The sequence below is a fragment of the Streptomyces sp. NPDC017225 genome, assembly GCF_044331465.1.
Classification (GTDB): Bacteria; Actinomycetota; Actinomycetes; order Streptomycetales; family Streptomycetaceae; genus Streptomyces.
The window spans coordinates 124,244-181,914 of record NZ_JBIRNE010000010.1 but is presented as its reverse complement, the minus strand read 5'-3'; the positions used below and the strand labels follow the sequence as shown (position 1 = coordinate 181,914).

The 57,671-nt window shown below is 72.8% G+C and carries 46 protein-coding genes (1 of these 46 cut by a window edge); 20 read left to right on the top strand and 26 right to left on the bottom strand.

Going from position 1 to position 57,671, the window contains the following annotated elements; translation table 11 throughout:
- The 3 genes in view from ACH4NX_RS22705 to ACH4NX_RS22695 are tightly spaced (at most 41 nt apart) and all read left to right on the top strand, a layout consistent with a single transcriptional unit that may run on beyond the window.
- Window positions 1–1,084, top strand: partial view of a Gfo/Idh/MocA family oxidoreductase gene (locus ACH4NX_RS22705; RefSeq protein ID WP_351396767.1) — the 3' portion only. 68 nt of this gene lie to the left of the window's left edge; only the last 1,084 of its 1,152 coding nucleotides appear in the window; its start codon lies off the left edge, out of view; the stop codon is at window positions 1,082–1,084.
- A complete protein-coding gene (locus tag ACH4NX_RS22700) occupies window positions 1,081–2,235 on the top strand; it encodes a dihydrodipicolinate synthase family protein (RefSeq protein WP_398128608.1) in 1,155 nt (384 codons plus the stop codon). The genes ACH4NX_RS22705 and ACH4NX_RS22700 overlap by 4 nt, the downstream gene beginning before the upstream one ends.
- Before the next feature lie 41 nt (window positions 2,236–2,276).
- Window positions 2,277–3,089 carry a sugar phosphate isomerase/epimerase family protein gene (locus ACH4NX_RS22695; RefSeq protein WP_398128673.1) on the top strand — a complete coding sequence of 271 codons (813 nt, stop codon included), beginning with the start codon at window positions 2,277–2,279 and terminating at the stop codon, window positions 3,087–3,089.
- Window positions 3,090–3,235: 146 nt separating this feature from the next.
- Here ACH4NX_RS22695 and ACH4NX_RS22690 read toward each other — a convergent pair whose 3' ends face one another.
- The 7 genes from ACH4NX_RS22690 to ACH4NX_RS22660 form a co-directional block, all read right to left on the bottom strand.
- Entirely contained in the window at window positions 3,236–3,844 is a 609-nt protein-coding gene (locus ACH4NX_RS22690; RefSeq protein WP_351396773.1) for a hypothetical protein, read from the bottom strand.
- Between the two features lie 780 nt (window positions 3,845–4,624).
- Window positions 4,625–5,014, bottom strand: a complete 390-nt coding sequence (gene rbsD / locus ACH4NX_RS22685; RefSeq protein WP_351396776.1) for a D-ribose pyranase — start codon at window positions 5,012–5,014, stop codon at window positions 4,625–4,627.
- Window positions 5,011–5,916: a ribokinase gene (locus ACH4NX_RS22680; RefSeq protein ID WP_351396778.1), complete on the bottom strand. Its 906-nt coding sequence runs from the start codon at window positions 5,914–5,916 to the stop codon at window positions 5,011–5,013. Before ACH4NX_RS22680 ends, rbsD begins: the two co-directional genes overlap by 4 nt.
- A gap of 104 nt (window positions 5,917–6,020) precedes the next feature.
- Window positions 6,021–7,973, bottom strand: coding sequence for a substrate-binding domain-containing protein (locus ACH4NX_RS22675; protein ID WP_398128609.1), 1,953 nt, complete (start codon window positions 7,971–7,973; stop codon window positions 6,021–6,023).
- Complete coding sequence (locus ACH4NX_RS22670) at window positions 7,963–9,534, bottom strand: sugar ABC transporter ATP-binding protein (protein ID WP_398128610.1); 1,572 nt, start codon at window positions 9,532–9,534, stop codon at window positions 7,963–7,965. The genes ACH4NX_RS22675 and ACH4NX_RS22670 overlap by 11 nt, the downstream gene beginning before the upstream one ends.
- Window positions 9,531–10,580 carry a LacI family DNA-binding transcriptional regulator gene (locus tag ACH4NX_RS22665; RefSeq protein ID WP_351396788.1) on the bottom strand — a complete coding sequence of 350 codons (1,050 nt, stop codon included), beginning with the start codon at window positions 10,578–10,580 and terminating at the stop codon, window positions 9,531–9,533. Before ACH4NX_RS22665 ends, ACH4NX_RS22670 begins: the two co-directional genes overlap by 4 nt.
- Before the next feature lie 229 nt (window positions 10,581–10,809).
- On the bottom strand, window positions 10,810–11,295 hold the full coding sequence (locus ACH4NX_RS22660) for a carboxymuconolactone decarboxylase family protein (RefSeq protein WP_351396794.1): 486 nt from the start codon (window positions 11,293–11,295) through the stop codon (window positions 10,810–10,812).
- A 130-nt stretch (window positions 11,296–11,425) separates the two neighbouring features.
- Here ACH4NX_RS22660 and ACH4NX_RS22655 point away from each other — a divergent pair, with 130 nt between their 5' ends.
- Complete coding sequence (locus ACH4NX_RS22655; protein WP_398128611.1) at window positions 11,426–12,415, top strand: RNA polymerase sigma-70 factor; 990 nt, start codon at window positions 11,426–11,428, stop codon at window positions 12,413–12,415.
- Between the two features lie 25 nt (window positions 12,416–12,440).
- Here ACH4NX_RS22655 and ACH4NX_RS22650 read toward each other — a convergent pair whose 3' ends face one another.
- Together ACH4NX_RS22650 and ACH4NX_RS22645 are read right to left on the bottom strand one after the other, a co-directional pair.
- The gene (locus ACH4NX_RS22650; RefSeq protein ID WP_398128612.1) at window positions 12,441–13,235 is read right to left on the bottom strand and encodes an ArsR/SmtB family transcription factor; all 795 of its coding nucleotides are present in this window, start codon (window positions 13,233–13,235) and stop codon (window positions 12,441–12,443) included.
- Between the two features lie 197 nt (window positions 13,236–13,432).
- Complete coding sequence (locus tag ACH4NX_RS22645; RefSeq protein WP_351396803.1) at window positions 13,433–13,843, bottom strand: ATP-binding protein; 411 nt, start codon at window positions 13,841–13,843, stop codon at window positions 13,433–13,435.
- Window positions 13,844–14,066: 223 nt separating this feature from the next.
- Here ACH4NX_RS22645 and ACH4NX_RS22640 point away from each other — a divergent pair, with 223 nt between their 5' ends.
- The 5 genes from ACH4NX_RS22640 (at window position 14,067) to ACH4NX_RS22620 (ending at window position 21,414) form a co-directional block, all read left to right on the top strand.
- Complete coding sequence (locus ACH4NX_RS22640) at window positions 14,067–14,903, top strand: helix-turn-helix transcriptional regulator (RefSeq protein WP_351396806.1); 837 nt, start codon at window positions 14,067–14,069, stop codon at window positions 14,901–14,903.
- A gap of 5 nt (window positions 14,904–14,908) precedes the next feature.
- The gene (locus tag ACH4NX_RS22635; protein ID WP_351396809.1) at window positions 14,909–15,088 is read left to right on the top strand and encodes a DUF397 domain-containing protein; all 180 of its coding nucleotides are present in this window, start codon (window positions 14,909–14,911) and stop codon (window positions 15,086–15,088) included.
- 99 nt (window positions 15,089–15,187) lie between these two features.
- Entirely contained in the window at window positions 15,188–17,566 is a 2,379-nt protein-coding gene (locus ACH4NX_RS22630) for a hypothetical protein (RefSeq protein ID WP_398128613.1), read from the top strand.
- Window positions 17,567–17,625: 59 nt separating this feature from the next.
- Window positions 17,626–19,884, top strand: a complete 2,259-nt coding sequence (locus ACH4NX_RS22625) for an ATP-dependent RecD-like DNA helicase (protein WP_351396815.1) — start codon at window positions 17,626–17,628, stop codon at window positions 19,882–19,884.
- A 240-nt stretch (window positions 19,885–20,124) separates the two neighbouring features.
- Window positions 20,125–21,414 (top strand): citrate synthase, encoded by a 1,290-nt coding sequence (locus ACH4NX_RS22620; RefSeq protein ID WP_351396818.1) that lies wholly within the window; start codon window positions 20,125–20,127, stop codon window positions 21,412–21,414.
- Between the two features lie 691 nt (window positions 21,415–22,105).
- Here ACH4NX_RS22620 and ACH4NX_RS22615 read toward each other — a convergent pair.
- The 4 genes from ACH4NX_RS22615 to ACH4NX_RS22600 all read right to left on the bottom strand — a co-directional run bounded on the left by ACH4NX_RS22615 (window position 22,106) and on the right by ACH4NX_RS22600 (window position 25,647).
- The gene (locus ACH4NX_RS22615; protein ID WP_351396821.1) at window positions 22,106–24,364 is read right to left on the bottom strand and encodes a heavy metal translocating P-type ATPase; all 2,259 of its coding nucleotides are present in this window, start codon (window positions 24,362–24,364) and stop codon (window positions 22,106–22,108) included.
- Between the two features lie 78 nt (window positions 24,365–24,442).
- A complete protein-coding gene (locus tag ACH4NX_RS22610) occupies window positions 24,443–24,682 on the bottom strand; it encodes a heavy-metal-associated domain-containing protein (protein WP_351396824.1) in 240 nt (79 codons plus the stop codon).
- Window positions 24,683–24,758: 76 nt separating this feature from the next.
- On the bottom strand, window positions 24,759–25,352 hold the full coding sequence (locus ACH4NX_RS22605) for a GNAT family protein (protein WP_351396827.1): 594 nt from the start codon (window positions 25,350–25,352) through the stop codon (window positions 24,759–24,761).
- A gap of 79 nt (window positions 25,353–25,431) precedes the next feature.
- Window positions 25,432–25,647, bottom strand: coding sequence for a MerR family transcriptional regulator (locus tag ACH4NX_RS22600; protein ID WP_351396829.1), 216 nt, complete (start codon window positions 25,645–25,647; stop codon window positions 25,432–25,434).
- Between the two features lie 759 nt (window positions 25,648–26,406).
- Here ACH4NX_RS22600 and mmsA point away from each other — a divergent pair.
- Both mmsA and ACH4NX_RS22590 read left to right on the top strand, forming a co-directional pair.
- A complete protein-coding gene (gene mmsA / locus ACH4NX_RS22595; RefSeq protein WP_398128614.1) occupies window positions 26,407–27,909 on the top strand; it encodes a CoA-acylating methylmalonate-semialdehyde dehydrogenase in 1,503 nt (500 codons plus the stop codon).
- 396 nt (window positions 27,910–28,305) lie between these two features.
- On the top strand, window positions 28,306–28,842 hold the full coding sequence (locus ACH4NX_RS22590; protein ID WP_398128674.1) for an EF-hand domain-containing protein: 537 nt from the start codon (window positions 28,306–28,308) through the stop codon (window positions 28,840–28,842).
- Between the two features lie 117 nt (window positions 28,843–28,959).
- Here ACH4NX_RS22590 and ACH4NX_RS22585 read toward each other — a convergent pair whose 3' ends face one another.
- The 4 genes from ACH4NX_RS22585 to ACH4NX_RS22570 all read right to left on the bottom strand — a co-directional run bounded on the left by ACH4NX_RS22585 (window position 28,960) and on the right by ACH4NX_RS22570 (window position 33,224).
- Complete coding sequence (locus tag ACH4NX_RS22585) at window positions 28,960–29,865, bottom strand: class I SAM-dependent methyltransferase (protein ID WP_398128615.1); 906 nt, start codon at window positions 29,863–29,865, stop codon at window positions 28,960–28,962.
- Window positions 29,866–29,944: 79 nt separating this feature from the next.
- Window positions 29,945–31,051, bottom strand: coding sequence for an NAD(P)-dependent alcohol dehydrogenase (locus ACH4NX_RS22580; RefSeq protein WP_398128616.1), 1,107 nt, complete (start codon window positions 31,049–31,051; stop codon window positions 29,945–29,947).
- 2 nt (window positions 31,052–31,053) lie between these two features.
- On the bottom strand, window positions 31,054–32,460 hold the full coding sequence (locus tag ACH4NX_RS22575) for an aldehyde dehydrogenase family protein (protein WP_398128617.1): 1,407 nt from the start codon (window positions 32,458–32,460) through the stop codon (window positions 31,054–31,056).
- 8 nt (window positions 32,461–32,468) lie between these two features.
- Window positions 32,469–33,224, bottom strand: a complete 756-nt coding sequence (locus ACH4NX_RS22570; RefSeq protein WP_351396844.1) for a (5-formylfuran-3-yl)methyl phosphate synthase — start codon at window positions 33,222–33,224, stop codon at window positions 32,469–32,471.
- Window positions 33,225–33,734: 510 nt separating this feature from the next.
- Between ACH4NX_RS22570 and ACH4NX_RS22565 the strand changes: the two genes are divergently transcribed.
- The 6 genes from ACH4NX_RS22565 (at window position 33,735) to ACH4NX_RS22540 (ending at window position 42,503) form a co-directional block, all read left to right on the top strand.
- Window positions 33,735–36,389 carry an alpha/beta fold hydrolase gene (locus ACH4NX_RS22565; protein WP_398128618.1) on the top strand — a complete coding sequence of 885 codons (2,655 nt, stop codon included), beginning with the start codon at window positions 33,735–33,737 and terminating at the stop codon, window positions 36,387–36,389.
- The gene (locus tag ACH4NX_RS22560) at window positions 36,386–37,267 is read left to right on the top strand and encodes an ABC transporter permease (RefSeq protein ID WP_351396850.1); all 882 of its coding nucleotides are present in this window, start codon (window positions 36,386–36,388) and stop codon (window positions 37,265–37,267) included. Before ACH4NX_RS22565 ends, ACH4NX_RS22560 begins: the two co-directional genes overlap by 4 nt.
- Window positions 37,268–37,463: 196 nt before the next feature.
- On the top strand, window positions 37,464–39,086 hold the full coding sequence (locus tag ACH4NX_RS22555) for a von Willebrand factor type A domain-containing protein (protein WP_398128619.1): 1,623 nt from the start codon (window positions 37,464–37,466) through the stop codon (window positions 39,084–39,086).
- 118 nt (window positions 39,087–39,204) lie between these two features.
- Window positions 39,205–41,130, top strand: coding sequence for an AMP-dependent synthetase/ligase (locus tag ACH4NX_RS22550; protein WP_398128620.1), 1,926 nt, complete (start codon window positions 39,205–39,207; stop codon window positions 41,128–41,130).
- A 194-nt stretch (window positions 41,131–41,324) separates the two neighbouring features.
- A complete protein-coding gene (gene chpD / locus ACH4NX_RS22545) occupies window positions 41,325–41,552 on the top strand; it encodes a chaplin ChpD (protein WP_351396912.1) in 228 nt (75 codons plus the stop codon).
- A 141-nt stretch (window positions 41,553–41,693) separates the two neighbouring features.
- The gene (locus ACH4NX_RS22540) at window positions 41,694–42,503 is read left to right on the top strand and encodes a chaplin family protein (RefSeq protein ID WP_398128621.1); all 810 of its coding nucleotides are present in this window, start codon (window positions 41,694–41,696) and stop codon (window positions 42,501–42,503) included.
- Between the two features lie 94 nt (window positions 42,504–42,597).
- Here the strand turns inward: ACH4NX_RS22540 and ACH4NX_RS22535 are convergent, their stop codons facing one another.
- A complete protein-coding gene (locus ACH4NX_RS22535) occupies window positions 42,598–43,986 on the bottom strand; it encodes an ATP-grasp domain-containing protein (RefSeq protein ID WP_351396862.1) in 1,389 nt (462 codons plus the stop codon).
- A 142-nt stretch (window positions 43,987–44,128) separates the two neighbouring features.
- Here ACH4NX_RS22535 and ACH4NX_RS22530 point away from each other — a divergent pair, with 142 nt between their 5' ends.
- On the top strand, window positions 44,129–45,415 hold the full coding sequence (locus ACH4NX_RS22530) for a glycoside hydrolase family 26 protein (protein WP_398128622.1): 1,287 nt from the start codon (window positions 44,129–44,131) through the stop codon (window positions 45,413–45,415).
- Between the two features lie 76 nt (window positions 45,416–45,491).
- On the opposite strand, the gene ACH4NX_RS22525 is transcribed toward ACH4NX_RS22530, so the two are convergent.
- The 8 genes from ACH4NX_RS22525 to ACH4NX_RS22490 form a co-directional block, all read right to left on the bottom strand.
- On the bottom strand, window positions 45,492–46,664 hold the full coding sequence (locus ACH4NX_RS22525; RefSeq protein ID WP_398128623.1) for a GNAT family N-acetyltransferase: 1,173 nt from the start codon (window positions 46,662–46,664) through the stop codon (window positions 45,492–45,494).
- Window positions 46,665–46,708: 44 nt separating this feature from the next.
- The gene (locus tag ACH4NX_RS22520; RefSeq protein ID WP_351396871.1) at window positions 46,709–47,479 is read right to left on the bottom strand and encodes a lipopolysaccharide biosynthesis protein; all 771 of its coding nucleotides are present in this window, start codon (window positions 47,477–47,479) and stop codon (window positions 46,709–46,711) included.
- Window positions 47,476–48,636, bottom strand: coding sequence for a glycosyltransferase (locus tag ACH4NX_RS22515; RefSeq protein ID WP_398128624.1), 1,161 nt, complete (start codon window positions 48,634–48,636; stop codon window positions 47,476–47,478). The genes ACH4NX_RS22520 and ACH4NX_RS22515 overlap by 4 nt, the downstream gene beginning before the upstream one ends.
- 1 nt (window position 48,637) lies before the next feature.
- Window positions 48,638–49,327, bottom strand: a complete 690-nt coding sequence (locus ACH4NX_RS22510) for a polysaccharide deacetylase family protein (RefSeq protein ID WP_398128675.1) — start codon at window positions 49,325–49,327, stop codon at window positions 48,638–48,640.
- A gap of 91 nt (window positions 49,328–49,418) precedes the next feature.
- The gene (murJ, locus tag ACH4NX_RS22505; RefSeq protein ID WP_398128625.1) at window positions 49,419–51,179 is read right to left on the bottom strand and encodes a murein biosynthesis integral membrane protein MurJ; all 1,761 of its coding nucleotides are present in this window, start codon (window positions 51,177–51,179) and stop codon (window positions 49,419–49,421) included.
- Between the two features lie 170 nt (window positions 51,180–51,349).
- Entirely contained in the window at window positions 51,350–52,843 is a 1,494-nt protein-coding gene (locus ACH4NX_RS22500) for an O-antigen ligase family protein (protein ID WP_398128626.1), read from the bottom strand.
- Between the two features lie 5 nt (window positions 52,844–52,848).
- On the bottom strand, window positions 52,849–54,369 hold the full coding sequence (locus tag ACH4NX_RS22495) for an exopolysaccharide biosynthesis polyprenyl glycosylphosphotransferase (RefSeq protein WP_398128627.1): 1,521 nt from the start codon (window positions 54,367–54,369) through the stop codon (window positions 52,849–52,851).
- A complete protein-coding gene (locus ACH4NX_RS22490) occupies window positions 54,366–55,802 on the bottom strand; it encodes a glycosyltransferase (RefSeq protein ID WP_398128628.1) in 1,437 nt (478 codons plus the stop codon). The genes ACH4NX_RS22495 and ACH4NX_RS22490 overlap by 4 nt, the downstream gene beginning before the upstream one ends.
- A gap of 409 nt (window positions 55,803–56,211) precedes the next feature.
- On the opposite strand from ACH4NX_RS22490, the gene chpG reads away from it, so the two are divergent.
- Window positions 56,212–56,451, top strand: a complete 240-nt coding sequence (gene chpG / locus ACH4NX_RS22485; RefSeq protein ID WP_351396888.1) for a chaplin ChpG — start codon at window positions 56,212–56,214, stop codon at window positions 56,449–56,451.
- Window positions 56,452–56,739: 288 nt separating this feature from the next.
- Window positions 56,740–57,519 (top strand): hypothetical protein, encoded by a 780-nt coding sequence (locus ACH4NX_RS22480; protein ID WP_398128629.1) that lies wholly within the window; start codon window positions 56,740–56,742, stop codon window positions 57,517–57,519.
- The last annotated feature ends 152 nt before the right edge of the window (window positions 57,520–57,671 follow it).

Sequence of the window (57,671 nt, the reverse complement as noted above, 5' to 3'; positions counted from 1 at the left end):
CGTCCGCTCCATCCTGGCCCTCCGCGAGCAGGGCGGCCTCGACCTCGGCGACGGCACCGTGCTGTGGCCCGAGCCGATCCTGGTCGGCCGCCGCGAGCACGCGCTGAGGGCGCTGGCCGAGCGGCACGGCCTGGAGCACGTCTCGACGGACCTGGACGCGGTCCTCGCCGACGACAGCGTCGAGATCTACTTCGACGCCCAGGTGACCTCCGCCCGCGAGGAGGCGATCAGGAAGGCGATCGCCGCGGGCAAGCACGTCTACACCGAGAAGCCCACCGCCACCGGCCTGGACGGCGCCCTGGAGCTGGCCCGCCTCGCCCGGGCGAAGGGCATCAAGCACGGCGTCGTCCAGGACAAGCTCTTCCTCCCCGGCCTGCTCAAGCTCAAGCGCCTCATCGACGGCGGCTTCTTCGGCCGGATCCTGTCCGTGCGCGGCGAGTTCGGCTACTGGGTCTTCGAGGGCGACTGGCAGGACGCCCAGCGCCCCTCGTGGAACTACCGCGCCGAGGACGGCGGCGGCATCGTCGTCGACATGTTCCCGCACTGGGAGTACGTCCTGCACGAGCTGTTCGGCCGCGTGAGGTCCGTCCAGGCACTGACCGCCACCCACATCCCGCAGCGCTGGGACGAGAACGGCAAGCCGTACGACGCCACCGCCGACGACGCGGCGTACGGCGTCTTCGAGCTCGACGGCGGCACGATCGCCCAGATCAACTCCTCCTGGACCGTGCGCGTCAACCGCGACGAACTCGTCGAGTTCCAGGTCGACGGCACCGAGGGCTCCGCGGTCGCCGGACTGCGCGACTGCCGCGTCCAGCACCGCTCCGCCACCCCCAAGCCGGTCTGGAACCCGGACATCCCCGCCACCGAGGTCTTCCGCGACCAGTGGCAGGAGGTCCCGGACAACGGCGACTTCGACAACGGCTTCAAGGCCCAGTGGGAACTCTTCCTGCGCCACGTCTACGCCGACGCCCCCTACCACTGGGACCTGCTGGCCGGCGCCCGCGGCGTGCAGCTCGCCGAGCTCGGGCTCAGGTCCTCCGCCGAGGGCCGCCGCCTCGACGTACCGGAGATCGCGCTGTGACCCTCCACCTGCCCGGCGCGAACGGCACCCTGCGCGCCTACGAACCCCGCTCCGAGCCGCCTCCCGCCCTCTCCTCGGGAAGCGCTTTCTCCTCCCGTACGGTCTTCTCGGCCGCGCACGTCGTCGCCGATCCGTACGCGGACACCACGCCCGACGGGCCCGCCGCCGTCGACTGGGACGCCACCCTCGCCTTCCGCCGCCACCTGTGGTCCCACGGGCTCGGCGTCGCCGAGGCGATGGACACCGCCCAGCGCGGCATGGGCCTGGACTGGGCGGGCGCGGCGGAGCTGATCCGCAGGTCCGCCGCCGAGGCGAAGGCGTGCGGCGGCCGCATCGCCTGCGGCGTGGGCACCGACCAGCTCACCACCGGCACCCTCGCCGAGGTCCGGGCGGCCTACGAGGAGCAGCTCGCCGTGGTCGAGGAGTCCGGCGCCCAGGCCATCCTGATGGCCTCCCGCGCCCTGGCCGCCGCGGCGCAGGGCCCGGACGACTACCTGGACGTCTACGGCCACCTCCTGCGCCAGGCCACCGAACCGGTGATCCTGCACTGGCTCGGCCCGATGTTCGACCCGGCCCTGGAGGGTTACTGGGGGTCGAAGGACCTCGACGCGGCGACGGACACCTTCCTGGAGGTCATCGCCACCCACCCCGACAAGGTCGACGGCATCAAGGTCTCCCTCCTCGACGCCCAGCGGGAGATCGACCTGCGCCGCCGCCTCCCGCACGGCGTGCGCTGCTACACCGGTGACGACTTCAACTACCCCGAGCTGATCGCCGGCGACGAGCAGGGCTTCAGCCACGCCCTGCTCGGCATCTTCGACCCGCTGGGCCCGTTGGCCGCAGAGGCGGTCCGCGTCCTGGACACGGGGAACACGGAGGGCTTCCGCGCCCTCCTCGACCCCACCGTCGAACTCTCCCGCCACCTCTTCCAGACCCCCACCCGCTACTACAAGACGGGCGTGGTCCTCCTGGCCTGGCTCGCGGGCCACCAGAGCCACTTCACGATGGTCGGCGGCCTCCAGTCGGCCCGCTCCCTGCCCCACCTCGCCCGCGCCTACGAACTCGCCGACGGCATCGGCCTGTTCCCGGACCCGAAGCTGGCCGAGGAGCGCATGCGGAACCTGCTGAGCCTGTACGGAGTGAACCAGTGAGCGACACGACGCCCGACCTGACGCGTTTCAGCGTCAACCAGATGACGGTCAAGCAGCTCTCGCTGCCCGAACTGACCACCGCCTGCCGCGACCTGGGCGTCGGCAACGTCGGCCTGTGGCGCGAACCGGTCCAGGCGTACGGTGTGGAGGCGGCGGCGAAACTGGTCCGCGACGCGGGCCTGACCGTCACCACCCTGTGCCGCGGCGGCTTCCTCACGGCCGTCGACGCGGGCGAGCGCGCGAGGGCCCTGGCCGACAACCGCCGGGCCGTCGACGAGGCCGCCACCCTCGGCACCGACACCCTGGTCCTGGTCTCGGGCGGCCTCCCGGCGGGCAGCAAGGACCTGGGCGCGGCCCGCGAACGCATCGCGGACGCGCTGGCGGAACTCGGCCCCTACGCCGAGGAGCACGGGGTGAAGCTGGCCATCGAGCCGCTCCACCCCATGTTCGCCTCGGACCGCTGCGTGGTCTCCACCCTCGCCCAGGCCCTGGACCTCGCCGAACGCTTCCCGGCCCACCAGGTCGGCGTCACCGTCGACACGTACCACGTCTGGTGGGACGACGGGGCGCCGGAACAGATCGCGCGAGCGGGCGCGGCGGGCCGCATCCACACCTTCCAGCTCGCCGACTGGACCACCCCCCTGCCCGAAGGCGTCCTGAACGGCCGCGGCCAGATCGGCGACGGCGCGATCGACATGCGGGAGTGGAAGGCGTACGTGGAGGCGGCCGGGTACACCGGCGCGATCGAGGTCGAGCTGTTCAACGACGCGCTGTGGGCACGGGACGGGCGGGAGGTACTGGCGGAGACGGCGGCCCGGTTCGTGGAACACGTCGTTGAGCCGCGCGGCAGGTGACTGGTCCGTTACGGACTCGGCGTCAGGAAGAGGTGTCTCCTCCGGGGCCGGGTCCGTATCCGGCTCGTGGTGGGCCGAGGCGCTCTGTCACCGGCGTCAACCACCTGCCGGCACCCGGCGTCGGCGGCGGGCCGGCCTCCGTGGCCTCAGATGGTCGGGGTGTCGTCGACGATCGGCTTGTGGGTCTCAACGACCGGCTTCCACCCCGCGGAGAACTCGATGAAGTCCGCACGGGTGGGGTAGGTGTCGATCGCGCGACGGTCACGCTTGGGACTGTCGCTCCCCTTGCGCCCCCGGGGAATCTGCTCCTCGAAGATGTCGACCTTCACGTCGGGAACCTCCTTGAGGCCCTGGCGCCAGATCTGCACGACGTCGGCGCCGAACGCCTGCCGGGCCGCCGCGTAAAGGGCGGTGAGAGCCCCCTTGTCCCCACCAGGGACGAAAAGTGCCAGGTCCAGCACGACACCGGCGGACTGGAGGACTTCGATGGTCACCGGGCCCTTCTCGTCGGCCAGGTAGATTCCGGCTTCATTCTCGTCGTCGGGAAGGCAGGAGACCTCTTCCTGGAATGCGGTTCTCGCCGTGATCAAGCCGCCCTCGAAATCCTCACCGGACTTGGTCAGAAAAGCAGGGACATAGCAGTCGGGGAGCTTGAGTTCTGCCGTGTCGGCGGAAACGAAGATCCTGTCCTTCACACCGAGCTTCGTCACCTCTTCCAGCGAGAGGCGGCGAGCGGCGATCTTCTCCGTGTTCACGATTTCCCTTTCAGGTTGCACTGTCCCTCCGGGCAAGGACGCTACCACGAAACCCCGAGGTCAACTGCCCAGTAATCCCTGGGTAAATGGCCTCCGCCGGGCAGTGTCCCGGGCCATGGTGTCGGGGAACGACTGGCGTCCGGGCCCCGATGTGCCGGGCGGCGCGGAGGAACTGAAAGAGTGCTTATGGTAGATATCGCCCATATCGCTTCCGGGGGGAGGGTAAGGCGAATCATTCGTCGTACATCTCGAAGCGCGACAACGGAGACCCTCACTCCGGACCCGCGGATTGCAGTTCGGCGACCAATCCCTTGCCGAGGCTTTCGACGTCCTTGAGGTCCACGCCATCGCTCAAGTCCGGTTGCGAATGGAAGAACGACAGCGAAATCCGTCGACGGTCGACAGGGTGGCCTGCGGCACGCGTCGGGCCGGGGTCGTTCCAAGGCCGGGGCGGCGGCGTCCGCAGGGGTCCGAAGCGGCCGGGACGGGCGGAGGCACTCGCCGAGACGGCGACGCGGCTCGTCGTGCACGCGGCGGGCGAGCGGCCCGGAAAACAAATCCTGGCGATCCGTGCAACCGTTCCGCCGCTCCGCGGGTCGTACGTGGCATCAGGACACCCCGGTGGGGGGATCCGGCGGATCTGGGGGGATCCGGGGAGGATCGCGGGGGTTCTGAGGGGGAGGGGAAATCCGAGGGGGCCCGGTCTTCGACCGGGCTCCCTCGAAGCTCCGAGAAGCTCCGGGACCATGGCGCCGGTGGAGCCGGTTGCGCCGGTGGGGCCTAGAAGAAGACCCCGCAGCGCAGCAGTACGTTCGCGTACGGCCGGGCCTCGCCGGTGCGGACGATCAGCCGCGCGCCGGCCGAGAGTTCCTTCAGCCGCTCGTGCGGGACGAGCGCGAGGGCCGGGAAGTGACCGTCGAGCAGCGCGGCGGCCTCGGTGTTGGCCTCCCGGACCTCCGTCGCCGCCGTCGCGCCCTCGACCACCAGCTCGGCGAGCAGGCCGTCCACCACCTCCGCGAAAGAGGGAACACCGGCGCGGAAGGCCAGGTCGACGACGCGCGGCCCGTCGGGGATCGGCATGCCGACGTCGCAGACCAGGACCCCGTCCCCGTGGCCGAGTTCGGCCAGGGCGCCGGACAGATGGCGGTTGAGTATCCCGGTCCTCTTCACAGCGCCTCCGCCTGGGCCGCCGTCGGGTACGACGCCTGCGCGCCCGCCCTCGTGACGGCCGCCGCGCCGACCCGCGCCGCGTACGCCGCCGCCTCGGTGAGCGACTCGCCCGTGCCGAGCCGCCAGGCCAGCGCCGCGGTGAACGCGTCGCCCGCGCCCGTCGTGTCCACGGCGTCCACCTTCACGGAGGGGACGTGGGAGACACCCTCGGAGGAGGACGCCACCAGCGCGCCCTCGGCGCCCAGGGTCACCACCACCGAGCGCGGCCCCTTGGCCAGCAGGATGCGGGCCCAGTCCTCGGGGCGTTCGCTCACGCAGGAGTCGCCGAGGATGACCTTCGCCTCGTGCTCGTTGACGATCAGCGGGTCGCAGGCCGCCAGTACCTCCGCCGGGAGCGGGCGCGGTGGCGACGGGTTCAGCACGAAGCGGCTGTCCGGCGCCAGGCTCCGGACCACCTCCACGACCGTCTCCAGCGGGATCTCCAACTGCGTGGAGACCACGCGGGAGGCGTGGAAGAGGCTCGCGGCGGCGCCGACGTCCCCCGGTGCCAGCCGGCCGTTCGCGCCCGGCGAGACCACGATGCTGTTGTCGCCCGACGGGTCGACGGTGATGAGCGCGACGCCGGTCGGCGCCCCGCCCACCAGCACGCCGACCGTGTCGACACCGGCCGCCCGCTGCGAGTCCAGCAGCAGCCTGCCGTAGTCGTCGTCGCCGACCCGGGCCAGCAGGGCCGTACGGGCGCCGAGCCGGGCGGCGGCTACCGCCTGGTTGGCGCCCTTGCCCCCGGGGTGGACGGCCAGGTCGGTGCCGAGCACCGTCTCGCCGGCACCCGGCCGCCGCTCGACGCCGATCACGAGGTCGGCGTTGGCCGATCCCACGACCAGGAGGTCGTAGTCGTACATGAATCGCTCCCCGATCCGGATGATCCGAGTGAAACCGAGTGAAGCCGAGCAGGAGTGGCGGGCGGTCGTTGTGACCGCCCGCCACGGACTTCCGTGGGTCCGTGTCAGCCTTCGAAGCCGGCCACGTTCTCCTTGGTGACCACCTTCACCGGCACCTTCACCATTGTGTCCACCTTCTCGCCGTCGGCCGCGCGCAGCGCGTTCTGCACGGCGATCCTGCCCAGTTCCTTCGGCTGCTGCGCGACGGACGCGAACAACGTGCCCTCGCGCACCGCCTTCAGCCCGTCCGGGGTGCCGTCGAAGCCGACGACCTGGACCGACTTGCCTGCCTTGGAGCCCAGCGCCTTGATCGCGCCGAGCGCCATCTCGTCGTTCTCCGCGAAGACACCGTCGATGTCGGGGTGAGCCTGGAGCAGGTTGGTCATCACGTCCAGGCCCTTGGTGCGGTCGAAGTCCGCGGGCTGCTTGGCGACGACCTCGATGCCCGGGTACTCCTTCAGGCCGGCCGCGAAGCCCGCCCCGCGCTCCCGGCTGGCGGAGGTGCCGGCCTGGCCCTGGAGGATGACGATCGTGCCCTTGCCGCCCAGCTTCTCGGCGAGCGCCCTGGCGCCCAGTTCACCGCCCTCGACGTTGTCGGAGGCGACCAGCGCGGACGTCTTCGCCTCGTTGACGCCGCGGTCCACGGCGATGACGGGGATGTCGTCCTTGTTCGCGCCGCGCACCGCGGGACCGGCCGCGTCGGAGTCCACCGGGTTGACGATGATCGAGGACAGGCCCCCGCTGACGAAGTTCTGCAGTTGGTTGGCCTGCTGGGAGGCGTCGTTCTGCGCGTCCGTGACCGTCAGGTCCACGCCCGCCTTCTTCGCCTCCTCCTCGGCACCGTCCCTGATCTGCACGAAGAACGGGTTGTTGAGCGTGGACAGCGACAGGCCGACCTTGTGCGTCTTGCCGGCCGAGGAGTCGTTGTGCAGGAGCGAGGTCGCCCCGACGACGGCCACCGCGACGACGGCGGCGATCAGGTACGTCAGTGCCTGCTTGCCCTTGCCGCCCCCGCCGGCCCCGGCCGCCGGCGTGGTCGCCCCCGCCTTGCGCCGCAGCGTGTCCAGCAGTACCGCCAGCGCGATGACGACACCGATGACGACCTGCTGCCAGAACGCGGAGACGGACAGCAGGTTGAGGCCGTTGCGCAGCACCGCGAGGATCAGCGCGCCGATCAGCGTGCCCGACGCCTTGCCGGTGCCGCCCGCCAGCGAGGCACCGCCGATGACGACGGCGGCGATGGCGTCCAGTTCGTAACCCTGCGCTGCCTGCGGCTGCGCGGAGGAGAGCCGGGAGGCGAGCACGATGCCCGCGGCGGCGGCGAACAGTCCGGAGAAGGCGTAGATGACGAGCTTCTGCCGCTTCACCCGCAGGCCGGACAGACGCGCGGCCTCCTCGTTGCCGCCGATGGCGTACATGGAGCGGCCGATGTAGGTCCGCCCGAGGACGAAGGCGGTGATCAGCCCCATCACGATCATCACGAGCACCGGCACCGGCAGCCACCCGCCGAGCGTGTCGCCCAGGTGGGAGACGGAGTCCGGGAAGGCGATCGGCGAGCCCTGCGAGATGACGAGCGACAGACCGCGTCCGACCGACAGCATGGCGAGCGTCGCGATGAACGGCGGCAGTTTCCCGTACGAGATGAGGAAACCGTTCACCAGGCCGCACGCGATGCCCGTCGCGACGGACAGCAGCACCGCGAGCACGACCGGGATCCCGGCCTCGGTCGCGCTCCACGCCAGCACGGTGGCCGACAGCGCGGCGACCGAGCCGACCGACAGGTCGATGCCCGCGGAGACGATGACGAAGGTGACACCGAACGCGAGGATCGCGGTGACGGCGGCCTGGACGCCGACGTTCAGCAGGTTGTCGGCGGTCAGGAAGTCCCCGGACAGCGCCGACATGGCGATGACGAGGACGATCAGCGCGGTCAGCGCGCCGTTGTCGAGCAGCAGGCGGCGCAGGCCGCCCGTGGCGCCCTGCGCGCCCGGCTTGCTCTTGAGCGTGTCAGTGGCCACGGGAGGCCTCCGTTCCGTTGCTGTGGGGGGTGTCACCGGTGTCACCGGTGTCGTCCGTGTGGCTGTGGGGCGTGCTGACGGCGAGTGCCATCACGGCGTCCTGGGTCGCCTGTTCCGCGGTGAGTTCTCCCGCGACGCGGCCCTGTGCCATGACCACCACCCGGTCGCTCATGCCGAGCACCTCGGGCAGGTCGCTGGAGATCATCAGGACGGCGGCGCCGCCCGCGGTGAGCTCGTTGATCAGCTGGTAGATCTCGACCTTGGCGCCGACGTCGATGCCGCGCGTCGGCTCGTCGAGGATCAGCACCTTCGTGTTCGCCAGCAGCCACTTGCCGATGACGACCTTCTGCTGGTTGCCGCCGGAGAGCGTGCGCACGTGCTGGCCGAGACCGGCCATCCGCACGCCGAGCTGCCCGGCGATCCGCTCGGCCGACTCGTGCTGCCCCTTGAGGTCGACGAGTCCCGCGCGGGAGGTGGACCGGAGGGTGACCAGTCCCAGGTTCTCCTCGACGGAGGCGTCCAGGACGAGCCCCTGCCCCTTGCGGTCCTCGGGGACGAGCCCGATACCGGCCGCCATGGCGGCGTTGACGTCGTGGCGTCGGAGCCGGTCGCCCGCGACGTGCACGGTCCCCGCGTCGTACGGATCGGCGCCGAACACGGCCCGGACGACCTCCGTCCGCCCGGCGCCGACGAGGCCCGCGATGCCGACGACCTCACCGGCGCGCACCTCGAAGCCGACGTCGTGGAAGACACCGTCCCGCGTCAGCCCCTCCACCTTGAGCAGTGCCTCGCCGGTGTCGGCGCGCTCGCGCGGGTACTGCTGCTCGATAGACCGGCCGACCATGAGCCGTACGAGCTCGTCCTCGGGCGTGGAGGCGGGCACCTGCCCGACGCTCCGTCCGTCCCGGATGACGGTGACGCGGTCGCCGAGGGCGGCGATCTCCTCCAGGTGGTGGGTGATGAAGACGATGCCGACGCCGTCCTCGCGCAGTTGCCGCACGATGGCGAACAGCTTGTCGACCTCCTCGGAGGTCAGTACGGCGGTCGGCTCGTCCATGATGAGCACGCGCGCGTCCAGGCTGAGCGCCTTGGCGATCTCGACCATCTGGAGTCGTGCGATGCCGAGTTCACGCACCCGCGCGCGCGGCGACACGCTCAGTCCGACCCGCTTCAGCAGCACTTCCGCGTCCGCGTCCATCTTCTTCCGGTCGATCATCCCCAGGCGGCGCGGCTGGCGGCCCAGGAAGATGTTCTCGGCGACCGTCAGATCGGGGACGAGGTTGAACTCCTGGTAGATGGTGGCGATCCCGAGGCGCTCGGAGTCCTGCGCACCGTGGATGCGCACCTCCTCGCCACCGGCCAGGACCCGCCCGGCGTCGGGCGTGTAGGCGCCGGAGAGCATCTTGATGAGCGTGCTCTTGCCCGCGCCGTTCTCACCGAGGAGCACGTGCACCTCGCCCCGGCGCAGGTCGAAGTCGACGCTGTCGAGCGCGACCACGCCGGGGAAGGTCTTGCGGATGCCCTCGATGCGCAGCAACTCGTCCGGACTGCGGCTGCTCACGGCGTACTCCTTCGTACGGGGGAGGGGGAAGGGGGTTGTCGGGGGGCCGTCGCCTCACCGCAGGAGCGGCGGACGACGAGCCGGGCCGGGAGGGTGACGGACTCGCCGGGCCGGCCCTCGATGCGGTCGACCAGTGCGCGCACGGCGGCCCGGCCGAGGTCGCCGGTGGGCTGGGCGATCGCGGTGACGGGCGGATCGGTGTGCACGAACCAGCGGATGTCGTCGAACGCGGCGAGCGCGATGTCCTCGGGGACCCGCAGCCCGCGAGCGCGCACGGCGTCCAGCGCGCCGAGCGCCATCAGGTTGTCGGCGGCGAAGACCACGTCGGGCGGCTCGGGCAGGTCGAGGAACCCCTCGGTGACCCGCCGTCCGCTCTCCGCCTGGAAGTCGCCCTGGCCGATGCAGGCGTCGGGGAGGGGGAGCCCGTACGCGCCGAGCGCCTCGCGGAAGGCGTCGACGCGCTCGCGTCCGGTCGTGGTGGCGGCGGGCCCGGCGATGATGGCGAGCCGCCGGTGTCCGAGCCCGTGCAGATGAGCCACCAGGTCCCGGACGGCGGTCCGCCCGTCCGACCGGACGACGGGCACGTCGACGCCGGGGATCCAGCGGTCGACGAACACCATCGGCGTCCCGGCCCGCGCGGCCGCCAGCATCCCGGGCGAGCCGCCGTCGGTGGGGGAGACGAGGAGTCCGTCGATACGCCGGTCCAGCAGCGTCGTGACGTGGTGGTCCTGGAGATCGGGCCGCTCGTCGGCGTTGCCGATGATGACGCTGTAGCCGAGCGCGCGGGCCTCCTCCTCGACGGAACGGGCCAGCTCGGTGAAGTACGGGTTCATGACGTCGCTGATGACCAGGCCGAGGGTGCGGGTCTGGTCGGTGCGCAACGACCGGGCGACGGCGTTCGGGCGATAGCCCAGCGTCTCGACGGCGGCCAGGACGCGCTCGCGTGCGGCGGCGCTGACCGACGGGTGGCCGTTGAGCGCGCGCGACACCGTCGCGACGGACACTCCGGCCGCGGCGGCGACGTCCTTGATGCCGATGCTCGCCATCGCGTTCCACCTCCTTGTGGAATCGATTACACGGAGGATTGGAAACGATTACACGAGGAGGGCGCAAGGGGTGGGAGTCGGCCGAGACGCAATCGTGACCGGAGCCGGGCGGACTCGACCGCAACCGTTGGGGGCGCCCGCAGGCCCGCAGGGGCGCGGACATGCGCCGGCCCGGCTCCGGTGGGAACGATCCGGGGCCGGGCCGGGCAGGGTCGGGCGCGTCCGTCGGTCAGCCCAACGCGGCGGCGAACATGCCCGCCTCGTACGAGCCGCCCCGCTGGTGCGTGATCACGGCGAGCCGGTTGGCCGCGTTGATCAGGGCGACCAGGGAGACGAGCGCGGCGATCTGGTCGTCGTCGTAGTGCTTGCGCACCTGGCCCCAGGTCTCGTCGGACACGCCCTCGTGGGCGTCGGCGAGCCGGGTGCCCTCCTCGGCGAGCGCCAGCGCGGCCCGCTCGGCCTCGGTGAACACGGTGGACTCGCGCCAGACGGCGACCAGGTGGAGCCGGACCGTGCTCTCACCGGCGGCGGCGGCCTCCTTGACATGCATATCGACGCAGTGCCCGCAGCCGTTGATCTGGCTGGCGCGCAGCGACACCAGTTCCTGCGTGGACCTCGGCAGCGACGACTCGTGAACCAGCATGCCGGCGCCGGCGAACCGCTTGGCGAACTTGCCGCCGAGTTCGTTCTCGAACAGGTTGAATCGGGATTCCATGACCTCGTCCTCGCTCTCGGTGCCTCACTGACGAACACAAGACGCCGACGGCCCGATCCCTGTGACGGAACCCCGTTGTGACGTGGGCCACCGCCGACGGGTGTCACAGAGCGGCGGCGACCGGTGTCCTGTGCGCATGACACCGTCGGAGGCGAAGAAGCGGGAGCAGCTGGTGACGAGCGAGAGCAGCGCACGTGAGCAGGACGGCACGGCCGGGCGGACCGCCGACGGCGGCGGACGCGCGGACCCGGCCACCCAGGCCTTCGTCTCCCACCGCAACCTGCTCTTCACCGTCGCCTACGAGATGCTCGGCTCGGCCGCCGACGCCGAGGACGTCCTCCAGGAGACCTGGCTGCGCTGGGCGGGAGTCGACCTCGCGACGGTGCGCGACCAGCGCGCCTACCTGGTCCGCGTCACCACCCGACAGGCACTGAACCGGCTGCGTACGCTCGGCCGCCGCAAGGAGTCCTACGTCGGCTCCTGGCTGCCCGAGCCGCTGCTCACCACGCCCGACGTGGCTGAGGACGTGGAGCTGGCCGACAGCGTGTCCATGGCGATGATGCTGGTTCTGGAGACGCTCACGCCGACCGAGCGGGCGGTGTTCGTCCTGCGCGAGGTGTTCGACCTCGGTTACGACGAGATCGCCGAGGCCGTCGACAAGAGCCCGGCCGCCGTCCGCCAGACCGCGCACCGGGCCCGCGCGCACGTCGCGGCGCGCCGGCCGCGCGGGGCCGTCTCTCCCACCGAGAGCAGGGACGCGCTCACCGCGTTCCAGCGGGCGGTCGAGACGGGCGACCTTCAGGGACTGCTCGACGTCCTCGCGCCGGACGTCGTCCTGCTGGGCGACGGCGGCGGCATCAAGCAGGCCGTTCTGCGGCCCATCACGGGGGCCGACAAGGTGGCCCGCCTCATGCTCGGGGGGATGCTCAAGCAGGCCGCGAGGCTGTCGCTGGGACCGGCCCAGGTCAACGGCTTCCCGGCCCTGGTCGTCCACCTCGACGGCGAGCTCGACACCGTGCTGGCGCTGCGCCTCGACGACGGCCTGATCACCGGCCTCTACGCCGTGCGCAACCCCGAGAAGCTGTCGCACATGAGCCGGGAGACCACCCTGCGCCGCTGAGGGCGGTGGTCCCGGCGCGGGTCGCCTATGCCGGGTCCGGAAGGGTGTCGCCCGTCTCCAGCAGTGTCTTGAGGCTGGAGAGGAGGGCGGGCCAGCCGTGCTGGATCATCTCGCGGGCGGTGCTGCCGGGCTCGAACCCGTCGTGGACGACGGTCAGCTTCACCGAGCCGCCGCCGAGGTCCTCGATCTCGAACGTGACCTGCGACCGCCGCTCGCCGGCCAGCTTGGCGAGGGTCTCGTCGTCGATCCCGTTCGTCTTCGCCCACCCGGACGTGAAGGTGTGCCAGGTGTACGACAGGCGCCGGAAGGGGGCGGACTCGATCACGGCCTGACCGGGGTCGGCGGTCTTCTCGTCCCCCTGCTGCCAGACCATGGGCGATCCCGCCTTCCAGTCGGTGGCGAACTCCAGGCCCCAGTAGCGGCGGGTGAACGCCGGGTCGGTCAGGCCCTGCCACAGCTTCTCCGGCGTGGTCCTGATGTAGGTCGTGTAGACGAACGCGTTGCTGTCCATGGCGGTGTTCTCCAGCGCGTGCTTGAGATCGGCGAGTGCGTGCACCCGCTCGAGGTCGTAGCGGCTGATCCAGCGTTCGGCGATGGCGTTGATCGGTTCGGCGTTGAGGTAGTGCAGCTTCTCCCGGCCCCGCCGGACGGCGGTGACCAGGTTGGCCGCCTCCAGCAGCGCCAGGTGCTTGCTGACCGACTGCCGGGCCATGTCCAGCCCGGAGCACAGCTCGCGCAGGCTCTGCCCGTCGCGCGCGTTCAGACTGTCCAGCAGTCGCCGTCGGCTGCCGTCGGCCAGTGCCTTGAAAACCTCGTCCATCTCCGCCCCTCTGACATGCAGCCCATTGGCTGCTTATCACGTTAGGCAGCCGATTGTCTGCATGTCAATCGGGGGCGAGGGGTCGGCCCCGCCGGGCCGGACTGCTCTCTTCGGGGAAACCGTGAACTATTTGCCTTGATCGTTCACTGCCTGCTCATGTGAGCGGACAGTGAACGGATGTCGGCGAATGTCCTCGCTCAGGCGGCGGTCAGCTCGCACCACACGTACTTGCCCCGGTTGCCGTGTCTGGCCAATGGATGCCAGCCCCACACGTCCGCGCACGCCCGGACCAGGGCCAGTCCACGCCCCTCCTCCACTTCCTCCACCCGCCCGAACGACTTCGGTGGCTCCGGCGGCTCGGGATCCGCGTCCCACGCCCCGATCCGCAGCGTGCCCGGCGGCGACCAGCACACGCGGAGGGCGGCGGGTCCCTTGGTGTGCCGTACGGCGTTGGAGACCAGCTCCGTCGCCAGTAGCTCGGCGACATCGACGAGGCGGATGAGGCCGTGCATGGTGAGGATCAGGCGGAGGGTGCGGCGGCTGACGGTGACGGCGCGCAGGTCGTTGGGGATGTAGAGGGAGTACTCCCACGGTTCGCTTTCGGACATGCGACAACTCCGTTCGGTGAGGGGAGGGTCAGCGGGGTTGGGCTGGCGTCATTGCCGCGTCGTCGCGGCAGGACGGCGTGGTGCGCTTCCAGCACCCCGGTGATACACGCAGTGTGTGTCGCATCACTGAAAGTAGGGCTAACTAGTAATCCGAGGCAAGTCGATCGCGTAATCTGACCTCGAACGGGCCGCACCGGCGGGCGTGTTGAACGAGGAGCAGTGGATGGTCCTGAGGCGTGAACCAACCGCACGCCAGTTGCGCCTGGGCGTCGAGCTGCGCAGGCTCCGTGAGGCGGCGGGACTCACTGCCACGGAGGCAGCGTCTCTGCTCGGGGTGAACCGAGTTCAGATCAGCCACATCGAATCCGGACTCACCGGCGTGAGCGAGCAGCGCTTGCGCCGCTTCCAATCCCACTACGCCTGTACGGACGAGAAGTTCATCGCCGCTCTTGCCGCGATGGCCACCGACCGGGCGCGCGGCTGGTGGGAGGAGTACCGGGGCCTGCTGCCTACGCCCTTTCTGGACCTCGCCGAGTTGGAGCACCACGCCTCGTTCCTGCGTGACGTCGCGATCCTCTACGTCCCGGGGCGAATGCAGACGGAGGCCTACGCCCGCGCAGTCTTCTCCTCCAGGCTGCCCGAGCTCGCCCAGGAGGAGGTTGAGTTGCGCGTCCACCATCGAATGGCTCGCCAGGAAGTCGCCATTCGGAGCGAGGTCCTGATCCATGAGGCGGCGCTGCGCATCCGGGTGGGCGACCGTGCGACCACCCGTGCGCAACTCACCCACCTCCTGGAGTCATCCGAGGCGGAGCACATCACCTTGCGAGTGATCCCGTTCGACTTGGACGGATTCGCCAAAGCCTCGAGCACGATGACGTACGCGGACGGGCCGCTGCCCAGGCTGGACACCGTCGTGCGTGACGCGCCCCATGGCTCGGTCTTCATCGATTCCGAGGCTCGGCTCAACACTTATCGAACGACCTTCCGTAGGGTGAAGGGTGCGTCGCTAGAACCCGAACAGTCGCGTGAACTCATCCACGAACTGACGAAAGAGCTGTAGGCCCAATGGACAACTGGCGAAAGTCTTCCTACTCCGGCGAGGGCGACGGCGACAGCTGCGTGGAGCTCGCGAATTCACCCACCCACGTCGCCGTCCGCGACTCCAAGGTCCCCGCCCGCGCCACCCTCACCTTCCCGGCGAAAGCCTTCACCCCCTTCCTCGAAGCGCTCAAGGCACAGCCGTAAGCAGTGGGGCGGCACGTGAGTTGAGCGATGTGTGATTGTCACACCCCTGTGTGAGAGTGCCTCTCACCAGCCACTGTCGACGATCCACTGGAGCACTCCATGCCCGCTCGGTCCGGTACCCGACCGACCCCGTCCGCCGGAGACGCCCCCGGCGCACCCGTCGTCTATGACACCGAGGTGCGTGCCGGAGGCCAGTGGGAGAGGGCGCCGCGGCTGGTGGTCCACCTCGACCGCGGGGAGCCGTCCGACCTGACGGAGCTGGCCTGGCGCTCCGACGGCGGAGCGGAGGCCGTGGTCGTGTTCGACGAGGGCATGACGGCCTTCCGCGGACACCGGCGCTCCGCCGACGGCGCGTCGGAGGACTACCGCGGCGTCGAGTGTGAGCGCGGGTCCGGCTCCGAAGGGACGCGGCAGGACCGGGTGCGTGTCTTCGTCACCGAGGAGGACCGGGACGGCGACGGTGGCGACGGCACGTACGAGGGCCGGCTGAGCCTGCTGCTGGACGACGGACGGGGCGCGGTCGAGCGGGTCACCTGGCGGGACCGGCGGGGCACCTTCGCCTCCCTGGCGCTGCGGCGGAGCGCGCCGCCCGCCGCCCGCGGCACCGTTCCGGTGGCGGTCACGAAGGTCGTGGCCGAAGCGGAGAACCGCAGGGCCGGTGAGGTCGCCGCCAACCTGCTCGACGCCGGCCGGGGCAAGTGGCTGGCGTTCGAGGCCACCGCCACGCTGGACTTCGTCCTGCCCGAGCCCACCGTCGTCACTGCCTACCGGCTCACCGCCGCGAACGACTACCGGGACCGCGACCCCCGTGACTGGCGGCTGCGGGGGTCGGTGGACGGACACACCTGGATCACCCTCGACTCGCGCCTGGACCAGGCCTTCCCGCAGCGCCATCAGGCGCGTGAGTACGCCGTGGCCAACTCGACGCCGTACCCGCTGTACCGCCTCGACATCGGCCGCAACTGGGGGCGGCAGGCCGAGACGCAGCTGAACCGGGTGGAACTGCTCACCACGGACGACGCCGGACTCGTCGGCACCCCCGTGCCCGTCACCCGCATCGAGGCCAGCGGCGAGCACCGGCGCGCCGGCGAGGTCGCGGCCAACCTGCTCGACGCCGGCGGCGGCAAGTGGCTGACGTTCTCGTCCACCGCGACGCTGGACTTCGTCCTGGCCAAGCCGGGCGTCGTCACGGCCTACACGCTGACGTCCGCGAACGACCACTGCTCGCGGGACCCGAAGGACTGGGTGCTGCGGGGATCCCAGGACGGACGCACCTGGGTGACCGTCGACCGGCGGTCCGGAGAGATGTTCACCGAACGATTCCTGGCGCGGGAGTTCACCACCTCCGCCACGACGCCGTACGCCCGGTACCGGCTGGACATCACCGCCAACGCGGAGGGCGTGGGCGAGGTCCAGCTCCAGGGCGTGCGGCTGGTGGCGAAGCGGAACGACGGCCGGATCACCACCGGCCAGGAGTTCTCCGGCATTCTGCGCGACGAGCACGGTCCCGCCGTCGGCTACCGGGGGAGGACGGTCGCCCACGAGGTGGTGCGAGGGCGGGTCGGCTCCCCGGACGGGAAGGACCCGGTGGCGGGCGTCCGGAACCGCGAGTCGCAGGTGAAGCTGGACCGCTTCCGCGACGCGGCGCTCGCGCACGGCATCCCCGCCGCCGACGTGGAACGCTGGCTGGGGCTTGCGCGGCCCTGTCTGACACTGGCGTCGGACGTGGACGGCCCGGTCGTCGGGCACTTCGGCACCCCGGTGATGCTGCCGCCCGACGTCGCCCTCCCGCGCCTTCACGACGTGCCGTTCGGCGAGCTGTCCGACGACCCGTCCGGCGAGCCCGTGTACGAGCACCTCGTCGCGACCCTCGACCTCGCGGCCCTGCCCGAGGGCGTGACGAACCTTCCGCTGCCGCCCGACGGCCGTCTGCTGCTGTTCGCCTGGCCCGCGCTGGAGGCGAGCGAGGACGACTCCTGTACGAGCGGTTCCGCGGTGTACGTCCCCGCCGGCACCGTGGTCGAGGAGCGAGAGGTGGAGTACGACTACGAGCCGGACCACGAGTTGGGCGACGTCGACTTCGACGGGGAGCTGCGTGGCGAGCTGCGCGTGAAGTACGACGTCTCCCTGCCCGACTACGACAACTTCGACGGCGACCCGCTCCTCGGCGAGCATCCCCGGGCCCGGGAACTGCGCGAGGTGTGGTCGAAGGTGCGGGCCGACGGCTACTGGTACAAGGGCCCGCAACTGCAGATCGGCGGGTACGCCCTGGACGCCCAGGGGTGGGGCGACCCGGTGAGAGGGTGCGCCTACGCCGCCGGGGACGACGGTCCAGGGCGCGAGAACTGGGCGCTCCTGGCCCAGTGGCATCCCGGGATGTACAACCTGGAGTCCGTCACCATGTACTGGGCGATGAGCGGGCAGGACCTCGTGGACCGCCGCTTCACCGCGGCCCGGGTCACGATGTACGCCCACTGACGGCGACGAGCAGCGGCCGTCACACCCCCGCTGTCACATCCCACCGGTACCGTCGGATCATGACCGACCAGTCCGATGCCGCTCCCGGCGAGCGGCGGCTCGCCATCCTCGAAGGCGTCCTGGAACGCATCACGTACGCCAACGAGGAGAACGGCTACACGGTCGCCCGCGTGGACACCGGCAGAGGCGCAGGCGACCTCCTCACGGTCGTCGGCGCGCTGCTCGGCGCGCAGGCCGGCGAGTCCCTGCGGATGGAGGGCCGCTGGGGGTCCCACCCGCAGTACGGCAAGCAGTTCCACGTGGAGAACTACACGACCGTGCTCCCGGCCACGGTCCAGGGCATCCGGCGCTACCTCGGCTCCGGTCTGGTCAAGGGCATCGGCCCGGTCTTCGCCGACCGCATCACCCAGCACTTCGGCGTGGACACGCTCCAGATCATCGAGGAGGAGCCGAAGCGGCTCATCGAGGTCCCCGGCCTCGGCCCCAAGCGGACGAAGAAGATCGCCGACGCGTGGGAGGAGCAGAAGGCGATCAAGGAGGTCATGCTCTTCCTCCAGACCGTCGAGGTGTCGACGTCGATCGCGGTGCGGATCTACAAGAAGTACGGCGACGCGTCGATCTCCGTCGTGAAGAACCAGCCCTACCGCCTGGCCTCCGACGTCTGGGGCATCGGCTTCCTGACCGCCGACAAGATCGCCCAGTCGGTCGGCATCCCGCACGACAGCCCGGAGCGGGTGAAGGCGGGGCTGCAGTACGCCCTGTCGCAGGCCACCGACCAGGGGCACTGCTACCTCCCCGAGGAGAAGCTGATCGCCGACGCGGTGAAGCTGCTCCAGGTGGACACCGGGCTGGTCATCGAGTGCCTCGCCGAGCTGGCCGCCGAGCCGGCCCAGGGCGAGGACCCCGGCGTCGTACGCGAGAAGGTCCCCGACCCGCAGGGCGGCGACCCCGTCACCGCCGTCTACCTGGTCCCCTTCCACCGCGCCGAGCTGGCCCTGGCCGCCCAGCTGCTGCGCCTGCTGCGCACCGGCGAGGACCGGATGCCGGGATTCGGGGACGTGGCCTGGGACAAGGCGCTGGCATGGCTGAAGGGCCGTACCGGCGCCGACCTCGCGCCCGAGCAGGAGGCGGCCGTCAAGCTGGCGCTGACCGAGAAGGTCGCCGTGCTCACCGGCGGACCGGGCTGCGGCAAGTCCTTCACCGTCCGCTCCATCGTCGAGCTGGCCCGCGCGAAGAAGGCGAAGGTGGTGCTCGCCGCGCCGACCGGGCGGGCCGCCAAGCGGCTGGCCGAGCTGACCGGCGCCGAGGCCTCCACCGTGCACCGCCTGCTGGAGCTCAAGCCCGGCGGTGACGCCGCCTACGACCGGGACCGGCCGCTCGACGCCGACCTCGTCGTCGTCGACGAGGCGTCCATGCTCGACCTGCTCCTCGCCAACAAGCTGGTCAAGGCCGTCGCCCCCGGCGCCCACCTGCTCTTCGTCGGGGACGTCGACCAGCTGCCCAGCGTCGGCGCGGGGGAGGTGCTGAGGGACCTGCTCGCCGACGGGAGCCCCGTGCCCGCCGTCCGGCTCACCCGCGTCTTCCGCCAGGCCCAGCAGTCGGGCGTCGTGACGAACGCGCACCGGATCAACGCGGGGCAGCACCCGCTCACCGACGGCATGAAGGACTTCTTCCTGTTCGTGGAGGACGAGACGGAGGAGGCGGGGCGCCTGACGGTGGACGTCGCCGCGCGGCGCATCCCCGCCAAGTTCGGACTGGACCCGCGCCGGGACGTGCAGGTGCTCGCCCCCATGCACCGGGGGCCCGCCGGCGCCGGCACGCTGAACGGGCTCCTCCAGCAGGCCGTCACGCCGGGGCGCCCGGACGTGCCGGAGAAGCGGTTCGGCGGCCGGGTCTTCCGGGTCGGCGACAAGGTGACCCAGATCCGCAACAATTACGAGAAGGGCGAGAACGGCGTCTTCAACGGCACCGTGGGCGTCGTCACCTCGCTCGACCCGGTGGAGCAGCGCCTCACGGTGCTGACGGACGAGGACGAGGAGGTCCCGTACGAGTTCGACGAGCTGGACGAGCTGGCCCACGCCTACGCGGTGACCATCCACCGCTCCCAGGGCAGCGAGTACCCGGCGGTGGTGATCCCCGTGACGACCGGCGCCTGGATGATGCTCCAGCGGAACCTGCTGTACACGGCGGTCACCCGGGCCAAGCGGCTGGTCGTCCTGGTCGGCTCCCGCAGGGCGATCGGGCAGGCGGTGCGCACGGTGTCGGCGGGCAGGCGCTGCACGGCGCTCGACTTCCGGCTGGCGGGCTCCCGAACCTGAAACCTTCCCGTAAACCTCTCGGCCTCTGTGAAAAAAATGATCGATCAAACGAGTCGCAAAGGTCACAGAGCACTTCCGGAAGGGCGGAAGAGGGGGCAGGATGAGCAAGTTGGCGGCACTGAGTGCCGCCAATAGGCCCGATGGTCGACCCCGAGTGCACTCTCCTGAGCCAAGTGGGGGATGGTAGAGACAGTCAGGGCACCTCGAAGATGAGGCACTACGTCGGTGGTGAGGGAAGACGTGAGCGACAACTCAGTAGTACTGCGGTACGGCGACGGCGAGTACACCTACCCGGTGATCGACAGCACCGTCGGCGACAAGGGCTTCGACATCGGGAAGCTCCGCGCCCAGACCGGTCTGGTGACGCTGGACAGCGGTTACGGCAACACCGCCGCCTATAAATCCGCCGTTACGTACCTGGACGGCGAAGCGGGCATCCTCCGGTACCGCGGCTACCCGATCGAGCAGCTGGCCGAGCGCTCCTCCTTCGTGGAGGTCGCCTACCTGCTGATCAACGGCGAGCTGCCGACCGTCGACGAGCTCAGCGCGTTCAAGAACGAGATCACGCAGCACACCCTGCTGCACGAGGACGTCAAGAACTTCTACAAGGGCTTCCCGCGCGACGCCCACCCGATGGCCATGCTGTCGTCGGTCGTCTCGGCGCTGTCGACGTTCTACCAGGACAGCCACAACCCGTTCGACGAGCGTCAGCGCAACCTCTCCACGATCCGGCTGCTCGCGAAGCTTCCGACGATCGCGGCCTACGCGTACAAGAAGTCGATCGGCCACCCGTTCGTCTACCCGCGCAACGACCTCGGCTACGTCGAGAACTTCCTGCGCATGACGTTCTCGGTGCCGGCGCAGGAGTACGAGCTCGACCCGACGGTCGTGGCCGCGCTGGACAAGCTGCTCATCCTGCACGCGGACCACGAGCAGAACTGCTCGACCTCCACGGTCCGCCTGGTCGGCTCCTCGCAGGCGAACATGTTCGCCTCGATCTCCGCCGGCATCAACGCGCTCTGGGGCCCGCTGCACGGCGGCGCCAACCAGTCGGTGCTGGAGATGCTGGAGGGCATCCGCGACGCCGGCGGTGACGTCGACTCCTTCATCCGCAAGGTGAAGAACAAGGAGGACGGCGTCCGCCTGATGGGCTTCGGCCACCGGGTCTACAAGAACTTCGACCCGCGCGCCAAGATCATCAAGGCTGCCGCGCACGACGTCCTCTCCGCCCTCGGCAAGTCCGACGAGCTGCTGGACATCGCGCTGAAGCTGGAGGAGCACGCGCTCTCCGACGACTACTTCGTCTCGCGCAGCCTCTACCCGAACGTCGACTTCTACACCGGCCTGATCTACCGGGCCATGGGCTTCCCGACCGAGATGTTCACGGTCCTGTTCGCGCTGGGCCGGCTGCCGGGCTGGATCGCCCAGTGGCACGAGATGATCAAGGAGCCGGGCTCCCGCATCGGCCGCCCGCGCCAGATCTACACGGGTGTCGTCGAGCGCGACTTCGTTCCCGTCGAGGAGCGCTGAGCCGCCAGGCACCCCCGCAGCGCGTCCGAGGAGTCCCGTGCCGCCCCGAGCGGTACGGGACTTTTCCGTGCCGGTACGGGGAATCCGCGTCCGTGCCGGTACGAGACGTCCGCGTCCGCGCCGCTGCGAGACAGCAGAAGGCGCCCTGGCGCCGGTCCCCCCACGGGCCGACGAACCAGGGCGCCTTCCCATGTCCCGGTATCGGATTCCCCCCACGGGATCCGGCCGGGCGTCTGTGAGGACAGCGCCTGAATCGCTGTACTTGAGCACAACGGGCAGAACCCGTCGCGCCTGTCGTGCCAGTAGTGCCTGTCGTGCTGCTCGTATCCGTCGTGCTGGTCGTGCGGTCTGCCGGGACAGCGCACGCCCGGGAGGGCCGCTCAAAGCTTCCCGGTGTACGTGTCCCGGCAACGCAGCTCTGGGAAAGTCCCCCAAGACATCCCCAGATGCCAGGTGGCGCCCCCCAAGACGCTGCCTGACATCGCCAACTTAGACCGTCGAACCCCTTGGATGGTTACGTTCGCATCACTGTGATCCGCGTCTCTTGCATATGTCCGTTAGATGCGCAAGAGCCCCGATACGCCGAACGGGACCCCAGCGTAAGGAAGATGCGCGAGCCTTGTGAAGAGCTTATGTGAGGCGGGTGCCGGACTCCAGAGGCACTCCCCCTCTACCTGCGTGGAACGCGTGATCAGTGAAAGCCGCGCAACCGGAGGCTGTTGGTGACCACGAACACCGAGGAGAAGGCCATCGCCGCCCCCGCGATCATCGGGTTCAGCATTCCGGCGGCCGCCAGCGGCAGCGCGGCCACGTTGTAGCCGAAGGCCCACACGAGGTTGCCCTTGATCGTGGAGAGGGTGCGCCGGGAGAGCCGGATCGCGTCCGCGGCCACCCGCAGGTCCCCGCGCACCAGCGTCAGGTCGCCCGCCTCGATCGCCGCGTCCGTCCCCGTGCCCATGGCCAGGCCGAGGTCGGCGGTGGCGAGCGCGGCGGCGTCGTTGACGCCGTCCCCGACCATGGCGACCGTGCGGCCCTCGGCCCGTAGCCGCCGCACCGCGGCGACCTTGTCCTCGGGCAGCACCTCGGCGATCACCTCGTCGATGCCGACGGCCCTCGCGACCGACTCGGCGACGCGCCGGTTGTCGCCGGTCAGCAGCACGGGGCGCAGGCCCAGCCGGCGCAGTTCGGCCACCGCCTCGGCGCTGGTCCCCCTGACCGCGTCCGCCACGGAGACGACCCCGCGCGCCTCGCCGTCCCACCCCACGACGACGGCCGTACGGCCGTCCCTCTCGGCCTCGTCCCTGGCGCGGGACACCTCGGGCGGCAGAGTGCCGTAGAGGCGCCCCACGGCCACCTCGCGGCCCTCCACGCGCCCGCGTACACCCCGCCCGGGGAGGTTCGTGAAGCCCTCGACGCCGGGCAGGGTGCCGGCCCGTTCCTCGGCGCCGGCCGCGATCGCGCGGGCCACGGGGTGCTCGGAGGCGTGCTCGACGGCGCCCGCGAGCCGCAGCAGCTCCGCCTCGTCGGTGCCCTCGGCGGCGTACACCTCGTGCAGGGTCATGCGGCCCGTGGTGACGGTGCCGGTCTTGTCCAGGACGACCGTGTCGACGCGCCGCGTGGACTCCAGTACCTCGGGCCCCTTGATGAGGATGCCGAGCTGGGCGCCCCGGCCCGTACCCACCATCAGGGCCGTCGGCGTGGCCAGACCCAGCGCGCACGGGCAGGCGATGATCAGTACGGCGACGGCGGCGGTGAACGCCGCGACCGTGTCACCCGTGGCGGCCAGCCAGCCGCCGAAGGTGACGACCGCGATCAGCAGCACCACGGGCACGAAGACACCGGAGATCCGGTCGGCGAGCCGCTGCACCTCGGCCTTGCCGCCCTGCGCGTCCTCGACCAGCCTGGCCATCCGGGCCAGCTGCGTGTCGGCGCCGATCCGGGTGGCCTCGACGACCAGCCGGCCCCCGGCGTTGACCGTGGCGCCGGTGACCGCGTCCCCGACCCCGACGTCCACCGGCACCGACTCGCCCGTCAGCAGCGAGGCGTCCACGGCCGAGGCGCCCTCCACCACCGTGCCGTCGGTGGCGACCTTCTCGCCGGGCCGTACGACGAACCGGTCGCCGACCGCCAGCCGGGCCACCGGTATCCGCACCTCGCGCCCGTCCCGCAGCACCGCGACGTCCTTGGCGCCCAGCTCCATCAGTGCCCGCAGCGCGGCGCCGGCGCGGCGTTTGGAGCGGGCCTCCAGCCAGCGGCCGAGGAGGAGGAAGGCGGTGACCCCGGCGGCGGCCTCCAGATAGATCATGGAGGAGCCGTCCGCGCGGGAGACGGTGAGGTCGAAGCCGTGCCGCATGCCCGGCATGCCCGCGTCCCCGAAGAACAGCGCCCACAGCGACCAGCCGAACGCCGCGAGGGTGCCCAGCGAGACCAGGGTGTCCATGGTGGCCGCGCCGTGCCGGACGTTGGTCCAGGCGGCGCGGTGGAAGGGCAGCCCGCCCCAGACGACGACGGGCGCGGCCAGGGTGAGCGAGAGCCACTGCCAGTTGTCGAACTGGAGCGCCGGGACCATCGCGAGCAGTACGACGGGCGCGGCGAGGAGGACGGAGACGACGAGGCGCTCGCGCAGGGCGGACAGCTCGGGGTCGTCGGACGCCGCCCCACCGCCCAACTCCCAGGGCGCCTTCTCGTCGGTGGGCTCCGGCGGCGGTGCGGGCTCCTCGGCGGTGTATCCCGTCTTCACGACCGTGGCGATCAGGTCGGCGACCCGGGTGGTCTCCGGGTGGGTGATCCGGGCCTTGTGGGTGGCGTAGTTCACCGTGGCGGTGACGCCGTCCATGCGGTTGAGCTTCTTCTCGACGCGGGCCGCGCAGGAGGCGCAGGTCATCCCGCCGATGAGCAGCTCGACCCGGGCGAGGTCCGGCTCGGCGGCCGTGGGGGTGGTGCTGGTCATGGTCCGGGCTCCAGACGGGCCGGCCGGACCGCGCGCGGTCCGGCCGGCAAGGCGTGGGTACTGCTGGGGCGCTGCGGCTCAGGCCCTGCCGACGAGCTCGAAGCCCGCCTCGTCCACGGCCGCGCGCACGGCCGCGTCGTCGAGGGGCGCCTCGGAGACGACGGTGACCTCGCCGGAGGAGGCGACGGCCTGGACCGAGCCGACGCCCGCGATCTCGGAGATCTCGCCGGAGACGGCGCCCTCGCAGTGTCCGCAGCTCATTCCGCTCACCTTGTAGACGGTGGTGACGGAGCCCTGGGTGTCGGTCTGGGTGGTCATGTCGTTACTCCTCGTCGGGGCGTGCAGGGGCGGGTACCCGTGGTCCAGCGTGGACCACATACCGTCCACTGTACCCCTAGGGGGTATGGGAGGGTGTCAGCGTGCCGAGCCGGGGCCGCCCGTGGTGGACGGCCCACTCGTGGTCGAGGACGGCCATCAGCACCTCGTCCACCCACGCGCCGTCCCGCCACTCCACCTCACGCCGCACTCCCTCCGTCACGAACCCGACCTTCTCGTAGACGCGCAGGGCCCGGTGGTTGTAGCCGTAGGCCTCCAGCTCTATCCGGTGCAGGCCGAGTTCCTCGAAGCCGTGGCCGATGATCAGCCGGGTCGCCTCGGTGCCGATGCCCCGGCCGCGTCCCCGCGCGCCCATCAGGGTGCGGAAGGTGCAGGAACGCTCCTCGGGCGCCCACTCGTTGAGCACGACCTCGCCGAGGAGTTCGCCGTCGGCGGGGTCGGTGACGGCGAGGTCGAGGCGGTCGGGCTGCGCGCTGCGGGAGCCGTACCAGTCGCGCAGCACCCCCGGGGTGAGTTCATGCCCCGGCGAACCGGTGAAGTGCTCGACCTCGGGGTCGTTGATGATCTCCCACATGCGGTCGGCGTCGGCCTCGGTGAACGGTCGCAGTACGGTCCTGTCGCCGGTCAGGACGGGTTTCACGGAGAAGTCCATGTGCGGCACTGTGCCCCACGCGGCGCATCGGCACAGAACCATTTTCCGGCCGAGGGCCGAGATCCGACGGCCGGCTGCCCTACTGGCCGCGGTTCCGGTTCCGGTTCTGGTCCCGGTTGCGGGGGCGGGACGCGACCCAGGACCGGACCGTGTCCGCGTACCAGTAGGGCTTGCCGCCCTCCACGTGGTCGGGCGGGGGCAGGAGCCCGTGCTTGCGGTACGACCGCACCGTGTCCGGCCTTACCCGGATGTGGGCGGCGATGTCCTGGTAGGACCAGAGCCTTCGGTCGGTCACTGGTTGCACCTCCCTGCGCGCACCGCGGTGGCGGCCGGGGACGGCCGCCGGGGGGAGCCGGACGCTGCGCTGGCGATCACCAAGCCTTGCCGGATGAACGACGTGCGGCGAGGGACGGTCGGGGGCCGTTCTGGGCTGTGACGGAAGGCTCACATGCGCGTGACATGTGTGACGGAACGGTTGCTTTCGTGACACGAGCGACGGACGGGAGGGAGTACGCCGGGTGCCGGTGTGTGGCGCCACCCGGACCACGTTGCCCACCACGTCATCCGAATGTCCGGACAAAACGTTGACAGGCCGCACGCGCGGGGCTAGAAACCGGGGGAGACCCAACGGCGGGCCCGCGAGGGCGGACCCGTGAGGGCGGGCACGAAGGGGAACGCGATGGCGCACGTCCTGATCGCCGGGGAGCCGCAGTCCGCTCCCGCCGTCGCCGGTGGTTCCCCCACCGAACGCCTCCGGCGCGGGAAGGCCACTTCGCCCTGGCAGGAGCGAAGCACGAGCGCCGACTCCCCGCTCGCACCGGCTCCGCGCCGGAGGTTCCCGCGTCCCGCCGGGGCGCGAACCCGCCCGCACTCACCCACGTGTCTACGCGGACGCCCGAACCGCATACACAGTGTCGGGCCCGCCCGACGCGCTCGGCTGCTGGGATGGAGCCATGGCCGAGGCCGCGACCCGAACGTCGCCGGTCACGGCCGGTGAGCAGACCCCACGGCACGTCTCGACCCGTCGCCGCCATCTGTGAAGGAGTTCTCGGTCATGACGAACATCGTCAACCACTGGATCGGCGGCAGGACCGCCGAAGGCGCCTCGGGCACGTACGGTCCGGTGACCGACCCGGCCACCGGCGCGGTCACCACGAAGGTCGCCTTCGCCTCCGTCGGCGAGGTGGACGCCGCGGTCGCCGCCGCCAAGGAGGCGTACCTGACCTGGGGCCAGTCCTCGCTGGCGCAGCGCACCTCCATCCTCTTCAGGTTCCGGGCGCTGCTGGACGCGCACCGCGACGAGATCGCCGGGCTGATCACCGCCGAGCACGGCAAGGTGCACTCCGACGCGCTCGGCGAGGTCGCGCGCGGACTGGAGATCGTCGACCTGGCCTGCGGCATCAACGTGCAGCTCAAGGGCGAGCTGTCGACCGAGGTCGCCACCCGCGTGGACGTGGCCTCGATCCGGCAGCCGCTCGGCGTGGTCGCCGGGATCACGCCGTTCAACTTCCCGGCGATGGTGCCGTTGTGGATGTTCCCGATCGCCATCGCCTGCGGCAACACCTTCGTGCTCAAGCCGAGCGAGAAGGACCCGTCGGCCGCCGTGAGGGTCGCCGAGCTGCTCTCCGAGGCCGGACTGCCGGACGGCGTCTTCAACGTCGTACACGGTGACAAGGTGGCCGTCGACCGCCTCCTGGAGCACCCGGACGTCAAGGCGGTCTCCTTCGTCGGCTCCACCCCGATCGCCCGCTACATCCACACCACCGCCTCCGCGAACGGCAAGCGCGTCCAAGCGCTCGGCGGCGCCAAGAACCACATGCTGGTGCTGCCGGACGCCGACCTCGACGCGGCGGCGGACGCGGCCGTCAGCGCGGCCTACGGCTCGGCCGGTGAGCGCTGCATGGCGATCTCCGCGGTCGTCGCGGTCGGCGCCGTCGGCGACGAACTGGTCGACAGGATCCGCGAGCGCGCCGAGAAGATCAAGATCGGCCCGGGCGACGACCCGGCGTCCGAGATGGGCCCGCTGATCACCAGGGCGCACCGCGACAAGGTCGCCTCCTACGTCGAGGGCGCGGCGGCCGAGGGCTGCGAGGTCGTCCTGGACGGCACCGGGCTCACGGTCGACGGCCACGAGGACGGCCACTGGATCGGCATCTCCCTGCTGGACCGGGTGCCGACCACGGCGAAGGCGTACCAGGACGAGATCTTCGGCCCGGTCCTGTGCGTGCTGCGCGCCGAGACGTACGAGGAGGGCGTGGCGCTCATCAACGCCTCCCCGTTCGGCAACGGCACCGCGATCTTCACCCGGGACGGCGGCGCGGCCCGCCGCTTCCAGCTGGAGGCCGAGGCCGGCATGGTCGGAGTGAACGTGCCGATCCCGGTCCCCGTCGGCTACCACTCCTTCGGCGGCTGGAAGGACTCGCTCTTCGGCGACCACCACGTCTACGGCAACGACGGCACGCACTTCTACACCCGCGGCAAGGTCGTCACCACCCGCTGGCCCGACCCGGCCGACGCCCCGGCGGGCGTGGACCTGGGCTTCCCGCGCAACCACTGACGTCCGCCGGTCCCTGCCCCGTGCCCCGCCCTCGCGCCTGCCGAGGCGGGGCACGGGCGTGCGTACGGGGCTGAGCCCACGGGAGGGCTCGATCGGCATGTCGCGGCTCGTGGACTCTTCCGCGGGTGATTCTCACACCGGTGCTCAGGGGTCGGTCAAAGCGGTCCGGTTGTCACGGACGAGGCGTCCCAATGTGTCAGACACGCTCGTTGAGCAGTCCTTCTGTGACCAGAAGCAGAGATCGGGAGCCTGCGGCCTCTCACGGCGGTTCCATGAGTCATGACCGCCGCACGCGCCGGGTCGGCGGGGCCTTCTCATGTGTCCCGACACGGCTGGGTGGCGGCACTGATCAGGCCAGGCCCGGCATCGCCGGGTCGCAGAAGACAGGTGATGGAAATGCGACATGAGGCCGCCAAGCGAGTCGAGCTGGTCTTCTCCCTCTTCGACGCCAATGGCAACGGAGTCATCGACTCCGGCGACTTCGACCTGATGACGGGCCGCGTTCTGGAGGCGGCGACCGCGTCGGACGACGGCGCCAAGGCCGCCATCCGGGGCGCCTTCCGTCGCTACTGGACGACGCTGGCCACCGAACTGGACGCCAACGGCGACGGTGTGATCACCCTGGAGGAGTTCCGTCCGTTCGTGCTCGACCCCGAGCGTTTCGGTCCCACGATCACCGAGTTCGCCGAGGCGCTCTCCGTACTCGGCGACCCCGACGGGGACGGCCTGATCGAGCGTCCCCTCTTCGTGTCGCTGATGACGGCGATCGGCTTCGAGGAGGCGAACATCCACGCCCTCTTCGAGGCCTTCGGCCCGGACACCGAGGACCGCGTCACCGTGGACACGTGGGCCACCGGCATCAAGGAGTACTACTCGCCCGACATGGCCGGGATCCCGGGCGACCGGTTGGTGGCCGCCCGGGCCGCCGACTGACAAGGCCCGTCAGCGACTGCGAGGCGGCAGCTCGTTGGCGTGGCGCTGGTGCCGCCCGAGCCCGGACAGAGGCCCCGCTCCCCACCCCTGCGGACGCCGTCGTGAGCGCCGCGGGCATCATGGCCCGGGCTTGAGCGCGAAGACCCACCGGTTCCCCTCCAGCGCGTCGTTCGACTCGGGGAGGGGACCACGTCGGTACCGGCGGGTGAAGTCGAAGGGCGTGTACATCGAGGTGGACCAGCCCCTGGCCGTCAGGACGCCCGCGGAGTCGGGGCGTGGCCCCTTGTCGAAGAGCCGGAGCAGGTCGATGCCGATCTGCTCTCGCGTCGCCGCGTAGATCGGGCTGTCGCGGTACGCCAGCAGGTCTTTCTCCAGCTTGGCCTCGAAGGCCAGAGCGCTGCCCGCGGTGGTCAGCCTGTCCACCGTGTCGATGAGGTACGTCTCGACGGGGCCCGGCAGGTAGAAGAGGAGTCCCTCGGCCAGCCAGACACTCGGTGCGTCCGGATCGAAGCCGACGGCGGTCAGCGCGCCGGCCCAGTCCGCTCGCAAGTCGACCGGTACGGGGACGCGCTTGACCCTCGGGGCAGCCGACAGGTCCGTGAGCACCTCTCGCTTGAAGGCCAGCACACCGGCCCTGTCGATCTCGAAGACGACGCAGTCGGACGGCAGGTCCAGCCGGAAGGCGCGAGTGTCCAGTCCCGCGCCCAGCAGGACCACTTGGCGTGCGCCCGCGCCGACCGACCGGACGAGGAAGTCGTCGAGCGCCCTCGTCCGCATGCCGAAATAGCGGGCGAACCGCCCCCAGAGCGGGTTGCTGTCCCCGCCCGGGGCCTGCTCGATGCGCACCGGCCAGTCCGCGCAGGCAGGGGACGCGCGTACGAAGTGTTCCGCGTAGGTGTCCTGGGCCAGGCTGTCGGGGCGGTGGGACTCGATCGCCCGTGCCGCGGCGACCAGGAGGGCGGTCAGGCCCACGCCTCCGTCCACGCCACCCGCGTCGGTGTGCTGCGGCGCCGTGTCAGCCATGTTTCCTCCGTTGGCGGGAGAGCGGGTGTGAGACGTTCACGTGCCGGACGCGGTGAGTCCTCGGTGCCGCGCGCCTCGCTCATCGGCCGGACCTCCCCGGGAGCAGGACGGGTTTGACCACCCGGCCCGCGTCGCAGTCGCGTTCGGCTTCGTTGATGCCGGCCAGCGGGTAGGTGCGGATCAGCTGGTCGAAAGGGAAGCGCCCGGCCTGCCACAGCCCGATCAGCCGGGGAATCAGCACTCCGGGTACGGCATCCCCTTCGCAGATGTGACGGATGCCGCGGCCTCGGTCGAGCGTGCCCGGTTCGAGGGACAGCGGGGCGTGGAGGCGTGCCACCAGGCCGAGGCCGCCGGTGGGGCGCAGGGCCAGGAGCGCCTCGTTGATGAGCGAGGACGAGGCCGTGGTGTCCAGGGCGTACTGGGCACCGCCGTCGGTCAGTCGCCGGATCCGTTCGGGCAGGTGGGGCGAGGCGGCGTGCAGCGGGGTCGCACCGAACCGCTCGGCCAGGGCGAGCCGCTCGGGATGCCGGTCGACGGCGACGGTCAGCACGCCGGCGGCGGTGGCCGCCATCACCGCGGCCAGGCCCACCGCTCCCGCGCCGAAGACCACGAGGGTGTCGCCGGGACCCGCGGCGAAGGTGTTCAGCACGGCTCCGGCGCCCGTGAGGAAACCGCAGCCGAGGGGGCCGAGCAGTTCGAGCGGCAGCGCCGGGTCGACCCGTACGGCGTTGCGAGCCGGAACGAGTGCGTACTCGGCGAACGAGGACTGACCGAACCACCGGGGGGCCAGCGCTCCGCCGGTCGCGTCGGTGAAGCGCGGCGATCTCTCCTCGCGGCCCCCGAAGAGGTTGAGAGAAGCGAAGGAGTCGCAGTAGGCGGGGGCCGCGCCGCGGCAGTTCCGGCAGTGTCCGCAGGAGTCGAAACTCACCACGACGTGGTCACCGACGCCGATCGCGGCGTCCGGTCCGTCTCCGGTCCGCACCACGACCCCGGCGCCCTCGTGGCCGAGGACCGCCGGCAAAGGGCTCCGGCCGGCGGATCGTCGAACGGCAAGATCGGTCCGGCACATTCCGGAGCCCGCGATCTCGACCAGGATCTCGCCGACGGCGGGCTCCGTCCGCAGAACCACCTCCTCGACCGTGAACGGGCTCTCGTACGAGCGCAGTACGGCCGCCTGGAGTCTCATCGTCACCCCTCCTCCCGCGGACGGTGGACGACGAACGGCCGGAGGTTGCCGTACAGCCCCCACGGCCCACCCGCGACACCGACACCGCTGTTCCGGACACCCGCGAAGGGCTGGGCGAGGGACAGTTCGGCGTGGTGGTTGATCCAGGCCGTGCCGCATTCGAGCCGCTCGGCGACCGCCTCGGCCCGGTCGAGATCGGTACCCCACACGGAACCGCCCAGTCCGAAGGCGGTGCCGTTGGCCGCGTCGACGGCTTCGTCGAGGTTCTCGTACGGCAGCACCGGCAGAACCGGCCCGAACTGTTCCCCGGTCACCACCGGGTCGTCGGGCGGGACTCCGGTGAGGATCGTGGGGGCGAAGAAGCAGCCCGGTCCGTCCAGCCGGTGACCGCCCGCCGCCGCCCGGGCACCGGCCGCCAGAGCCTGCCGTGTGACCTGCTCGACCCTGGCCAGCTGCTGGGTGTTGCCGACCGGCCCGAGCCGGGTGTCCGGGTGGAGGCCGGACCCGACGACGACGGTCTTCGCGCGGTGGGCGAGGGCCTCGACGACCTCGGCGTGGATCCGGGCCGGTGCGTAGACGCGCTTGACCGCCATGCACACCTGCCCGCAGTTGCGAAACGCCGCCCAGAACAGCCGGTCCGCGATCCGGTCCACGTCGACGTCGTCCAGCAGGACGGCCGCGTCATTGCCGCCCAGCTCCAGAGTGACCCGGGCAAGTGAGACCGCCGCCGCTTCGGCGACGGACCGCCCGGTGGACACGGAACCGGTGAAGGTGACGTGCCGGATGCCCGGATGGGAGGCGAGACGGGCACCGAGGGGCGCGCGGCCGGTGACGACGGTCAGGACGCCCTCGGGCAGGACGGCGGCAAGGACGGAACCGAGCAACCGGGTGGCCAGGGGAGTGAAGGGAGAGGGTTTGAGGACCATGGTGTTGCCCGCGGCGAGCGCGGGCGCGAACTTCGCCGCCGCGAGCTGGAGGGGAAAGTTCCAGGGCACGATCGCGGCGACGGGCCCCAGAGGCCGCCAGCGGAGCTCGCTGCGCACCGGCCGGCCGTCGACGATCCGCCGGGCCCGGGGAGCCAGGCCGGCGAAGTACCGCAGACGGGCCGCGGTCCGGGCGACCTCCGCGTACGACTCGGTCAGGGGCTTGCCCTGTTCCCGGGTGAGTAACCGGGCGAGGTCGTCGCCGGCCGCCTCCACGGCGTCGGCCGCCGAGCGCAGAGCCGTGGTGCGTGCGGCCGGGTCGGCGCGCCAGCCGTGCCAAGCCCGGTCGGCCCGGCCGACCACAGCGTCCAACTCGTCCGGCCGCTGGTCGGGAGCATCATCGAAAGCCTCCCCGGTGGCCGGGTCGACGACGGCGAGACGCGCGGTCCGCCCGCCCGGGACGCGATCGGCCTCGGAAGTCGGCATCCCGGTGGTCAGTTCACGATCGGGGCGTCGACGGTGTGCTCCCGGACGCACCGGTCCATCTCCGCCCGGAAGGCGGCCACCAGATGCGGCTGGATCCTTCCGGCATCGCGGTCGCCGCCCTCGCAGACGGCTCCGCGCACGCCCACGATGTCCGTGCCGATACGGGTCAGCGGACCGAGATCGGCCTGCGTGACACTGCCCGCGAGGGCCGCGAGCAGACCGGATGCGTGGGCCAGCCGGACGAACTCGGCACAGACATCCGGCGGAACGTGGTCGAACAGCCGCGTCCCGTCCTTGACGGCGGTGTCGAGCATCGCCGCGTCGGCACCGGAGCGGGCGGCGATGTCCGGCACGGCGAGCGGATTGACGCAGCCGATCCGGTGGGCGTCGGCATAGCCCGAGGCGACGACGAGCGCGTCGGGACGGTGGTCCTTCACCGCCCGGACGACCGCGCGCATGACCTCGATGCCCTGATCGGGCGTCGTACACCCGTAGAGGCCGACCTTGATGTACGTGGCTCCCGAGACGACCGCGCCGAGCGCGGCCTGCGCCACCGTGCCGGGCTTGTACGGCACGTCCCCCACGGTCGCGGACACCGGCTTGTCCGCCGGTACCGCGTCGCGGATCTCCCGGATGACCCACGGGAAGTTCGCGCCGAGAGAGCCCTCGTCGGGCTTCTTGACGTCGACGATGTCGAGATGCTCCGCCGCCTTCGCACAGTCGAGAGCCTCCTCGACGCCGTCCGGTGAGATGAGAAGCAACACCGTGAACTCCTTCCGCCGCCGGTCCGCCCGGCCGAGGCACAGGGGACCGCGGATCACTGGTTCATGTGCGGTGTGCTCATCATTTCTGTCACCCACGGGAACCGGAAGGGCGCGCAGAGTGTCTACGGGGGCTCAGGAGTACCCAGGGCGCGCCGTGCAGAGGGGGGCAAAACAGTCCCACTGGCGATATGTCGTCCGACTCGCGAACGGCTTGGGGGCCGGGCGACGACCGGCCTGCCCGCGTGACACCCGCCGCGCTTCGGCTCACGGGGCGAACGTCGACCGATGCGCCGGTGACCGCGGCGTCACGGCCCTGTCCTCCGCATCGCCGCCACCGCCTGGACCGCCTTCCTCGGCACCGTCAAGGGCCAAGGACCGCGGACTGCTTGAGGCGACCGGCCGCCTACCACGGACGCGGTACGCGACCGGGGCCGCGTACGCCGGGCGGAGGGGCGGAGGTTCAGCCCGGGGACTGCCCCCGCTGTCGGAGGCGGCCCGTACCGTTGACGCATGGATCTTCGACTGCCCCGCGTGCGAGGGCTGCTTCGGGGGCCGCGGCGGATGCTTACCGCCGCGGCCGCCGTCGTCGTACTCGCCGGCGCCGGGACATGGACGGCCGTCGCCGGCGACGACCCGCCCCCGGTGCACCGCTCCGACCGGATCATGGCCGTGGGCGACGGAGTACGCCTGGACACCTCCTACTTCACGGCGGGTTCCGGCGACCGCCGCCCGGCCGTCCTGCTCGCGCACGGCTTCGGCGGCAGCAAGGCCGACGTACGGGAGCAGGCCGAGGACCTCGCCCGTGACGGATACGCGGTGCTGACCTGGTCGGCGCGCGGCTTCGGCAAGTCCACGGGGAAGATCGGGCTGAACGCCCCGGACGGCGAGGTCGCCGACGCGTCCCGGCTGATCGACTGGCTGGCGAAGCGGCCCGAGGTCCGGCTGGACGAGAAGGGCGACCCACGCGTGGGCATGGCCGGCGGCTCCTACGGCGGCGCGGTCGCGCTGCTGGCCGCCGGGCACGACCAGCGGGTCGACGCGATCGCCCCCGCCATCACGTACTGGAACCTCTCGGACGCCCTCTTCCCGAACGGCGTCCTCAAGAAGCTGTGGGCCGGCATCTTCGTCAACCTGGGCGGCGGCTGCGAGCGGTTCGAGGACGAGCTGTGCCGCATGTACCAGCGGGTCGCCGAGTCCGGGAAGCCGGACGCCGAGGCCGTGGAACTCCTCGACGCGCGCAGCCCGCAGGCCGTCGGCGAGCGCATCTCCGTACCCACGCTGCTGATGCAGGGCCAGACCGACTCCCTCTTCCCGCTCGACCACGCCGACCGGGCCGCGCAGGCGATCCGCGAGGGCGGCGCCCCGGTGGCCGTCGACTGGATCGCCGGCGGCCACGACGGCGGTGACCTGGAGACCGACCGGGCCCAGGCCCGCGTCGGGGCGTGGTTCGACCGCTACCTGAAGGACGACGAGTCGGCCGGCACCGGCCCCGCCTTCCGCGTCAGCCGCACCCTCGGCTCCGGCAGCGGCGACGGCGAACCCCGCCTGGAGGGCGTGAGCGCCGACTCCTACCCCGGCCTGAAGAGCGAGCCGCGCGCCATCGAACTGCGCGGACGCGAGCAGAGCTTCGACAACCCGGCCGGCGCCGCCCCGCCCGCCGTCTCCGCGCTGCCCGGCATCGGCGGCGCCGCCGGACTCTCCCAGCTCTCCTCGCTCGGCATCGGCGTCTCCCTGGAATTCCCGGGCCAGCACGCCGCCTTCGAGTCCGCGCCCGTCCGGGAGGACCTCCGCGTCACCGGCTCGCCGACCGCGACCGTCCACGTGGAGTCCACCGGGGACGACGCCGTGCTCTTCGCCAAGGTGTACGACGTCGGCCCCGGCGGCACCCAGCCGGTCCTCCCCTCCCAACTCGTCACGCCCGTCCGGGTCGCGGACGCCGGCAGCGGCGGCAAGGACGTGAGGATCACCCTCCCGGCCATCGACCACGAGGTGGAGCGCGGCCACCGGCTGCGCCTGGTCCTGTCCTCCACCGACCTCGGATACGCCTCCCCGGCCGCCCCCGCCACGTACACCGTCTCCCTCAAGGGCGACCTGCACGTGCCGACGGCCCTCGGCGACACCGGCCCGACGGCCGGGCTGCCCGCCTGGGTCTGGTGGGCGCCCCTCGCGGGAGCCGCGGTGGCCGCGGCCCTGCTGCTGACCGCCCGCCGCCGCACCACCGCGCCGCCCCCCGACCCCGCGCTGGCCGGCGTACCCCTCCAGATCACGGACCTGACCAAGCGGTACGCCAAGTCCACCGACCGGTACGCCGTCCGGGACCTGTCCTTCCGGGTGGAGCAGGGCCAGGTCCTGGGCCTGCTCGGACCGAACGGCGCGGGCAAGACCACGACCCTGCGCATGCTGATGGGCCTGATCACACCCGACGGCGGAGAGATCCGCGTCTTCGGCCACGCCATCGCGCCCGGCGCCCCGGTCCTCTCCCGCGTCGGCGCCTTCGTCGAGGGCGCGGGCTTCCTGCCGCACCTGTCCGGCCGCGAGAACCTGGAGCTGTACTGGCGGGCCACCGGCCGCCCGCCCGAGGACGCCCACCTCGACGAGGCCCTGGAGATCGCCGGCCTCGGTGAGGCGCTCGCCCGCGCGGTGCGCACCTACTCCCAGGGCATGCGCCAGCGCCTCGCCATCGCCCAGGCCATGCTGGGCCTGCCCGACCTGCTGATCCTGGACGAGCCGACCAACGGCCTGGACCCACCGCAGATCCGCGAGATGCGCGAGGTGATGATCCGGTACGCGGCGGCCGGCCGCACGGTGATCGTCTCCAGCCACCTGCTGGCCGAGGTCGAGCAGACCTGCACCCACCTGGTGGTCATGGACCACGGCAGGCTCGTGCAGGCCGGCCCGGTCGGCGAGATCGTCGGCTCCGGCGACACGCTGCTGGTGGGCACCTCCGCGCGCGTGGACGCGCCGCTCGTCGGGAAGGTCGCCGCCCTGCCGGGCGTGGCCTCGGCGACCGCCACCGACACAGGCCTCCTGGTCCGGCTCGACGCCGGGGGAACGGCCGGGGACCTGATCGCCGAACTCGTACGCCTGGACGTGCCCGTGGAGTCGGTGGGCCCCCACCGGCGCCTCGAGGACGCCTTCCTCACCCTGATCGGAGAGCCGGCATGAGCAAGTTGGCCGAACGCGCCGGGCCCGCCGGCTCCCGGGAGGTCGCCGAGGGCTACCGCGCGGGCCGTACGCTGCCCGTCCGGGTCGAACTGGTCCGGCAGTTGAAGCGGCGGCGCACGCTCCTCGTGGGCGGCGTCCTGTTCGCCCTGCCGTTCGTGCTGCTCGTCGCCTTCCGGATCGGCGGCGAGCCGGGCGGTGCGGGCAACCAGGTCAGCCTGATGGACTCGGCCACCGCGTCGGGGGCGAACTTCGCCGCGGTGAACCTCTTCGCCTCCGCGGGCTTCCTCCTCGTCGTGCCCGTCGCCCTGTTCTTCGGGGACACGATCGCCTCGGAGGCGAGCTGGTCGTCCCTGCGCTACCTGCTCGCGGCGCCGGTGCCCCGCGCGCGCCTGCTCTGGTCCAAGCTGGTCGTCGCCCTCGCCCTCAGCCTGGCCGCGATCGTCCTGCTGCCGCTGGTCGCCCTCGCCGTCGGCACGGTCGCCTACGGCTGGGGGCCGCTGGAGCTGCCCACCGGCGGCAGCCTGTCCGGCGGCGTCGCGGCCGAACGCCTGGCCATCACGGTGGCCTACGTCTTCGTCTCGCAACTGGTCACCGCCGCGCTGGCGTTCTATCTCTCCACCAGGACGGACGCGCCGCTCGGCGCGGTCGGCGGCGCGGTCGGCCTGACCATCATCGGCAACGTCCTGGACGAGGTGACCGCCCTCGGCGACTGGCGCGACCTCCTGCCCGCGCACTGGCAGTACGCCTGGCTCGACACCGTCCGCCCCGAGCTGGACTGGACCCGCCTGATCCAGGGCACGTCGCTGTCGGTGACGTACGCGCTCGTGCTGTTCGCCCTGGCGTTCCGGGGGTTCGCGCGCAAGGACGTGGTGTCCTAGGCAGCCCGGGGCTCCGGGCCCCCCGGGCATCCTCGGAGGCTTCGACCAGGTCGACGGAGGGTCACCCACCGGTGTCGGCGGCCCGTCGCCGTGCCCACTTCGAGACGTACCCGTGACGCCCCGTGCCGCACGTTCCGCCCCACCGCGCCGTCACAGTCACGTACACCGGCGTCAACGGAACCAGGGGGCACGGAAGATGAAGCGGTACCGGACACCAAGGCCGGTCGGCGTGCTGCTCGCTCTCACGGCGGCGGGCGGCCTGCTGCTCACCGGCTGCGACAGCGGGGGCGACGCGGACCACGGGGCGAAGGGCTCGGCGGCCGACTCCCGGGGCGGCTCGGCACCGCTGCCCGCGCCGGGCCGTCCCGGCGGCGAGGGCGGACAGCGGTACGACGGCTCCACGGGCACCGGGGGAGCCGGTGGAGCCGGGGAGCCGGGAGGAACGGGGGAGGACCGGAGGAACGGGGACTCCCAGGAGATCGCTCCCGCTCCCGACCACCTCTCCACCTTCGCCCTCGACGTCGACACCGCCTCCTACGGCTACGCCCGCCGCACCCTCTCCGAGGGCCGGCTGCCCGACCCCTCGACGGTCCGGCCCGAGGAGTTCGTCAACAGCTTCCGCCAGGACTACGACCGCCCCGACGGCGACGGCTTCACGGTCACCGTGGACGGCGCCCGCACCGACGAGGACGACTGGTCGCTGGTCCGCGTGGGCCTGGCCACACGGGGTGCCGGGCAGGAGGACGAACGGCCGCCCGCCGCCCTGACGTTCGTCATCGACGTCTCCGGCTCCATGGACGAACCCGGCCGGCTCGACCTCGCCAAGGAGTCCCTCGGCACGATGACCGACGAACTCCGTGACGACGACTCGGTCGCGCTCGTCACCTTCAGCGACGAGGCCGAGACCGTGCTGCCCATGACCCGGCTCGGCGACCGCCGAGGCCGGGTCCACGACGCGATCGACAGCCTGGAGCCGGCCGAGTCCACCAACCTCGGCGCGGGCGTCGAGACCGGCTACGCCACCGCCGTCGAGGGCCGCCGCGAGGGCGCCACCAACCGCGTCGTCCTCGTCTCCGACGCCCTCGCCAACACCGGCGACACCGACGCGGACGCCATCCTCGAACGCGTCGCGGACGCCCGCCGCGAGCACGGCATCACCCTCTTCGGCGTCGGTGTCGGCAGCGACTACGGCGACGCCCTGATGGAACGCCTCGCCGACAAGGGCGACGGCCACACCACGTACGTGTCGACCACCGAGGACGCCGGTGAGGTCTTCCGCGAGCAGCTCCCGCGCCACATCGAGCTGACCGCCCGCGACGCCAAGGCGCAGGTCGCCTTCGACCCGGAGACGGTCGCCGAGTTCCGCCTCGTCGGCTACGACAACCGCCGGGTCGCCGACGACGACTTCCGCGACGACCGCGTCGACGGCGGCGAGGTCGGCCCCGGCCACACCGTCACCGCCCTGTACGCCGTCCGGGTCCGGCCCGGCGCCGACGGCCACCTCGCCACGGCCACCGTCCGCTGGCTCGACCCCCGCACCCGGGCCCCGCACGAGGAGTCGGGCGACGTGGAGACCGAGGCCCTCGGCGACTCCGTCTGGGAGGCGGACCAGGGCCTGCGGGTCACGGCGACCGCCGCCTACTTCGCGGACGCGCTGCGGTCCCCGACCGGCGACGCCCACGAGGGCCGCGGCTCCCTGCCGGGGGCGCCGGGCCTCGGCGAACTCACCGAGCGCGCCGACGCCCTGGCCGGCCGCACGAAGGACGAGGACGTACGGGGACTGGCCGAGGCGATCGGGACGGCGGACCGGCTGACCTGAGCGCCGTGTCGCGGACGGACCATTGACCTGTGTCTACTCTCAAGTAAGTTTACTCAAGAGTAAGTAAGCGTCGACGCACGCGACACAACGTCAGTCCGATCCGCGACCGGGAGCCGTCATGGGCGTACGCAAGGAACTGAAACGGGCGAGGCAGCTCGACGACCTGGCCTCCCGGGCGAGGACCGAGACCGTCAGGGACGCGCACGGCGTTGTCCGCGAGGCCCGCACCGCGCCCCTCGCGTCCCGCCCCACCACGGGCAGCACCGCCGACATCCCGTTCACCAACGCGGCCGAGGCCCCCGACGCGGTGGTCCTGCGCCGCGAGGTGAACGGCGTCTGGCGGCCCGTCACCGCCGCGGAGTTCGCCCGCGAGGTGACCGCCGTGGCGAAGGGCCTGATCTCCGCCGGGCTGGAACCCGGCGGACGGGTCGCCGTCATGTCCCGCACCCGCTACGAGTGGACGGTCCTGGACTTCGCGATCTGGGCGGCCGGCGGCCAGACCGTCCCCGTCTACGCCACCTCCTCCGCCGACCAGGTCGAGTGGATCGTCCGCGACTCCGGCGCCCGCCACGTCGTCACCGAGACCGCCGCCGACACCGCCACCGTCCTGGCGGGCACCGCCGGCCACCCCGAGCGGCCGCGCGCCTGGGAACTCGACGACGGCGCGCTCACCGACCTCACCGCCCTCGGCCTGGGGGTGAGCGACGAGGAGGTCACCAAGCGCCGCACCGCCCTGACCCCGGACACGGTCGCGACGCTCTGCTACACCTCCGGAACCACCGGACGTCCCAAGGGCTGCGTCCTCACCCACGCCAACCTGCACGCCGAGGCCGCCAACACGGTCGAGCTGCTGCACCCGATCTTCAAGGCAGCCACCGGACAGGCCGCCTCGACCCTTCTCTTCCTCCCGCTCGCCCACATCCTCGGCCGTACGATCCAGATCGCCTGCCTGCTGGCCCGCATCGAGATCGGCCACTTCCCGAGCATCAGGCCGGACGAACTCCGCCCGGCGCTGAAGACGTTCCGCCCGACCTTCCTGGTCGGCGTCCCCTACCTCTTCGAGAAGATCCACGACACGGGCCGGGCGACCGCCGAGAAGATCGGCCGCGGCGCCTCCTTCGAGCGGGCCCACCGCCTCGCCGTCCGCTTCGGCACCGCGCACCTGGAGCGGTTCCTCGGCCGCGGCAGGGGCCCCGGCCCCGCCCTGTGGGCCGGCTGGGCCCTGTACGACCTGCTGGTCTACCGCCGGGTCCGGGACGAGCTCGGCGGCCGGATGCGCTACGCCATCAGCGGCGGCTCCCCGCTCGAGAGCGACCTCAACCTGTTCTTCTACGCCGCCGGGATCATGGTCTACGAGGGCTACGGCCTGACCGAGACCACCGCCGCCGCGACCATCGTGCCGCCCCTGGAGCCCCGCCCGGGCACCGTCGGCACCCCGGTTCCCGGCACCGCCGTGCGCATCGCCGACGACGGCGAGGTGCTCGTCAAGGGCGGCATCGTCTTCGGGGCCTACCGGAACGACCCGGAGGCCACCGACGCCGCCCTCACCGACGGCTGGTTCGCCACCGGCGACCTCGGCTCCCTCGACGCCGACGGCTATCTCACCATCACCGGCCGCAAGAAGGACCTCCTGGTCACCTCCGGCGGCAAGAACGTCTCCCCGGCCGTCCTGGAGGACCGCCTGCGCAGCCGCCCGCCCGTCGCCCAGTGCCTCGTCGTCGGCGACAACCGCCCCTTCGTCGGCGCCCTGATCACCCTCGACCCGGAGGCCGTCGCCCACTGGCTGTCGGTCCGGGGGCTGCCCGCCGGCACCCCGCTGTCCGAGGTCGTACGGGACGAGCGGATGCGCGCCGACGTCCAGAAGGCCGTCGACCACGCCAACGCGGCCGTCTCCCGGGCCGAGTCGATCCGTGCCTTCCGGCTCGTGGAGGGCGAGTTCACCGAGGAGAACGGGCTGCTGACCCCGTCGCTCAAGGTGAAACGGCACGCGGCGGTGACGGCGTACGCGGACGAGATCGAGGCGCTGTACGCGTCGGGCCGCTGACCGGGGCGCCACAGGGCGCCACAGGGCGCCACACCATGAGGCATTCGAGTGAATTCGCCGGAGTTCGGCGTTTCGTCGTTTCTCCGGTGGTCTATTCCTCGTTGGAAGGCTGCAGGTCATGGTGCGAGCCGTCAAGACTGTGCTCGCGCGGTTTCTGCCGTCATTCAGGCATGACCGCAAGGAAGGGAAAGTTCATGAAGAAGAGCGCTGCTGTCGTCGCGGGCGCGTTCATGGCCCTCGGCATGGCCACCCCGGCCTTCGCCGACGCGGGTGCCGAGGCCGCCGCCATCGGCTCCCCCGGGGTCCTGTCCGGCAACGTGGTCCAGGTTCCCGTGCACATTCCCGTCAACGTGTGCGGCAACAGCATCAACGTCGTGGGTCTGCTGAACGAGGCGGCCGACAACAAGTGCGTGAACGACTGACGTCGCTCCCGCACCAGCCGACCGGCTGCGTCACCGCCGGCCCTGGCCAACTCGTTTGGTCCGGGGTCGGCTTTCCTCCTTTTGCGCAGTCGTCGTGCAGCCCATCCTTCAGTCATCTCTTCAAGTAGGAAGACAACCAGAGTGCGACAGACCTTGAACAGGGGGATGGTCGCGGCTGCCGCCGCGACGGGCATCCTTTCCCTGTGCGGCAGCCCCGCCCTTGCCGACTCGTACGCGGACGCGGTCGCCAAGAACTCGCCGGGCGTCGCGTCCGGCAACACCGTTCAGGCCCCCGTCCACGTGCCGGTGAACGTCTGCGGCAACAGTGTCAACGTGGTCGGCGCGCTGAATCCGGCCGCCGGCAACGAGTGCGCGAACCAGTCGCAGGGGCAGCACGAGGGCTCCACGTCCCACGACAAGTCCCACGACGACGGCTCGGGCTACGGCTCGGACGAGAACGGCGGATACGGCGGGGGGTACGGCGAGGACGTCCAGGACTCCTCCGGTGCCTACGCGAGCGGTGAAGCCGTGGGCTCGCCCGGCGTCGCCTCCGGCAACAACGTCCAGGTGCCGGTCGACGTGCCGGTGAACGTCTGCGGCAACACCGCCGACGTGATCGGCGCGCTCAACCCCGCCTACGGCAACTCCTGCGAGACGGAGACCACCCCGGGTGGCTACGGCGACGAGGAGAAGCCCCCGCCCGCGGACGAGGAGAAGCCCCCGCCCGCCGACGAGGAGAAGCCGCCGCCGCCCGACGACGAGGAGAAGCACTCGCCGCCCGACGACGAGGAATGGACCCCGCCGACCCCGCCGACCCCGGACGCGGAGCAGCCGCCCGTCCTGGCGGAGACCGGCGACGAGGTCACGGTGGGTGCCGCGGTCGCCGGCACCGCGCTGCTCGCCGGTGGCGTGCTCCTGTACCGCCGGGGCCGGGCCGCCTCCCGCCGCTGACCCGGGCCCTCGCCGCCCCCTCGCCCCCGGCCGGCCTCCCACGGTCCGCCGGGGGCGCTGTCGCGCCCGGGGCATCTCGGCGGCGGTGCCCCCGTCAGCGGCTGCCCGCCCTCTCGTCGTCCGGTCGGTCGGCACGCTCGGAGCGGTCGGAGCGGTCGGCACGTTCGGGGCGGTCCGCACGGTCCGTGGCGGGGGCGGTCGCCTGGCGGACCACGCGGGCGCGGGCCGGTTCCCCGGAGCCCGGCCGGTCGGTCCTGCGCCGCAGACGGTGCAGGCCGCGCGTACCGTGCGGGCCGTGCGAGCGCCGCAGGCGGCGCAGGCGGTGCAGCAGCCGGTTGGCCACATGCCGCCCCCACAGGGGCCACAGGGCGCGGCCGGGAGCCCGGTCGTCCGAGGCGTGCCAGGCCAGCTCGCGTCCGTCGGAGGCCGGACGCAGGGCGCTCAGCGGCGCGTAGTTCTCCACGACGAACTCCCGCCCCGGCCGTGGCGCCCCCTCCGGCAGCGGCCGGTCGGTCAGGTCCAGGTGCAGGGCGCGTACGACGTCCAGCCCGGCGGTGTCGGTGAAGAGCCGGAACTGGGCGCCGGGGCGCGGGTTGAAGTCGAGCAGGTGATAGCGGCCCGTCGTACCGCAGCGACGGAAGTCGAGGTCGAAGATGCCCCGGTAGCCCAGCTCTTTGGCGATCCGCTCGGCGAGCGCCCGCACCGGAGGGTTCGGGGCCCAGCGGCCGGCCGCCGTCAGACCGGCGCCGCGCGGCCTGGCACGCGTCTTGCGGCCTGCCCCGCCCGCCCGGACCGTGCCCGAGCGGTCGGCGTACCCGTGGAAGAACCAGTCGCGGTCCGGCCCCGGCGGCAGGAACGCCTGGAGCAGCAGCCGGCTGCCGGCCTCCTCGGCCCGCCGGTACAGTTCCCCGGCGTCCCGGGCCGAGTGCACCAGCACGGTGCTGCGCAGTCCGCTGCCCGGGGGCACCAGCCAGGGCCGGCTCCACTTCGCCACCACCGGCAGTCCCAGCCGCCGGGCGGCGCGCACGGCCTCGGCCGGACCGTCCGGGACCAGGGTCTCGGGGTGCGGGATGTCCAGGGACGCGCACACGCCGGCCAGTTCCGCCTTGTCGGCCACGCGCTCGGGCAGCCCGAACGGCAGGTCGGGCAGCAGGAACAAGGGGGCCAGCTCCCCGCGCGTCCGCCCCACCGCGATCGCGCTCGCGTCGTCCATCGGGATCAGTACGGCGGGGCGTGCGATCCGCGCGGCGACGCGGCGCAGGACCACCGCGATGTCGGCGCTCGACGCGCCGGGCGGCGGGGGAGTGTGCAGCCGGCTGACGTACCGGGAGTAGCGGACCGGGCTCTCCGCGCAGTCGGCGACCACGTGTACGTCCGTTCCCGTACGGCCGAGCGAACGCACGGCACCCAGCGTTCCGTGGTGAAAGGGATTCCGGTCGATCCGCAGCAGTACGGCGGGGACTCGGGTGTCGAACAGCGACACGGGATTCTCTCTTCCCATTGAATTCGGGTCACCGGAGCGGGCGATCAGCGCACTCGAAAGCCGTAGCGGCGGTGGCGTGATGGCATTTCATATGACTGAGTGTCAGTAGCTAATTCGGCGAGAAAAGAGGAAAGAGGCCGGCATGGTCGTACGGCAGTCCTGCGTAGCGGCGGCGGCGATCGCGGTGGCGGCGTTCCTGGCCGCCGGTCCCGGTGTCGCCGTCGGCGAACCGGCCACCACCCCGACACCCCTGGCGTCCCCGGCGCCCCCGCCCGCCCCCGGCGCCCCGCCGGGGACCGCCGAGGGAGCGGCCCCAGCTCCGGGAGCGGCCCCGGGAGCCGCCGCGGGGACGAGCCCCGCGTTCGGCGCGTACCTGGACTACGGCACCCGCGGCGTGGCCAGGATGGCGCAGCTCAGCCACTGGCTGGGCGGCGCCGACCTGCGCGTGGGCCACACCTACCTGCCCGGTGACCGCTGGAGCAACATCGAGGGCGCCCCCGGCTTCCTCGACGTGTGGGCCGACTGGCGCACCAGCGAGCCCGACCGGATGCTCGTCCTGAACGTGCCCATGATGGAGCGCAACGAGAAGGGCGTCGGCGACGACGAGGTGCGCGAGCTGCTGCGTCAGGGCGCCGCCGGACACTTCGACCACCACTTCAGGGCCCTCGCCGAACGGCTGGTCGAACTGAACGTGCCGGACACGGTCCTGGTGCTCGGCTGGGAGATGAACGGCATCACGTACACCCATCGCTGCGGGCCCGACCCGGAGGCCTGGAAGACGTACTGGAACAGGATCGTCACCACCATGCGCGCGGTGCCCGGTCAGAAGTTCCGGTTCGACTTCACCCCGAGCCGCGGCCGGGACGCCGTTCCCTGGACGCGGTGTTATCCGGGGGACGCCACGGTCGACATCATCGGCATGGATGCGTACGACCAGCCACGCGGAATGAGCTTCGACGAACAGGTGCGGGAACCGTACGGACTCCAGGCGCACGTGGATTTCGCCAAGGCCCACGGAAAGCCCATCTCCTATCCGGAATGGGGTCTCTTCCGCAATGGCGACAACGCCGAGTACATGCGGCGCATGCTCGCCTGGATGGACGAGCACGAACCCGTGTACAACACGGTCACCGACTACTGCCCGCACGGCGTGTGGCAGTGCGACGACAACCCCCGGTCCACGGCGGTCTACCGGTCCGTGCTCTTCGGCCGCACCGACGAGCCGGACCCGGCGGCGACCGGAGAGCCGGTCACGCCCACCGTGCCCACCGCGCCGCCCGCGCCCACCGTCCCGGCCGTGCCCGCGGTACCGGCCACCGCGACCGAGCCGTCGGCCGGCTGCTCTCCGCTGGAGCTCGGCGACTGGGTCGAGTACTGGCTCGGCGGGAAGCTCTGCATGCGCCTCGACTGGTTCTCGCGCGGTGAGTAGCGGCGCGCGGTGGCGGTGACGAGGGCGGTGGTGGTGAGGGGGGCGGTGGCGGCGGGCGCGGGGGTGGTCGGTCCGGTCAGGTTCTGCCGCCACCGTCGGGCTCCTTCCGTTCCTCGCGGCGTCGCAGCAGTTCCTTGCCCCGCCGGCGCGCTGCGACGTCGCACAGGGCCGCCGCCAGCAGCGGGGCCGTGCGACGGCGGGCCAGCAGCAGCCGCTGGTTCCAGGCCGGCTCCGGGCGCCAGTGGTGCTTGTACGGCTCGTTGCCCCGCAGCAGGCTCAGCGTGCCGCGCTCCGGGGCGCGGGCGTGCTCGGCGCTCGCGGCCAGCAGCATCACCGCCACGTCCGCCTTGCGCTCCCGCAGCCGTGGATGGGCGCCGTACAGGTAGCCGCCCGCCAGCCGCCTCGACAGCAGCGTCACGTCCACGGCCACCACCTCGTCGTCCATCCGGAACTCGGTCACCACCGCGTCCCCGGAACGCGCCATCGGCCCCACCGCCCGCGCCAGGTGCTCGCGGAACCGGGGACGCAGGTGCTCGCCGGTCACCTTCCGTCCCTGCCACTGCAGCCGGTGCAGCTCCAGCAGCCGGCTCAGCGCCGCGTCCACCTCACCGGGCAGCACGGCCCGGCTCCCGACCCCGAGCGCCTCCAGCCTGCGCAGCTTGGCGCGCACCCGCTGCTGGGCCTTGGCCGAGGGCAGCCGGGCGACCAGCTCCTCCATGGGGGCCGCGGGCAGCTCCAGGCAGAGTGAGCCGGACACCCGGTGCCGGGGTCCGCGCCAGTGGTCGTAGACGCGTTCGGCGGCGGCGCCCGGCCGTACCTCGCGCAGGTCGATCAGCGCGGTACGGGCCGCCGCCGACAGGCCCTCGGTGAGCGCGGCCACCGCGTCCTGGCCGCGCTCGTCGTCCAGCAGGACGTCCCCGTAGTCGGAGATCGCCCCGCCCAGCGGCACCAGCGCCGGCACCGGACGCCGTACGAGCGTCAGGGGCGCGGCGGCGACCAGTTCGCGGCCGTCGCGGGCCAGCAGCAGCCGCAGCCGGCCGCGCCCGCCGTACGACCGCCACCACGAGTGCAGCCAGGCGTGGCTCTGGAACGGGGTCGCGGCGGCGCACCGGCGGTACAGCCGCCCCCACTCCGGGGCCAGCTCGGCGAAGCCGCGCTCGTCGGTGACCAGCTCGGTCGTGTACGTCGCCGGGGGCGGGGCCGGGGACGACGGCGGGCGCGCGCCCGGACACGCCGCCGGACGCGGCATCGGGTACGTGGTCGAGGGCGTCGCCGGAGACGCCGGCGGGTACGTCACAGCTGTCCGCGGACGTCGGCCGCCGAGGCGGGTCCGGGTACCGCGGCCGGCCCCGCCGCCGTGCGGCCGTGCTCCCGCGCCAACCGGCGCGGCCGGACCAGCAGCGCCAGCCCGCCGAGCAGACCGCCCGCGCTCGCGCCCACCAGCCCCGTCACGGTGGACGAGGCCGAGGACGCCGAGGTGGGCTCGGTGGCGCGCGCGAACTGGCGCAGTTCGACGTGGGTGTCGTCGGCGGAGGTCTCCGCGTGCCGGGTCAGCGCGCGGGAGACCGCGTTGGCCATGTCGGCGGCCTCCTGCGGACGGGGGGAGGTGGCCGTCACCGAGACCATCGGCGCGTCCGGCGAGGTCGCCGTGCGGACGCTCTTCTCCAGCGTCGCCACCGGCACGCCCGCCCACATCTGCGCGTCCCCGAGCACCGCGAGCTGCGTGGCGACCCGGCCGTAGGCCTGCGCGAAGCCCAGCGCGGACGCCGGGTCGGACTTGTCGGTGGGGACGGCGACGACGTAGCTGGTCGCCGTGTACCGCGGGGCGGTGACCAGGCCGTAGCCCGCGCCGAGCAGTCCGCCGGCGAGGGCGGTGGCCGCGAGCGCGGCCCAGGACGGAAGGGACCGGGGATCGGTCCGGGGCCCGGTTCGGGGCCGTGTCCGGTTCCGGGGCCGGACGCGGCGCAGGGCGGCGCGCGCGCGGCCCAGGCGGGTGGGCCGGTCGGCGGCGGGGTTCGCGGCCGCCGGGTCGGCGGCCGGGGGCCGGGTGAGGGACTCGGTCATGCGGAGCTCACTCCCTGGGATGCCGGGGACAACGGGTGCGTGAGGGTGGTCGAGTACACGTCCATCAACTGGGCGGCGCTGCGGGTGACGCAGTAGTGGCGGGCGGCCTCGGGCACGATGCGCGGTCCGGGGCCCGGACCGGCGGCCGCCCTGACCTCGGCGAGGGCGCGGGCGAACTCCTCGTCGCCGCCCGTGACGCGCCGGGCGGTGGGAGCGGCGTCCGGGGGCAGGTCCTCGACGGCCGGGCAGGAGGCGTAGAGCAGCGGCAGCCCGCAGGCCAGGCCCTCCACGGCCGCCAGGCCGAAGGCCTCCTCCGGCGACGGCGAGGCGAGGACGTCCATCGCGGAGGCGAGCGACGGCAGGTCGGGGCCCAGGGAGCCGTCGCTGACGTAGGGGCGTTCGCCGGCGAGCAGGACACGGTCGGCGACCTGGGCCTCGTGGGCGGTGCGGCGCAGGACGTGCTCCTCGGGGCCGCCGCCGACCAGCAGCAGCCAGCAGTCGTCCGGCAGCCGGGCCAGGGCCCGGACCAGGACGTCGAACCGCTTGCCCGCGGTCAGCCGGCCGATGCCGCCGACGACGTACGCGCCGTCCGGCAGGCCGAGACGGCGGCGGGTGCGCAGGCGGGCGACCGGGTCGAAGCGGAAGCGGGCCAGGTCGATGCCGTTGGGGACGACCTCGATGCGGGGCGCGGGCACCCCCCAGCGCCGCAGCCGGTCGGCGACGGTGGGGGAGACGGCGACCGTGGCGCTGCCCAGCCGCTCCCCGGCCAGATACAGGGCGCGGACGCCCCGGGTGAGCGGGCGGCCCTCCATCTGGGAGTCGCCGAGGGAGTGTTCGGTGGCGACGACGGCGCGGACACCGGCCAGGCGCGCGGCGAGACGGCCGTAGAGGCAGGCGCGGTAGAGGTGGGTGTGCACGAGGTCGTAGCCGCCGGCGCGGATGAGCCGGGTCAGGCGGGGCAGTACGCCCAGGTCGCGGTTGCCGGTCATGGCGAGGTGGACGACCTTGACGCCGTCGGCCAGCAGTCCGTCGGCGACCGCGCCCGGGTTGGTGAGCGTCACGACGTCGCAGTCGACGGGGAGGTGGCGCAGGAGCAGCCGCAGTTGCTGTTCGGCGCCGCCCACGCCGAGGCCGGTGATGATGTGCAGGGCCTTCACCTCACACCCCCGGGGCGGGACGGCGGCGCAGGCGGTGCAGCCGGGTCTTCAGCAGCAGGCGTACGGCGGTGTCGCGCTGCCCGACGTGGACGCGGGGCAGGGCGTGCGGGCCGGTCAGCGGGCCGGGGTCGATCGCGCAGGCGTAGGTGTATCCGGCGGCCCGTACGGCGTCGACGGCGCGGGCGTCGACCGTGCCGTACGGGTAGCAGAAACCGGTGACCGGAGCACTGATCAACTCCGAGAGCAGTGCTCTGCTTTCGAGGGTCTCGGCCTTCAGTGTGGCGTCGTCCGCCTTCGTCAGGTCGACGTGGGTGAGCCCGTGCGAGCCGATCTCCACACCCTCGGCGGCGGCGTGCCGGATGCCGTCGGCGGTCAGCAGCGGCTTGCGCGGGCCCAGCGGGTCCCACGCGTTGTCGCCGCCGAGTCGGCCCGGCAGCACGAAGAGGGTCGCCCCGCAGCCCCAGTGGCGCAGGCGGGGCAGCGCGTGCTCGACGAAGTCGGCGTACCCGTCGTCGAAGGTCAGCCCGACCAGACCGCGGCCCTCGCCCCGGGCCCGCGCGGCCAGCAGCTGGGCGACCGACACGCCGCGCAGCCCGCGCCGCCGCAGCCAGCCGAGCTGCGCGTCCAGCCGGTCGGGCGTGACCGTGACGCGGTACGGGTCGTCCGAGCGGTCGCCGACGGAGTGGTACATCGCCACCCAGGGGACGGTGGCCGGGCGTGCGCGGTCTTCGGGGCCTGCGTGAACTTCGGGGCGGGTGCGGGCGCCGGTGGGTGTGCGGGCGTCAGCGGGGTCTGCGGAGGAGGGAGCGGGCGCGGGACCGGAAACGGGGACGGGAGTGGGGGCGGGGGAGCGTCCGGGGACGGAAGCTGAAGCGGCCATGCGGGAGCCTTCGTGTGACGGAGCGGACGTGATCGAGGGCCGGCGCGACGCCTTGGACGCGCAGGACCAGGCCGAGCAGGACGAAGACGCCGACGACGGTCGCCGTACCGGCGGCGAGGGCGACGGCGGGGGAGGCGGCGAAGGAGACGGCGGGGACGACGGCGGACGAGACGGCGGACGAAACGGCGGGCGAGAGGGCGGGGGTGGCAGCGGGGGAGGCGGTGGGCACGGTGAGCAGGTCCGCGACCAGGGCTCCCGCGACGGTCGCCACGCCGGCCGCCGCCAGCGGCCGGCCCAGGTCGCCAAGGACGCGCCGGACGCGGACCGGGACGCTGCGCGGGCCCATCCCGGCGAGCAGCAGGGCGGCGGTGACGGTGATGCCGGCGGCGTTGGCGGCGGCGATGCCGCTCACGCCCCACGGGCCGACCGCGCAGGCGCCGGCACCGGCGGTGACGGCGAGGCCGACGGCCATGGCGCCGAGCGGGTACCAGCTGGCGCGGCCCGCCGAGAAGTAGGAGCGGGCCAGCGCGCCCACCACGGTCTGGCCGAGCAGCCCGAGGGCGTACACGCGCATGACGCTCGCGGTCGCCGCCGTGTCGGCCGCCGTGAAGGCGCCGCGCTGGAAGAGGAGTCCGGCCATCTGCGGCGCGCAGGCGACGACCGTGGCCGCGCCCAGCAGCACCAGACAGGCCGCCAGCGCCACATCCCGCTCGACGCGGTCGCGGGCCCGTTCGGTGTCGCCGTCGGCCATGGCCCGGGCCACCACCGGGAAGGTGACCGTGCACAGCATCAGCGACAGCGTCATCGGGATCTGGGCCACCTTCTGCGCGTAGTTCAGGTGCGAGATGGCGCCGGAGGGGAGCCCGGAGGCGAGGAAGCGCTCGATGAGGACCTGGGACTGGCGGCACAGCGCGAAGAGCAGGACGGTGGTGAACAGGGCGAGGGCCAGGGGGCGCGCCTGGTCCTCGACGGCCGGCGGCCGCCCGCCGTCGTCCCGGCGGCGCAGCTGACGCAGCAGCGACGGCAGCTGCGCCGACACCATCAGGAAGCCGCCCGCCGCGACCCCGACGGCCGCCGAGCGCACCCCCCAGCCGTCGCCGAGCAGGTACATCGCGGTGATGATGCCGGTGTTGTAGGCGACGTAGATCGCCGCGGGCGCCAGGAACCGGCGGTGCGCCCGCAGGGCGGCGCTGCAGTACCCGGCCAGCCCGAAGCTCACGACGCAGGTGGCGGTGAGCCGGGTGCAGTCCACGGCGAGCCCGTGGTCGGGCAGCCCCGGCGCCAGGGCCCGCACCAACTGCGGGGCGCATACGGCGACCAGCGCGCCGACCGCGACGAAGGCCGGCGCCAGCCGGGGCAGGGTCGAGGCGACCAGTTCGCGGACCGGGTCGCCGGGGGCGCCCCGCGCGCGGCGGGCCAGGGCCAGGCTGAACATCGGGACCAGTGCGAAGGCCAGCCCGTCCTCGATCAGCAACGTCGCCGCGAACTCCGGCACCGTCCAGGCCACCAGGAAGGCGTCCGTCTCGCTGCCGGCCCCGAACAGCCGGGCCAGCGCCTGGTCCCGCGCCAGCCCGAGCACCGACCCGGCCACCGACAGCACGGCCGTGACCAGCGCGGCCCGGGCGAGGAAGCCACGCGAGGAACGGGCCTCGGCTGGGGGCACGGTGTCCGTAGCCGTAGCCGTAGCCGTCGCTGTAGCTGTAGCTGTAGCTGTAGCTGTCGCCGTCGCCGTCGCCGTCGCGGCGTCCGTGTCCGTGTCCGTGTCCGTGGCCGGCGCGACGGTCCGGGCCGGCGGGGTGGAAGCCTCGCCCGCCGCACGGAGCGGGGTCGCCTTCACCGGACGGGTCCCTCCTCGGAGCCGGAGCCGGAGCCGGAGCCGGAGCTGGAGCCGGAGCTGGAGCTGGACTCGGCGGCCTCGGGCTCGGTACCGGCAACAGGCTCGGCCACCGCCACCGCCACCGCCACCGCCCCCGCCCCCGCCTCGGACTCAGGCCCGGCCCCGGCCCCGGTAAGGGCACCGCCCCCGCCCCCGAGCGCCCACCACGCCGCCAGCCCGAAGCACACCGCCGTCAGCACGGTCGAGGGTCCGCCGATGTCGGCGTACGCGAAGTCGGTCAGCTGCCACACCAGCAGCCCGCAGGCGACCAGCGCGCAGTCCGCGCGGTCCGGCCCGGACCCGCCCCGCGAACGCCGTACCGCACGGAGTTCGCGCAGCCCCAGCACGAGCAGCGCCAGCCAGCTCCCCGCCAGCGCGAGCAGCCCGATCAGCCCCTGCTCGGCCAGGACCAGCAGGTACATGTTGTGCGGGGACAGCAGCGGCTGCTTTCGGTACCCGGCACCGGCGCCGTCGGTCTCGCTCCCCGAGGACAGCGCCAACGAGGCGTGCCCGTCCCGGTGTTCGGGGAAGCCCTTCAGGCCCACGCCGGTCAGTGGCCGTTCGCGCCACATGCCGGCCGCCGCCGCCCACATCGTGTAGCGGTCGGTCACCGACTGGTCGGGGGAGCCGGTGACCCGCGTGATGCTGCCGACCCGCTCCTGGAGCATCGCCGTACCGACCCCGAACCCGCCCACCAGCACCACCCCCGCCGCGACCACGGCCGCCCCCACCGCCAGCGCCCGGCGCACCCCGGCGAGAAGCAGCTGCGCCGCGCACGTCACCGCCGTGGCGATCCACGCCCCGCGGCTGAAGGACAGGGCGAGCGGCAGCAGCAGGACGAGCGCGCACCCGGCGGCGAGCAGCCGGTGCCGCACCGGCGTCCGGCCCAGCGCCAGACCGACCGCGCAGACCAGCCCCAGGGAGACCACGGTCGCCATCCCCATCACGTCCTGCGGCCCGAAGGTGCCCACGGCCCGGACCGGCTCGCCCTGGTACGAGGCGCCGGTCGCGGTGACGTACTGGTGGACGCCGACCGCCCCCTGCCACGCCGCCAGCCCCACCATCGACCAGGCGAGCAGCCGTACGTCGTCCCGGCCGCGGATCAGCAGCAGTACGGCGGCGGGAACGAGGACGAAGACCTGGAGGTAGCGGCCGAGCCCGGTGAGCCCGGCCTCCGGCGACACCGCGCCCATGGCGGCCACGGCCAGTCCGAGCACGGGCAGACCCAGCACCACTGCCGCCGTACGGGACAGGGGGCGCCGCCGGTCCCGTACGAGGCGCAGGGCGCAGTACAGCACCACCAGCGCGGAGACCGCGTCGGCCGGGTGCGCGCCGCCCCCGCCGCCCGGTGCGACCGGCAGGGCGAGCAGCGCGACGACCGCGACCACGGCCAGCACGGGCGGCAGCCGCCGTACGCGCGCGGCGGACCACGGGGGCAGGGTCTGGGCCACCTCGCTCAGCTCCCGGTGGGGCGTACGAGCGCGACGGCCGTGCGCAGCAGGATGCAGACGTCCTGCCACAGCGACCAGTCGTCGATGTAGGCGTTGTCGAAGCGGGCCCGGTCCTCGATGGAGGTGTCGCCGCGCAGCCCGTTGATCTGGGCCAGGCCCGTGATGCCGGCCGGCATCCGGTGGCGGGCGGCGTAACCGGGGTGGGTCCGGCTGAACTGCGCCACGAAGTAGGGCCGTTCGGGGCGGGGTCCGACCAGGCTCATGTCGCCCCGGAAGACGTTCCAGAGCTGGAGCAGTTCGTCGAGGGACGTGCGGCGCAGGAAGCGGCAGAACCACGGCATCCGCCGCTCGTCCGCCACGCTCCACCGGGTCGCCGACTCGTGCTCGTCGGCAGGGCGGTGGGTGCGGAACTTCAGCAGCGTGAACGGCCTGCCGTCCTTGCCGACGCGCTCCTGCCGGAAGAGTACGCCGGGACCGCCGATCACCCTCAGCAGCGTGGCGCAGGCCAGCAGCAACGGGCTCAGCAGCACCAGCAGCGTCCCGGACACCGTCACGTCCAGCACCCGCTTGCCGGCGCCGCCCGCCCGCCGCGCCACCGGCTCCGGACGCCGGCAGGGGAACCCGGCGAGCCGGTCCCGGCCGCCTGTCTCCGTGGAAGCGACGGGGGCGTCCGGGTCGACGGGGATGTCCGCGTCGACCTCCCACACCACGCAGCCGGACTCGGCCAGCGCCCGCAGCAGCGGCCCCTGCCGGGTCCGTACGGACGGGTCGACGGTCAGTACGTCCCGTACGCCGTTCTGCACGACCGCCCGCCGCACCTCCTCGCCCGTGGTCAGCGCGGGCAGGCCGGTGGCGCCGCCCGGGTCGTCGGTGACGACGCCGACGGGGCGGACCCCGCAGCCCGGGTGGCGCAGCACCGCCGAGGCCACGCGCTGCGCGGTCGCGGCGGGACCGACGACCAGGGCCGCGCGCGGACGGTTCAGCAGCGCGGCACGGCGCCGCCGGTGCACGACTCCCCGGCCGGCGCAGCCCGTCACCGCGTGCAGCAGGAAGCCGAGGAGCAGCGTGCGGGCGGACAGCGCGTGCGGCGGGGCGTACGCCGCGACGAGCGCCGCCAGCGCCAGCCAGAGCACCGCGATCCGGCCGCACAGGGCGGGCAGGTCGTCCAGCACGCCCGGCAGCCGCCGGCGCGGACGCGGACCCAGCAGCAGCGCGGCGGCGACCAGCAGGGCGGCGAGCAGCGGTTGGTGCGGGGTGCCGGTCAGGGCCAGCGAGCCCGGCAGCGCGGCGGCCGCGCCGTCCGCGACGAGCAGCGGCAGGGGAGAGTCCGGCCGTGACGAGCCCGGGTGTGCGGAGCCAGGCAGGGGGGAGTCCGGCCGGGGGGAGTCCGGCCGTGGGGCGGGGCGGCCGGTGGGAGACCCGGGGCCCGTGGTGTCGGCGCGTGGCGCCAGCACCGAGACGGGGAAGGAGGAGCCGAGGTCGTGCGGCTGGCCGGCGGGGTTGGGGACGGTGCTTTCCGCGGTCACGGGTGCGTGGACTCCCTGTACTCGATGGGCACGACGGACGACCGGCCCACGGCTGCCGTCCGGTCGCCGGAGGGGCGGGGCTCCGCGGGTGCCGGCCGGCGGCCGGGGAGGGGGCGCGGTCCGGCCGGCCGGCCGTCGTGAAGGAGGGCGCGGTACACCGCCGTGACGGCGTCGGCCGTGCGCCGCACGTCGTGCGTGGACAGGACGTGCGCGCGCCCCCGGCGGCCGAGCGACGCGCGCAGTGGAGCGTCGAGCAGCAGGGTGGTGACGGCGTCGGCCAGCGCCGCCGGGTCCGCCGGCGGTACCAGGCAGTGCCGTGCGAGAGCGGGCGGCAGGCCCTCGCGGGCGCCGTCCACGTCGGTCACCACCACGGGCCGCCCGCAGGCCATCGCCTCCAGCGGCGCCAGCGCCATGCCTTCCCAGCGCGAGGGCAGGACGACCAGATCGGCGGCGCGGTACCAGGGGGCGGCGTCGGCGACGGCACCCGCGAACAGCAGGGACGCCGGGGCGTGCGGGCCGTGCGTACGGTGCGGGCCGTGCGCACCGGAGCGGCGCGGGGCCAGTATGCCGTCGCCGAGGAATCCGTACGCCGAGGCACGTGCGGTGAGTCGGGCGTGCTCCGGGCCGTCGCCGACCAGCACCAGTCGGGCACCCGGCACGCGTGCGAGGACCGACTCCCACGCAGCCAGCAGGACGTCCTGCCCCTTCTGCCGGCACAGCCGCCCCACGCAGACCACCAGCGGGTCGTGCGGGCCGGCGCCGGCCCGCAGCCGTACCGTGGCGGCGCTCTCGGCGTCCACCGCCTTATCCGCGTTCGCCGCGTTCGCCGCCTTCTCGGCGTCCTCCGCGCCGTCCCGGTCCCCGACGGCGTCGGTGTCGGTGCCGGTGGCACCGAAGCGGTCGAGGTCGATGCCGTTCGGGATCACCACCCATCGCGCGCGTACTTTGGCCCGTGTCCCCCGCAGCCGCTCCGCCTCGCTCACGCACACCGTCCGTGCCGCCCACCGTGCACCCCACCGCTCCCAGCCTCGCGCGAGGGCCGCGGGGGGCCCTCCGACGGCCTCGAACGACCAGGCGTGCGGCTGGAACACGGTCGGGACACGCCCCCGCACGGCGAGCCGCCCGGCGAGACCGGCCTTCGCGCTGTGCGCGTGCACCAGGTCGGGCCGTACGTCCGCGATCACGCGCGCGAGCCGCCGTACCTCCGGCACCAGCGCGGGACCCGGTGACCGCGTCGCCGGCCAGTGCCGCACGTCGGCGCCCAGCGAGCGGAGTTCGCCCGCGAGGACCCCGCCGGGACAGGCGACGGTGACGTGCAGTCCGGCGGCGAGCTGAGCCCGCGTCAGGTCCGTCACGACCCGGGCGACCCCGCCGTCCACCGGCTGGGTGACGTGGAGGACCCGTGGCGCGGAGTCGGTCGGTGGCAGGTGCATACGCGTTTCCTCGCTCGCTCACGGAAAATGCTCGGGACGGGCGGGAGGGCGTCTCGCGGCAGGGCGTCTCACCGCGGGGCGCCGGCCGCGACGCGGCGTACGCCGGCGCACGCCGCGTCCCGCGGGGAAGCGAGCCGGGAGACCCCGCGGACCACCACCGCGTTCGGAGCTCCCGGAGAGTGCCCTCGGCCGATGTCCCGCAGTGGTGCACAGGGATGCGTCGGATGGTGTGGGACTCTAGCCGCTATCCGTATCAATCCGGCGAAACCAGGCAAGTGTGTTGGATTGGTGAAGGCCGCTCTCCCGCGAGATCACTCGTTCGGCGGCACAACTCGTGTGGATGCCACGCGTTGACACTGAGCCGGGCAGCCGCCCGGATGTTTGTGTCAATCCCAAGGAGCACCTCTCCATGTCGCGTATCGCGAAGGGCCTGGCCCTGACCTCCGTCGCCGCCGCCGCGGCCGCGGGCACCGCCGGTGTCGCCGTCGCCGACAGTGGCGCGCAGGCCGTCGCCGCCCATTCCCCGGGTGTCCTCTCGGGCAACGTGGTGCAGGTTCCGGTCCACGTCCCGGTCAACGTCTGCGGCAACACGATCGACGTCGTCGGCCTGCTGAACCCGGCGTTCGGCAACGAGTGCGAGAACGACTGACGCCGGCTCGAAGCCCCGCACCGGCCGTCCGTGCCGCGGTTCCTCCGCGAACGGGCGGCCGGTGTGCGTCGTCGGGCGGACGGTTGCCGCACGGACGGCGGTGTGCTGCCCCGAATGGGGGGTCTGTGCGCCGACACGGCGTACGGACCTTGACAGGGCGTCTCACCAGGTAGGACGCCGGGGCGGGGAAGGGCGGGCCGATGCGCCGGGTCACGGGCTCGGTTGCAGAGCGCCATGGGCGCTTTCACGGTGGGCACAAGATCCGACGCACCACCGAAAGGAACCCCCATGCGTCTGCCCGCACGGCGAATCGCCACCTCCGCTCTCTGCGCCGGCCTGCTCATCGGCCTCTCCGGTCCGGCGGTGATGGCGGCCGACGGCGAATCGGCCAGGGAACGCACCCACGCGGCGTCCCGCGCGCCCCTGCCCGACGCCGCGGAACTGCAGAACCAGGTCGGCAGTCTGGCCGGCCTGGGCGGAGTGCTCACGCCGGTCACCGACCTGCTCAGCGCCGTACTCGAGGCCGACAACGGCCGCCTGTCCACCGAGGAGGCGGACCAGCTCGCCGCCGCCGCCAAGGACGCCCTCGCCAAGGCCGACGCCGCGGACGCCGACGACGCGGTGACCGCGCCGGGCACGACCACGCCTGGCACCACGGCCCCCGGAACGACCACCCCCGGCACCACCACCCCCGGCACCACCACCCCGGCGCAGCCGCCGGTCGTGACCGCGCCGGAGGCCGAGACGCCGGTCACGCTGCCGGCACCCGTCGTGGCGCAGACCGACGACGGCGCCACGGCCGCGACCGAGGCGGTGGCCGGCCTGGCCGCCGCAGCGCAAGCCGCCCTTCAGGTGCGGATCGACGCCCTGGTCGAGGCCACCACCTCCGGTACCGCGGGGCAGGTGAGCCCGGCAGTCGAGGACGTGGTGACCGGCGTGGTCAACGTCGTCGCCGCCACGCTGGTCGGCGGCGGGCTGCCCGCCGCCGACCTGGCCGGGCTGCCCGCGCTGCCGAGCACGCCGGAAGCAGCCACGCCGGAAGCGGCCACGCCGGCGAACCCCTCCTGACGCCTCACGGCGTTCCGGGCCGGGGGGGGGGGGGCCCGCGGGGGGGGGGGGCGGGGGGGGGGGGGGGGGGGGGGGCGGGGGGGGGGGGGGCCGGGGCCGCGGGGGTGGTCATCCGGACGGATCCCTGTGGGTCGGCTCCATGTGCGGTTCCA

Excerpts from the sequence above, each read along its gene's own strand:
- ACH4NX_RS22695 (WP_398128673.1), top strand. The coding sequence starts at position 2,277 with ATGACGGTCAAGCAGCTCTCGCTGCCCGAACTGACCACCGCCTGCCGC.
- ACH4NX_RS22680 (WP_351396778.1), bottom strand. The coding sequence starts at position 5,916 with ATGTACGACTACGACCTCCTGGTCGTGGGATCGGCCAACGCCGACCTC.
- ACH4NX_RS22665 (WP_351396788.1), bottom strand. The coding sequence starts at position 10,580 with ATGGCGAGCATCGGCATCAAGGACGTCGCCGCCGCGGCCGGAGTGTCC.
- ACH4NX_RS22660 (WP_351396794.1), bottom strand. The coding sequence starts at position 11,295 with ATGGAATCCCGATTCAACCTGTTCGAGAACGAACTCGGCGGCAAGTTC.
- ACH4NX_RS22650 (WP_398128612.1), bottom strand. The coding sequence starts at position 13,235 with ATGGACGAGGTTTTCAAGGCACTGGCCGACGGCAGCCGACGGCGACTG.
- ACH4NX_RS22645 (WP_351396803.1), bottom strand. The coding sequence starts at position 13,843 with ATGTCCGAAAGCGAACCGTGGGAGTACTCCCTCTACATCCCCAACGAC.
- ACH4NX_RS22640 (WP_351396806.1), top strand. The coding sequence starts at position 14,067 with ATGGTCCTGAGGCGTGAACCAACCGCACGCCAGTTGCGCCTGGGCGTC.
- ACH4NX_RS22635 (WP_351396809.1), top strand. The coding sequence starts at position 14,909 with ATGGACAACTGGCGAAAGTCTTCCTACTCCGGCGAGGGCGACGGCGAC.
- ACH4NX_RS22630 (WP_398128613.1), top strand. The coding sequence starts at position 15,188 with ATGCCCGCTCGGTCCGGTACCCGACCGACCCCGTCCGCCGGAGACGCC.
- ACH4NX_RS22625 (WP_351396815.1), top strand. The coding sequence starts at position 17,626 with ATGACCGACCAGTCCGATGCCGCTCCCGGCGAGCGGCGGCTCGCCATC.
- ACH4NX_RS22615 (WP_351396821.1), bottom strand. The coding sequence starts at position 24,364 with ATGACCAGCACCACCCCCACGGCCGCCGAGCCGGACCTCGCCCGGGTC.
- ACH4NX_RS22610 (WP_351396824.1), bottom strand. The coding sequence starts at position 24,682 with ATGACCACCCAGACCGACACCCAGGGCTCCGTCACCACCGTCTACAAG.
- ACH4NX_RS22605 (WP_351396827.1), bottom strand. The coding sequence starts at position 25,352 with ATGGACTTCTCCGTGAAACCCGTCCTGACCGGCGACAGGACCGTACTG.
- mmsA (WP_398128614.1), top strand. The coding sequence starts at position 26,407 with ATGACGAACATCGTCAACCACTGGATCGGCGGCAGGACCGCCGAAGGC.
- ACH4NX_RS22590 (WP_398128674.1), top strand. The coding sequence starts at position 28,306 with ATGCGACATGAGGCCGCCAAGCGAGTCGAGCTGGTCTTCTCCCTCTTC.
- ACH4NX_RS22585 (WP_398128615.1), bottom strand. The coding sequence starts at position 29,865 with ATGGCTGACACGGCGCCGCAGCACACCGACGCGGGTGGCGTGGACGGA.
- ACH4NX_RS22580 (WP_398128616.1), bottom strand. The coding sequence starts at position 31,051 with ATGAGACTCCAGGCGGCCGTACTGCGCTCGTACGAGAGCCCGTTCACG.
- ACH4NX_RS22575 (WP_398128617.1), bottom strand. The coding sequence starts at position 32,460 with ATGCCGACTTCCGAGGCCGATCGCGTCCCGGGCGGGCGGACCGCGCGT.
- ACH4NX_RS22565 (WP_398128618.1), top strand. The coding sequence starts at position 33,735 with ATGGATCTTCGACTGCCCCGCGTGCGAGGGCTGCTTCGGGGGCCGCGG.
- ACH4NX_RS22560 (WP_351396850.1), top strand. The coding sequence starts at position 36,386 with ATGAGCAAGTTGGCCGAACGCGCCGGGCCCGCCGGCTCCCGGGAGGTC.
- ACH4NX_RS22555 (WP_398128619.1), top strand. The coding sequence starts at position 37,464 with ATGAAGCGGTACCGGACACCAAGGCCGGTCGGCGTGCTGCTCGCTCTC.
- ACH4NX_RS22550 (WP_398128620.1), top strand. The coding sequence starts at position 39,205 with ATGGGCGTACGCAAGGAACTGAAACGGGCGAGGCAGCTCGACGACCTG.
- chpD (WP_351396912.1), top strand. The coding sequence starts at position 41,325 with ATGAAGAAGAGCGCTGCTGTCGTCGCGGGCGCGTTCATGGCCCTCGGC.
- ACH4NX_RS22530 (WP_398128622.1), top strand. The coding sequence starts at position 44,129 with ATGGTCGTACGGCAGTCCTGCGTAGCGGCGGCGGCGATCGCGGTGGCG.
- ACH4NX_RS22525 (WP_398128623.1), bottom strand. The coding sequence starts at position 46,664 with ATGCCGCGTCCGGCGGCGTGTCCGGGCGCGCGCCCGCCGTCGTCCCCG.
- ACH4NX_RS22520 (WP_351396871.1), bottom strand. The coding sequence starts at position 47,479 with ATGACCGAGTCCCTCACCCGGCCCCCGGCCGCCGACCCGGCGGCCGCG.
- ACH4NX_RS22510 (WP_398128675.1), bottom strand. The coding sequence starts at position 49,327 with ATGTACCACTCCGTCGGCGACCGCTCGGACGACCCGTACCGCGTCACG.
- ACH4NX_RS22490 (WP_398128628.1), bottom strand. The coding sequence starts at position 55,802 with ATGCACCTGCCACCGACCGACTCCGCGCCACGGGTCCTCCACGTCACC.
- chpG (WP_351396888.1), top strand. The coding sequence starts at position 56,212 with ATGTCGCGTATCGCGAAGGGCCTGGCCCTGACCTCCGTCGCCGCCGCC.
- ACH4NX_RS22480 (WP_398128629.1), top strand. The coding sequence starts at position 56,740 with ATGCGTCTGCCCGCACGGCGAATCGCCACCTCCGCTCTCTGCGCCGGC.